65 protein-coding genes and 2 riboswitches (1 of these 67 running past the window's edge) are annotated in these 57,671 nt (G+C 30.2%); of the genes, 59 read left to right on the top strand and 6 right to left on the bottom strand.

Translation table 11 applies throughout. The features are described 5' to 3' along the window. The 4 genes in view from T514_RS0115015 to T514_RS24665 are tightly spaced (at most 11 nt apart) and all read left to right on the top strand, a layout consistent with a single transcriptional unit that may run on beyond the window. A protein-coding gene (locus T514_RS0115015; protein WP_027625530.1) for a phage tail sheath C-terminal domain-containing protein crosses the window boundary here: on the top strand, positions 1-330 show its 3' portion. The gene continues 1,059 nt to the left of window position 1, outside the view; only the last 330 of its 1,389 coding nucleotides appear in the window; the start codon falls outside the window, past its left edge; it ends in the stop codon at positions 328-330. An 11-nt stretch (positions 331-341) separates the two neighbouring features. Next, on the top strand, positions 342-557 hold the full coding sequence (locus tag T514_RS0115010) for a 4Fe-4S binding protein (RefSeq protein WP_027625529.1): 216 nt from the start codon (positions 342-344) through the stop codon (positions 555-557). A 3-nt stretch (positions 558-560) separates the two neighbouring features. After that, on the top strand, positions 561-989 hold the full coding sequence (locus T514_RS0115005) for a hypothetical protein (protein ID WP_027625528.1): 429 nt from the start codon (positions 561-563) through the stop codon (positions 987-989). 4 nt (positions 990-993) lie between these two features. Beyond that, positions 994-1,392: a hypothetical protein gene (locus T514_RS24665; RefSeq protein ID WP_051542060.1), complete on the top strand. Its 399-nt coding sequence runs from the start codon at positions 994-996 to the stop codon at positions 1,390-1,392. Positions 1,393-1,487: 95 nt separating this feature from the next. Here the strand turns inward: T514_RS24665 and T514_RS0114990 are convergent, their stop codons facing one another. Beyond that, a complete protein-coding gene (locus T514_RS0114990) occupies positions 1,488-1,757 on the bottom strand; it encodes a hypothetical protein (RefSeq protein WP_027625527.1) in 270 nt (89 codons plus the stop codon). Between the two features lie 68 nt (positions 1,758-1,825). Between T514_RS0114990 and T514_RS24660 the strand changes: the two genes are divergently transcribed. The 31 genes from T514_RS24660 (at position 1,826) to T514_RS0114830 (ending at position 30,550) form a co-directional block, all read left to right on the top strand. Beyond that, complete coding sequence (locus T514_RS24660) at positions 1,826-4,342, top strand: phage tail tape measure protein (RefSeq protein ID WP_051542059.1); 2,517 nt, start codon at positions 1,826-1,828, stop codon at positions 4,340-4,342. Positions 4,343-4,354: 12 nt separating this feature from the next. After that, complete coding sequence (locus tag T514_RS0114980; protein WP_027625526.1) at positions 4,355-4,933, top strand: LysM peptidoglycan-binding domain-containing protein; 579 nt, start codon at positions 4,355-4,357, stop codon at positions 4,931-4,933. Positions 4,934-4,937: 4 nt separating this feature from the next. Further along, the gene (locus tag T514_RS0114975) at positions 4,938-5,999 is read left to right on the top strand and encodes a phage late control D family protein (protein WP_242850611.1); all 1,062 of its coding nucleotides are present in this window, start codon (positions 4,938-4,940) and stop codon (positions 5,997-5,999) included. Further along, a complete protein-coding gene (locus T514_RS0114970) occupies positions 5,974-6,243 on the top strand; it encodes a hypothetical protein (RefSeq protein ID WP_027625524.1) in 270 nt (89 codons plus the stop codon). The genes T514_RS0114975 and T514_RS0114970 overlap by 26 nt, the downstream gene beginning before the upstream one ends. A 13-nt stretch (positions 6,244-6,256) precedes the next feature. Beyond that, positions 6,257-6,628: a contractile injection system sheath initiator gene (locus tag T514_RS0114965; protein ID WP_027625523.1), complete on the top strand. Its 372-nt coding sequence runs from the start codon at positions 6,257-6,259 to the stop codon at positions 6,626-6,628. Further along, complete coding sequence (locus T514_RS0114960; protein ID WP_027625522.1) at positions 6,621-7,727, top strand: baseplate J/gp47 family protein; 1,107 nt, start codon at positions 6,621-6,623, stop codon at positions 7,725-7,727. Before T514_RS0114965 ends, T514_RS0114960 begins: the two co-directional genes overlap by 8 nt. A 4-nt stretch (positions 7,728-7,731) precedes the next feature. Then, a complete protein-coding gene (locus T514_RS0114955) occupies positions 7,732-8,721 on the top strand; it encodes a putative phage tail protein (protein ID WP_156939940.1) in 990 nt (329 codons plus the stop codon). A gap of 2 nt (positions 8,722-8,723) precedes the next feature. Next, entirely contained in the window at positions 8,724-9,014 is a 291-nt protein-coding gene (locus tag T514_RS0114950) for a hypothetical protein (RefSeq protein WP_027625520.1), read from the top strand. A 4-nt stretch (positions 9,015-9,018) separates the two neighbouring features. Further along, complete coding sequence (locus T514_RS25790) at positions 9,019-9,843, top strand: hypothetical protein (protein ID WP_051542058.1); 825 nt, start codon at positions 9,019-9,021, stop codon at positions 9,841-9,843. Positions 9,844-9,858: 15 nt separating this feature from the next. Then, entirely contained in the window at positions 9,859-10,227 is a 369-nt protein-coding gene (locus T514_RS0114935) for a hypothetical protein (protein ID WP_027625519.1), read from the top strand. Next, positions 10,227-11,357 carry an SUMF1/EgtB/PvdO family nonheme iron enzyme gene (locus T514_RS0114930; RefSeq protein ID WP_027625518.1) on the top strand — a complete coding sequence of 377 codons (1,131 nt, stop codon included), beginning with the start codon at positions 10,227-10,229 and terminating at the stop codon, positions 11,355-11,357. Before T514_RS0114935 ends, T514_RS0114930 begins: the two co-directional genes overlap by 1 nt. Positions 11,358-11,495: 138 nt before the next feature. Beyond that, on the top strand, positions 11,496-11,831 hold the full coding sequence (avd, locus tag T514_RS0114925; protein ID WP_027625517.1) for a diversity-generating retroelement protein Avd: 336 nt from the start codon (positions 11,496-11,498) through the stop codon (positions 11,829-11,831). A 296-nt stretch (positions 11,832-12,127) separates the two neighbouring features. After that, positions 12,128-13,237 (top strand): reverse transcriptase domain-containing protein, encoded by a 1,110-nt coding sequence (locus tag T514_RS24650; RefSeq protein WP_034869277.1) that lies wholly within the window; start codon positions 12,128-12,130, stop codon positions 13,235-13,237. 44 nt (positions 13,238-13,281) lie between these two features. Next, positions 13,282-14,139 carry an N-acetylmuramoyl-L-alanine amidase gene (locus T514_RS27350; RefSeq protein ID WP_027625516.1) on the top strand — a complete coding sequence of 286 codons (858 nt, stop codon included), beginning with the start codon at positions 13,282-13,284 and terminating at the stop codon, positions 14,137-14,139. Between the two features lie 63 nt (positions 14,140-14,202). After that, positions 14,203-14,532, top strand: a complete 330-nt coding sequence (locus tag T514_RS24645; RefSeq protein WP_034869274.1) for a hypothetical protein — start codon at positions 14,203-14,205, stop codon at positions 14,530-14,532. Between the two features lie 56 nt (positions 14,533-14,588). Then, the gene (locus T514_RS0114905; protein WP_027625515.1) at positions 14,589-15,344 is read left to right on the top strand and encodes a DNA adenine methylase; all 756 of its coding nucleotides are present in this window, start codon (positions 14,589-14,591) and stop codon (positions 15,342-15,344) included. Positions 15,345-15,449: 105 nt separating this feature from the next. Beyond that, entirely contained in the window at positions 15,450-15,704 is a 255-nt protein-coding gene (locus tag T514_RS0114900; protein WP_242850610.1) for a helix-turn-helix domain-containing protein, read from the top strand. Between the two features lie 245 nt (positions 15,705-15,949). After that, a complete protein-coding gene (locus T514_RS0114895; RefSeq protein ID WP_051542057.1) occupies positions 15,950-16,585 on the top strand; it encodes an SMI1/KNR4 family protein in 636 nt (211 codons plus the stop codon). A 144-nt stretch (positions 16,586-16,729) separates the two neighbouring features. Continuing rightward, positions 16,730-17,260: a hypothetical protein gene (locus tag T514_RS0114890; protein ID WP_156939936.1), complete on the top strand. Its 531-nt coding sequence runs from the start codon at positions 16,730-16,732 to the stop codon at positions 17,258-17,260. 108 nt (positions 17,261-17,368) lie between these two features. Beyond that, positions 17,369-17,848, top strand: a complete 480-nt coding sequence (locus T514_RS0114885; protein ID WP_027625511.1) for a hypothetical protein — start codon at positions 17,369-17,371, stop codon at positions 17,846-17,848. 190 nt (positions 17,849-18,038) lie between these two features. Then, positions 18,039-19,445: a glucuronate isomerase gene (gene uxaC / locus T514_RS0114880; protein WP_027625510.1), complete on the top strand. Its 1,407-nt coding sequence runs from the start codon at positions 18,039-18,041 to the stop codon at positions 19,443-19,445. Positions 19,446-19,634: 189 nt separating this feature from the next. Then, positions 19,635-20,636 (top strand): LacI family DNA-binding transcriptional regulator, encoded by a 1,002-nt coding sequence (locus tag T514_RS0114875; RefSeq protein ID WP_027625509.1) that lies wholly within the window; start codon positions 19,635-19,637, stop codon positions 20,634-20,636. 96 nt (positions 20,637-20,732) lie between these two features. Continuing rightward, positions 20,733-21,380: a bifunctional 4-hydroxy-2-oxoglutarate aldolase/2-dehydro-3-deoxy-phosphogluconate aldolase gene (locus T514_RS0114870; RefSeq protein WP_027625508.1), complete on the top strand. Its 648-nt coding sequence runs from the start codon at positions 20,733-20,735 to the stop codon at positions 21,378-21,380. Between the two features lie 18 nt (positions 21,381-21,398). Further along, a complete protein-coding gene (locus T514_RS0114865) occupies positions 21,399-22,346 on the top strand; it encodes a sugar kinase (protein ID WP_027625507.1) in 948 nt (315 codons plus the stop codon). A 101-nt stretch (positions 22,347-22,447) separates the two neighbouring features. After that, the gene (locus tag T514_RS0114860; RefSeq protein WP_027625506.1) at positions 22,448-23,470 is read left to right on the top strand and encodes a TRAP transporter substrate-binding protein; all 1,023 of its coding nucleotides are present in this window, start codon (positions 22,448-22,450) and stop codon (positions 23,468-23,470) included. 1 nt (position 23,471) lies between these two features. Further along, positions 23,472-23,957 carry a TRAP transporter small permease gene (locus T514_RS0114855; protein WP_027625505.1) on the top strand — a complete coding sequence of 162 codons (486 nt, stop codon included), beginning with the start codon at positions 23,472-23,474 and terminating at the stop codon, positions 23,955-23,957. 14 nt (positions 23,958-23,971) lie between these two features. Further along, positions 23,972-25,282 carry a TRAP transporter large permease gene (locus T514_RS0114850; RefSeq protein WP_027625504.1) on the top strand — a complete coding sequence of 437 codons (1,311 nt, stop codon included), beginning with the start codon at positions 23,972-23,974 and terminating at the stop codon, positions 25,280-25,282. A gap of 23 nt (positions 25,283-25,305) precedes the next feature. Beyond that, positions 25,306-26,379, top strand: coding sequence for a mannonate dehydratase (gene uxuA, locus T514_RS0114845; protein WP_027625503.1), 1,074 nt, complete (start codon positions 25,306-25,308; stop codon positions 26,377-26,379). A gap of 24 nt (positions 26,380-26,403) precedes the next feature. Then, positions 26,404-28,011 (top strand): mannitol dehydrogenase family protein, encoded by a 1,608-nt coding sequence (locus T514_RS0114840; RefSeq protein ID WP_027625502.1) that lies wholly within the window; start codon positions 26,404-26,406, stop codon positions 28,009-28,011. Between the two features lie 144 nt (positions 28,012-28,155). Further along, entirely contained in the window at positions 28,156-29,199 is a 1,044-nt protein-coding gene (locus T514_RS0114835; protein ID WP_479723128.1) for a DNA polymerase beta superfamily protein, read from the top strand. After that, complete coding sequence (locus tag T514_RS0114830; protein ID WP_027625500.1) at positions 29,192-30,550, top strand: tRNA nucleotidyltransferase/poly(A) polymerase-related protein; 1,359 nt, start codon at positions 29,192-29,194, stop codon at positions 30,548-30,550. Before T514_RS0114835 ends, T514_RS0114830 begins: the two co-directional genes overlap by 8 nt. 19 nt (positions 30,551-30,569) lie before the next feature. Here the strand turns inward: T514_RS0114830 and T514_RS0114825 are convergent, their stop codons facing one another. Next, the gene (locus T514_RS0114825; RefSeq protein ID WP_027625499.1) at positions 30,570-30,749 is read right to left on the bottom strand and encodes a hypothetical protein; all 180 of its coding nucleotides are present in this window, start codon (positions 30,747-30,749) and stop codon (positions 30,570-30,572) included. Between the two features lie 152 nt (positions 30,750-30,901). Between T514_RS0114825 and T514_RS0114820 the strand changes: the two genes are divergently transcribed. Continuing rightward, positions 30,902-31,486, top strand: coding sequence for a hypothetical protein (locus T514_RS0114820; RefSeq protein ID WP_027625498.1), 585 nt, complete (start codon positions 30,902-30,904; stop codon positions 31,484-31,486). A 116-nt stretch (positions 31,487-31,602) separates the two neighbouring features. On the opposite strand, the gene T514_RS27695 is transcribed toward T514_RS0114820, so the two are convergent. After that, positions 31,603-31,668, bottom strand: coding sequence for a helix-turn-helix domain-containing protein (locus T514_RS27695; RefSeq protein WP_084284620.1), 66 nt, complete (start codon positions 31,666-31,668; stop codon positions 31,603-31,605). Positions 31,669-31,766: 98 nt separating this feature from the next. Here T514_RS27695 and T514_RS0114815 point away from each other — a divergent pair, with 98 nt between their 5' ends. Next, the gene (locus T514_RS0114815; protein WP_027625497.1) at positions 31,767-32,237 is read left to right on the top strand and encodes a GNAT family N-acetyltransferase; all 471 of its coding nucleotides are present in this window, start codon (positions 31,767-31,769) and stop codon (positions 32,235-32,237) included. A gap of 126 nt (positions 32,238-32,363) precedes the next feature. Here T514_RS0114815 and T514_RS0114810 read toward each other — a convergent pair whose 3' ends face one another. Beyond that, positions 32,364-33,050 carry a helix-turn-helix transcriptional regulator gene (locus T514_RS0114810; protein ID WP_027625496.1) on the bottom strand — a complete coding sequence of 229 codons (687 nt, stop codon included), beginning with the start codon at positions 33,048-33,050 and terminating at the stop codon, positions 32,364-32,366. A 291-nt stretch (positions 33,051-33,341) separates the two neighbouring features. On the opposite strand from T514_RS0114810, the gene T514_RS0114805 reads away from it, so the two are divergent. Further along, on the top strand, positions 33,342-34,724 hold the full coding sequence (locus T514_RS0114805; protein ID WP_027625495.1) for a tryptophanase: 1,383 nt from the start codon (positions 33,342-33,344) through the stop codon (positions 34,722-34,724). Between the two features lie 487 nt (positions 34,725-35,211). Beyond that, the gene (locus T514_RS0114800; protein ID WP_242850609.1) at positions 35,212-36,570 is read left to right on the top strand and encodes a sodium-dependent transporter; all 1,359 of its coding nucleotides are present in this window, start codon (positions 35,212-35,214) and stop codon (positions 36,568-36,570) included. A 224-nt stretch (positions 36,571-36,794) separates the two neighbouring features. On the opposite strand, the gene T514_RS24640 is transcribed toward T514_RS0114800, so the two are convergent. After that, positions 36,795-37,160 (bottom strand): pyridoxamine 5'-phosphate oxidase family protein, encoded by a 366-nt coding sequence (locus T514_RS24640; protein ID WP_423219361.1) that lies wholly within the window; start codon positions 37,158-37,160, stop codon positions 36,795-36,797. A gap of 163 nt (positions 37,161-37,323) precedes the next feature. Here T514_RS24640 and T514_RS0114790 point away from each other — a divergent pair, with 163 nt between their 5' ends. The 10 genes from T514_RS0114790 to T514_RS0114745 all read left to right on the top strand — a co-directional run bounded on the left by T514_RS0114790 (position 37,324) and on the right by T514_RS0114745 (position 46,724). After that, on the top strand, positions 37,324-38,067 hold the full coding sequence (locus tag T514_RS0114790; RefSeq protein ID WP_027625493.1) for an ABC transporter ATP-binding protein: 744 nt from the start codon (positions 37,324-37,326) through the stop codon (positions 38,065-38,067). Then, the gene (locus tag T514_RS0114785; RefSeq protein ID WP_027625492.1) at positions 38,067-38,891 is read left to right on the top strand and encodes an ABC transporter permease; all 825 of its coding nucleotides are present in this window, start codon (positions 38,067-38,069) and stop codon (positions 38,889-38,891) included. Before T514_RS0114790 ends, T514_RS0114785 begins: the two co-directional genes overlap by 1 nt. Before the next feature lie 14 nt (positions 38,892-38,905). Further along, positions 38,906-39,688 (top strand): ABC transporter permease, encoded by a 783-nt coding sequence (locus T514_RS0114780; RefSeq protein WP_027625491.1) that lies wholly within the window; start codon positions 38,906-38,908, stop codon positions 39,686-39,688. Between the two features lie 99 nt (positions 39,689-39,787). Continuing rightward, complete coding sequence (locus tag T514_RS0114775; protein WP_027625490.1) at positions 39,788-40,492, top strand: response regulator transcription factor; 705 nt, start codon at positions 39,788-39,790, stop codon at positions 40,490-40,492. Then, entirely contained in the window at positions 40,471-41,931 is a 1,461-nt protein-coding gene (locus tag T514_RS0114770) for a sensor histidine kinase (RefSeq protein WP_027625489.1), read from the top strand. The genes T514_RS0114775 and T514_RS0114770 overlap by 22 nt, the downstream gene beginning before the upstream one ends. A gap of 141 nt (positions 41,932-42,072) precedes the next feature. Beyond that, the gene (locus T514_RS0114765; protein ID WP_027625488.1) at positions 42,073-42,279 is read left to right on the top strand and encodes a hypothetical protein; all 207 of its coding nucleotides are present in this window, start codon (positions 42,073-42,075) and stop codon (positions 42,277-42,279) included. A 280-nt stretch (positions 42,280-42,559) separates the two neighbouring features. Beyond that, positions 42,560-43,630 carry an AI-2E family transporter gene (locus T514_RS0114760; RefSeq protein ID WP_242850608.1) on the top strand — a complete coding sequence of 357 codons (1,071 nt, stop codon included), beginning with the start codon at positions 42,560-42,562 and terminating at the stop codon, positions 43,628-43,630. A 270-nt stretch (positions 43,631-43,900) separates the two neighbouring features. Next, complete coding sequence (locus T514_RS0114755) at positions 43,901-44,920, top strand: pyruvate kinase (RefSeq protein WP_027625486.1); 1,020 nt, start codon at positions 43,901-43,903, stop codon at positions 44,918-44,920. Between the two features lie 108 nt (positions 44,921-45,028). After that, positions 45,029-45,937 (top strand): ABC transporter ATP-binding protein, encoded by a 909-nt coding sequence (locus T514_RS0114750; protein ID WP_027625485.1) that lies wholly within the window; start codon positions 45,029-45,031, stop codon positions 45,935-45,937. Next, positions 45,930-46,724, top strand: coding sequence for an ABC transporter permease subunit (locus T514_RS0114745; protein ID WP_027625484.1), 795 nt, complete (start codon positions 45,930-45,932; stop codon positions 46,722-46,724). The genes T514_RS0114750 and T514_RS0114745 overlap by 8 nt, the downstream gene beginning before the upstream one ends. Before the next feature lie 108 nt (positions 46,725-46,832). Here the strand turns inward: T514_RS0114745 and T514_RS0114740 are convergent, their stop codons facing one another. Next, positions 46,833-47,996 carry an iron-containing alcohol dehydrogenase gene (locus T514_RS0114740; RefSeq protein WP_027625483.1) on the bottom strand — a complete coding sequence of 388 codons (1,164 nt, stop codon included), beginning with the start codon at positions 47,994-47,996 and terminating at the stop codon, positions 46,833-46,835. 152 nt (positions 47,997-48,148) lie between these two features. Between T514_RS0114740 and T514_RS0114735 the strand changes: the two genes are divergently transcribed. The 10 genes from T514_RS0114735 to T514_RS0114680 all read left to right on the top strand — a co-directional run bounded on the left by T514_RS0114735 (position 48,149) and on the right by T514_RS0114680 (position 57,327). Then, positions 48,149-49,453, top strand: a complete 1,305-nt coding sequence (locus tag T514_RS0114735) for an aminotransferase class V-fold PLP-dependent enzyme (protein WP_027625482.1) — start codon at positions 48,149-48,151, stop codon at positions 49,451-49,453. Positions 49,454-49,880: 427 nt separating this feature from the next. Further along, a riboswitch (SAM riboswitch) is annotated at positions 49,881-49,992 on the top strand. 72 nt (positions 49,993-50,064) lie between these two features. After that, a riboswitch (SAM riboswitch) is annotated at positions 50,065-50,175 on the top strand. A 61-nt stretch (positions 50,176-50,236) separates the two neighbouring features. Then, on the top strand, positions 50,237-51,193 hold the full coding sequence (locus T514_RS0114725; RefSeq protein ID WP_027625481.1) for a methionine ABC transporter ATP-binding protein: 957 nt from the start codon (positions 50,237-50,239) through the stop codon (positions 51,191-51,193). A 1-nt stretch (position 51,194) separates the two neighbouring features. Continuing rightward, positions 51,195-51,836 (top strand): methionine ABC transporter permease, encoded by a 642-nt coding sequence (locus tag T514_RS0114720; protein WP_027625480.1) that lies wholly within the window; start codon positions 51,195-51,197, stop codon positions 51,834-51,836. A gap of 19 nt (positions 51,837-51,855) precedes the next feature. Next, the gene (locus tag T514_RS0114715; protein WP_027625479.1) at positions 51,856-52,680 is read left to right on the top strand and encodes a MetQ/NlpA family ABC transporter substrate-binding protein; all 825 of its coding nucleotides are present in this window, start codon (positions 51,856-51,858) and stop codon (positions 52,678-52,680) included. 217 nt (positions 52,681-52,897) lie between these two features. Then, positions 52,898-53,575 (top strand): SGNH/GDSL hydrolase family protein, encoded by a 678-nt coding sequence (locus T514_RS24635; protein ID WP_051542056.1) that lies wholly within the window; start codon positions 52,898-52,900, stop codon positions 53,573-53,575. A gap of 91 nt (positions 53,576-53,666) precedes the next feature. Then, entirely contained in the window at positions 53,667-54,206 is a 540-nt protein-coding gene (locus T514_RS0114705; protein ID WP_027625478.1) for a pyruvate kinase alpha/beta domain-containing protein, read from the top strand. 235 nt (positions 54,207-54,441) lie between these two features. Continuing rightward, positions 54,442-55,785, top strand: coding sequence for a magnesium transporter (mgtE, locus tag T514_RS0114695; protein WP_027625477.1), 1,344 nt, complete (start codon positions 54,442-54,444; stop codon positions 55,783-55,785). Between the two features lie 83 nt (positions 55,786-55,868). Beyond that, on the top strand, positions 55,869-55,997 hold the full coding sequence (locus T514_RS27570; RefSeq protein ID WP_278246527.1) for a hypothetical protein: 129 nt from the start codon (positions 55,869-55,871) through the stop codon (positions 55,995-55,997). A gap of 229 nt (positions 55,998-56,226) precedes the next feature. Then, positions 56,227-56,667, top strand: coding sequence for a GNAT family N-acetyltransferase (locus T514_RS0114685; RefSeq protein ID WP_027625476.1), 441 nt, complete (start codon positions 56,227-56,229; stop codon positions 56,665-56,667). A 57-nt stretch (positions 56,668-56,724) separates the two neighbouring features. Beyond that, complete coding sequence (locus T514_RS0114680; RefSeq protein WP_027625475.1) at positions 56,725-57,327, top strand: hypothetical protein; 603 nt, start codon at positions 56,725-56,727, stop codon at positions 57,325-57,327. Positions 57,328-57,671: the final 344 nt, after the last annotated feature.

Genomic DNA, 57,671 nt, shown 5'->3' with positions numbered 1-57,671 from the left:
AATCTTTCTACTGACACAAACTGGAGTCAGATTAGTATAAGGCGTGAGTTTGATGAGATTGAAACTGAAATTTATGTGTCTACAAGATGGGTTAAGTCAAAGAATATAACTACTTCCATTATGCAGGCTGTAGCAGAGCAAATAGATGCAATACTGCAGATTAAAAAAGATGATGGTAAAATTTACGACTTTAAGCCGACGGTGTGTGATGAAAGTATTAATACACCGGAAACAATGGCAGCAAGAATGCTTAAAACAAAAGTTAGAATAAGACCTGTGTTTGCTGCTGACTATGTAGATCATCATATAGAAAGATATCTTGGTGAATAAGGAGTGATTGTATGTACAAAATAAATGATGGCTGTCCCAATTGTGGAGCCTGCAAAAGTGTGTGCCCTGTAGGTGCTATCAAATTCGATGGCAAAACTTTTATATCTTCTGACTGTATAGATTGCGGAATTTGTGTTAGATCCTGCCCGGTCAAGCTTATTGTAAGTGAAGATGATAATAAAGCAGCAAAAACAGAAGTTAAAAAAACTGCTAAAAAGGAGGAATAGTCTATGCCTGTTCAAGGGTTCAATGTTAAAACACTTGTTACTGGGGCAACTGGCCCAGAGCTTGCTGGTGAATTTCAAGAAATGGAGTTCTCAATTAAAAATGGTACTGAAGAATATTTAGAGCTAGGAGAAAGAATAGCAGCTATTCTTGATGGAGAAATTAAAATAGAAGGTAAGCTTAAGCGTGGAATGATAAATCTTGGTATTGTCAAGTCATGTTTTGGTACAAGCGAACTTAAGCGTGGTGGCTATATTCCACCAAGCCCAAGAATGACTGTTACTGCAAATATTAACGCCCCACATCTTGGTCTTGTAGGTAAATACAGACTCTTAAATGTGGTTATCCCTGAACTTACAGTTTCTATGGCAAAGGGTAAAGATGTTGTAAAAAATGATTTTAGTTTTAAAGCCGAAGGCTTAGAGGAGGTTTAATTTTATGGAAAGACAAATTTATGGCCCATTAGAGTTACCAAGTGGGAAAGTGATTAGATTTAGAGCTCCAATTGGAAGTGACAGAATGAATGTTATTCAAATGATGAAAATTGATGAAGAGGCTATAGTATCAGGTGCTCTATTAATTGACGATTATGTTAAAGCAAAATGTGTTGTAGAAATTGATAGTTCAAGTACAGATGGAAACTACAAAGAACTATTCAATGAATGGTTAGATACAGATGTGAATTTTTATAAATTAGTATTTAATAAAATGTTTGGTAATACAAAGGACTTAGAGAAAAAGGCGGATGACGCTGTGGCTTTTTTGCTCGGCAAGCCGATCTCCTCAGATGGGCACAGTGCGCAAAATTTACAGGCATCACTTACAGTGAATGGTTAAGCATGACTGATATGGAGAGGGATGCGGTTTTTTATTCAGTACAGTGGATGGTAGATAAGCAAAATGAAGAGGCTGATAATTAATTTTACAGCCTCTTACTTTATCATTTTAAAATAATATTTTAGCAGGAAGTAATCTGTTACAAAGCTGCTATTTGAACCTTTTGACAGTAAAGTTGAAAGCATAGAAAACATGATGAGAATGGCAGTAACTATATACGAAACAATAATATTTATATTAAATAATGCTGCAAATATATGACCTAATATAAAAGTTAGTCCCCATATAAGCACAACAAAAATTACAGCAGGAATTAGATATATAAAAAACAATATTGTTTTTGTTATGAAATATAAAATCCTCATATTTATCACCTCACTTTAATTATATACCAAAATTTAGAGAAAAAATCATAAGGGGGTGAACTTTTTTTATGGATAGTTCTCTTTCGGTTGCATTAGTATTATCAGCAGTAAATAATATGGGGCCTTCTTTAACTTCTGCTGTTAGGCAAGTTAGAGAGGTTGAGGATAGCATTAATAGATTAGGTAATGCTTCTCCTACAGGTAAGTGGGATGATAAATTTTTCGATGATCAGTTATCAAAAATGAAAGAATGGAAAACTGAAAGTGAAAAATTAAAAAGTAGTGGCAAGGATCAAATGCTAAAAGGGTTTGTTGAACTAAGTGCAGTTAAGCAAGCTGTTGATAGTGCTGCTGATTTTGAAAAAGTTATGAAACAAGTAGAACTAGCAAATTATGATGCCACTGTTCCTCTAAAGATACAAGAAGAACAACTAAAAAACTTATCAGATTTATCATTGAAGCTTGGTGCTGATACTGTTTTTTCAAATACGGATGCAGCCAAAGCTGAATTAAATCTTATTAAGAATGGAATGGAATATAAAGAAGTACTTGAAGGGGGAGCCAAAGCAGCTGTTTATTTAGCTCAGACTGCCGAAATATCATGTGATAGCGCTGCAGATGCAATTTCTCAGGTAACGAACATGTTTCAGCTCCAAGGTAGTCAGATGATGCAAACTGCTGATGATATTAATAGAGCTGCCAATGCATCTAGTGCTGGTGTTCAAAATATTATGCATGACCTTCAGCAAACTGGGCAAACGGCTCATAACTTAGGTATAAACATAAAAGATACAACTCTACTTCTTGGTACATTACACAATATGGGACTTGGTGATGCTTCAGGTACATTCTTAAATGATCTTTTGTTAAGATTGGATGCAGTATCACCAGAAGCAGAAAAAGCTTTATATAGTCTTGGATTGCTTCAGGGGGCAACAGTACAAAAAACCAAGACAGGCAAAACTAAGATTGTAGGTGGAGAAAGCAGCATATTTGATGAAAGTGGTCATGTTAAAAATGCCCAAGACCTTGTAAATAAGCTGAGACAAACACTATATAATGCACACATTGATCCTAAACAGATGTTTGATAGCAGTGGTAATATGTTGTCAGATGATGAACTCGAGAAGCTATTTGGAGCAAAAAAAGCAAATGAAGTCCTGAATCAATTTAAAAAAGCTTTTGGTGTTCAAGGTATGAGAGCAGCTATTGCACTGACTGTATCAGGTAAAGGTTCTTTTGAGGATATGACGGAAAAAGCCGGAAGAGCAAAGGCTATAGAACAACAAGTTCAGGAAATGCAGTCGACATTTTCTGGTATAGTAGAGCAAATTAAAGGAAGTCTTGAAACATTGCTTACTTCTGCCGGAACTCCTTTCATGAATGAACTCAAGAAGTATGGAGACAGCATTGTTAATGTAATCAATTCTATTTCTGCATGGGTTGCAGCTAATCCACAGGCAGCAGCATCAATTTTAAAAGTTGTGGCTGGACTTGCAGCCTTTAATCTAGGTGCAGGTGCTGTTAAATTGTTATTTGGTAATGTTCTTGGAGTTTTATCAAGTGGCGGTACTGTATTTCTTAACTTGGCTAAATATTTTAAGGGCTTTGGAGAATCATTTTCTTTCCTAACCAAGGTAATGGGAGGGGGTAAGATATCATCATTCTTCAGGGCTTTTACTTTTGGAACTAAGTTAGATGGAGTAACAAAAGGAATAATGTCTCTTGGAAGTAAAACCGGAGGAATATTTAAGAGTATTGGATCTGGTGCACTTAATGCTAGTAAATCTATAGGACGTGTAGGCTCTGAATTTGTTAAAACAGGAGGAAGAGCTGTAGCTGCAGGTGCTAAAATGGCAGGAGTATGGTTGAAGGCTGCAGGAACAAGTGCGTTAAGTGCTATTCGAGTTATAGGAAATGTTGGACTTGAGTTCTTAAAAACTGGTGTAAAAGCAGGTATTGCAGGAGCAAAAATGGCTGGAGCTTGGTTAAAAGCAGCAGGTGCAGGTGCACTTAGTGCTATAAAGACAATTATTTCTGTAGGTGCTCAGTTCTTGGCAACAGGAGCTAAAGCACTAATTGCAGGAGCAAAAATGGCATTAGCTTGGGTTATTGGACTAGGCCCTATTGGTATAATAATCGCTGTTATTACAGCAATTGTAGTTGCAGCTGTATTGGCGTGGAAAACAAACTTTTTAGGCTTTAGAGATAAAGTCCAAGAGATATTTGGAGCTATTGGTTCATTTATAGGTGGAATAGTAGATGGAGTTAAAAATGCTTGGAATTCAGCAATAAGCTGGATAAGTAATGAACTGGATAAGCTTTTTGGATACGCTAAAAAGCTTTTGGACAATCCTATTGTAAAAGGCATAATAAGTGGAGCTAAATGGGTTGGTGGAAAAATTGAGGGATTAGTAACTGGTAAAAGCGAAGATACCATTAAAAATTCAAACAGCAGCAGTTATAGTGATAATAGAAATATTACCTACAACATAAATAGTACAGACCCAAGACTTGCTGCTGCACAGATATCTAATAATGATGATAAGTATGTAAAATCTAGAGATCCACGATTAGCATATTAGGGGTGATACTATATGAAAGTTATGCTGGACAATTTTACTTTTTCTCTAGGGCCTGAAAAACAAATTGATTTCACTGGCCCTAGAGTTATAGCAAAACTTGATATTCCTGGAGCACCACCTATTTATCAAGATATGGGTGAAGATGAACATACCTATGCATGGAGTGGTGTGCTGCAGGGAGATAATGCTGAAAAAGATTGTAATGCTATTTTGAAGTTAAAAGAAGCTGGTTCAGAAGTGAAGTTTCTTGCTGGAATGATTGATAAGAAAGTTAGAATTAGAGAGTTTAACTATAGTTATGTAAGAAGTACCTATATTAGATACTCAATTACTCTTATTGAAATACAAAATGAACCACAGCCATTTGTGCCTAGTGTTGTTAAAAGAGCAGCTCCGGTAGTTCCTAAGCCTATAGCTCCACCAGAACCTGATTATTATACTTATACTATGAAATCAGGAGATACACTTTGGGCATTAGCTGTAAAGTACTATAGTAATGGTAATTCATGGCCTAAGATTGCAAATGCCAGTGGCATTTCTAATCCTCGCAGAATTCCTGTTGGATATGTAGTAAAGATTCCAAAGGGGTGATATTTTGGAACCAAGAGCAATTATTGAAGTTGATGGTGCAGATGTAAGATGGAACGATTTTACTAATCTTTCCGTTGAAAATACAGTATATTTAGCAGCAGATAGTTTTGATTGTACTTTAAATAATAATTTAATGTTATCTGATTGGCTTAGAAAAAATCAAGAAGTAAGAATATATATTGGCTATGTAAAAGATATTCATTCATGGAATAAAAGTCAGTTGAAGCATATATTTACTGGAAGAATAGATGGTGTAAAGCCTAACTTCGATTCGTCAAAAACTGTGAAAATAATTGGTAGAGATTATTCAGCACCCATGATCGATACAGAGTATAGTGTTTCATATAATGATGTAACAAGCAGTGATGTTGCAAGTATATTGGCAAAAAAATATGGACTAACTCCTATAGTTACAGCCACTGATAATAAAGTTGATAGAGAGATGTGGGTTAATAAAAAGGAATGGGAAGTTATTCAGGGACTTGCTGATATGGAAGGATTTGTTTGCTATGTCACTAAGGATAAAGAGCTTTACTTTGGAGAAAGAAATGACAGTGATGAGAATATTATTGATTCTTTTATTTATACCCAAGGGTTGAAATCAAATTGTAAAATCGAATTTGATGATTCTTCTATTGATGTAATAAATAAAGTCACTGTAAGACACTGGATTCATGATAGAAAGCAGCTTATTGAGGCATCAAGTCAAAATGATTTTTTAATAAATCAAATGGGACAGACTAAAGAAAGAATTGAGTATGTAGCAAAGGCTAAAACAAATCAAGCAGCTAAAGAATATGCTGATAAATTACTTAAAGAGTATTCAAGGCAGGTTATAACAGGTAATGGCACAAGGTTTCCAGGTAATCCAGGACTATATGCTGAAGGTAAGATAAATGCTATTAATTTTGGCAGATTTAGCGGTACTTATTATATAAACAAAGTTGTGCATCAGATGAGTAAAAATGAAGGTTACATTAACAGTTTTGATATTACTAATATAAGACCAGATGATGCTCAGCAATATAGAAGTGATCTTTATGAAAATAACGGTAAGAAATACTAAGGCGGTGAAGATGTTGAAAAATATGAATTTCCCACAGTTTGGTATTGTTACTAGCATTTCTGCTTCTGAAAGATCTGCAAAGGTATATTTACCTATGTACAAAATTGAAACAGGATATATAAAAATATCTCGTGAGATACCAATTTATGATATTGATAATTATGGAATTGCTGAAAAAAGTCAGGTAGTTGTTTCATTTATCAATGGTGATACTGCTAATGGTATTATAACTTCATGGATTTAAGAGGTATATATTTATGAGTTTAGATTTATTGTTTAATAAAGATTTAAAATTTAATTATTCTGGCGACCTCGTTTTGATAAATGGTATTGAAGCAAAAAAACAGTCAATAGTATTAAGACTTAAGACTAGAAAAGGTTCAAATATGTTTCATCCTGAGTATGGTAATGATTTATATTTAATACTTTCTGAGAACATCACCGAGGCATGGCTTAAAAAGGCAATGTCTTATGTAAAGGAATGTATTGAACAGGATGAAACTGTTACTGTAAAAGCCATAAATGCTGCATTCATAAATGAAAAAAGGAAGGTAGATTTTTATATAAAGTATTTTCTTTCAGAATATGGTATTGAAGATTCATTAAATTGGGGTGAGGAAATTGGTTAGGACTCTAGAAGAAATTATTGAAGAAATGCTGGATGAGCTAAGAACAAAAGGTATTGATATATCAGATTTTAATTCTAACCCTGTTATATACTCTATTATTGAAGTATCTGCACATCAAGTACAAATGGCGGAATTCAGAATAGATGATTTAGTAAGGAAATACTTTATTGAAGATTCAGAGGGAGAAGAACTTGATAAAAGATTGAAGGAGAGAGGTCTTCTTCCAAGGTATGCAGGCAGCAAGGCACGAGGAAGTATTATTCTTGGTAAAAACAGTCCATTTATTTTAAATTCAGTAGTAATGAAAGATACTATCTTGAAAACTCTAGATGGAACTATAGAAGTATCAGTAACAAAAGACACTGATATTGTATCAGGGGATTCAAGTGTTAAGGTTCCGGTAGAATGTACTACCATTGGTAAATCTGGAGAACTTCTTCCCTATACGGAGCTTACCTATTCAGGAGTAGCTATTAATGAAGTTGAGTGGATTAAGGTAGATGAAGTTGGATTATTTGGAGGTAATGACAGTGAAAGTGATGACGAAGTAAAAGAAAGGCTTCTAGAGGATATTCAAAACCCTGCAGGAAGTGGTAATAAAAATCATTATATTAAATGGGCTAAGGAAATAGAAACTGTAGGAAAGGTATATCCTATTCCTGAATGGAAGGGCGTGGGAACTGGTACTGTTAAAGTTATTATAACTGATAAGAATACAGATCCTGCCTCCGCAGATATTATTACTCAAGTTCAAAATTATATAGATCCCGTTCCTAGAATGGGCGAAGGTATGGCACCTATTGGAGCAGAAGTTACTGTGGCTACAGTAGATTTGTTTTCCGTGAACTTATCTTTCAAACTTACGGTGCGATCTGGTTATGTTAAGGATGTTGTAAAGGCTGATATACGAAAAAACATAAATGATTATTTTAAAGAGTTAGCTCTTGAAGATACAACTATAAGATATGCTTACGTAGGTAATATAATATTTAGTACAGATGGGGTGGATGATTATTCTGATTTACTTATAAATGGACAGAATAAAAATATAACAGTACCTACTACTTCACTGGCGATTGTAGGTGATATGGTTGAGTAATTCAATGATGGATTTTTTGCAGAATTATTTCAAAGATACTTCTAGTTTTAAAGCTGTAGTTAATATAGGAGAGTCTCAATTTAAAAAGCTTGATAACTTTATAGATGATTGCATTAATCAACTTTATGTTGAGACTGCTACTTGGGGACTTGATTTTTGGGACAAATATGCAGGAATCAAAACAAGCTCTTTTGAAATTCAAGAAAGAAGGAAAAGAATTAATGCAAAGATATCATCTTTGAAACCCCTGACATCATCGCTTAAAGCAGTAATTTATGATGCTAAAATTGGGTTTAAAAGCAGTTTCTTGTTTCAGGTAACTATTAAGTCAGAAGAGCAGTTTGGAGATATCGTGAATTTTATATTTGAACAAATAGACTTAAGGAAGCCTGCACATATAAGTTATGAGCTTGTATTAGATTATTTTAGTATTCTAAGCTTAAAAGTGCTTTTTAATAAATATTTTAGTGAAAGGCTTGATTGCTGTGGGACTCTCGATGTTTCAGGAAATAGCATAGAGAGTACAATTGGAAGAGCTTACAGAGACAAATTATTTGATATATTTAAGAGTTATAAATCAAGTCCATTGTTTAAAGCTTCTGAAAGTACAGTTTCCACTGGACTGGGAAGAAGTTATAAAGAAAGTATAAAAGACATATTAGGCAGCTATTTTTCAGAGCTGTTTTTTATTTGCTCTGAAGATACTGTTATTACTGGTAATGGGAAAAGTTATTATGAAAAAATACAGATTAAAGAAAGCTCTTATTTTTCAGATAAGTTTTATGTCTATGATCAGACTTTAGGCAGAAGATATCAAGAAAAAGTAACTGATAAAGTTACAAAGTATTTTTCGGTGTTAAAGGCTGCTTCTGAAAGTTTAGTGAATACTGCGAGCTTTAAACCATTAACAGATGTAGTTAATATATCCGGAAAGCTGTATTTAACTAAGTTGCCAGTAGCAAGTGAGGAGTTTTATTGCAGGGGAGGTGATTAAAATTGATAACTACTGATGGAACAAATCAATTGTACAGGTTGATTAGTACTAATATTTTAAAAGCCCAAGTTGTTGTTTCAGGAGCAACTATTGATGTTCCAATTGACCGTACAGAGCTTTCAGGGAATAATATCAAGATTTTTGCTTATGTTGATGAAACTATTATAGGAAATATAACAAAATATAGGCTTATATCTGTGGATGGAAAGACTTTTCTTGAAAGATCCGATAACCTTGCAAAGGATAATCGAGGTCTTTTAATTTTGTTTGAAATTCAGATGCAGGAGGTGTAATTAGATGTCTTATGAAAAATTAAAATGGCAGGATGAAGTTAAAGACCAGAATGGTGTTGTTATTCAAGTAGGTACTCCACTGTCAGCAAGGAACATGAATAATCTTGAGGACGGTGTTGACCTAGCGGTTAATTTAGAGGGAGCTTTAATTGCTGAACTTTTCAATAAAGTTGGTAGTGTTACAAAGGAGCTTGAGAAGTGGCAGAAGCAAAGACTTCAGCAAGGAGTAGTAACAATTTATAATAAAGCGGTCAAAAGTGGCTGTGTTATAAATGCTATGGTTAATAGTAGGTATGTTCAGATATCTAAAACTGGTACTTTTTTAGATGGCAATATATCTGAAATATATGTAGATGGTATAACTGCAGGTGTAAAAGATGAGCAGATGATTGCAATGGTACCTCAAAATTCTTCAGGAAGCTCAGCAACATATTATATATACATTGATTATAATGTTGCTGAAAAGAGATATAAACCTATGATTGCAGCAACTGTTCCAGATGGCAAGATGTCTCTTTACAGAATAACGGTGCCTGCAAATGATAACAACATGGATCTAGCAGCAGTTACTATAACTGATATAAGAAGAATAGAATCTAATCCAGTTATAAGATCTACTGAACCATATGCGTTAGTAAGCATACCTGGGTATCCGGAAATAGACCTTGATTATGATGTTCATTTAACTGTTGAATCTGCAAGTAATATAGGAGCTGTAGGAGATTTAATACTTTATGGTAAAACAGCTAATGGCTTTTATATTAAATATACCGGTTCTGCAGATAATGTAGTAATTAGATGGACACTGGTTAATCCAGATATAAAATAAGAGGAGTGAGAATATATGAAAATTATCGAGCAAAATGAAGGAACAAAAATACCTTACAATGTAGTTGGAAAGACAATAAACTTTGATGAAACTGTATCAGTTAACCTTAGTAAGTATCAGAAGGATGAGGAAGTAGTAGTTGATGTTTGCCTTGATAGAGATATGCAGCTTGGTTTTGGTCTTAATGGTTCAATTGGTCAGTATGTTTGGTATGTTGCTAACATAGTTATTCCACCTAAGGAATATGAAATGGTGGAAACTGGTCAAGTTGATGAGAATGAAAACCCAATATATAACAAAGTTGTGCAGCCATTAAATATGAATGATGTTACTATCTATTTATGGGCCTTGCCAGACAACTATATAATTGGAGGTGGATTCTAATGGCATTTATATATTCAATAAAAGATACTTATAGAGCAGCAGTAGAAGCTGCTACAGGAGGAAAAAACACAGTAATTTATGATGATAAAGGTAATCCATCAATAATGGTGGTAATTCCTAAGTTCTATTTAGATGAAGTAATAACAGGAGCTCCTCACACAGTTCATCCAGCATTTATTGTTAATGGTGTTGAAAAAAGTGCCATTTATATAGGTAAATATCAAGCTTGTGTAACTGATGGAAGAGCTTACTCACTTCCAGGACAAGATCCCGCAGCTTATGTTAATTTTGATCAAGCATTAAGCTATTGTTATGCAAAAGGACAAGGTTGGCACTTAATGAGTAATGCTGAGTGGGCAGCAATTGCGTTGTGGTGTAAGAAGAACAACAAAATGCCAAGAGGTAATAACTATGCAGGCTGTGATGTAGATGCACAATATGAAAAAGGTGTTGAAAAGTATGATTGGATTTTAACATATAACTGGAATGGAAAGTCTACAAAACAAGATGCAGCAGGATATCACCACACTGGTAGAGTTGCAACAGGTAGTGGGCCAGCATCATGGTCTCATGATGGAACGTCAGACGGAATTTATGACTTGAACGGTAATGTGTGGGAATGGAATTCAGGAATGAGATTAAAAAATGGAGAAATTCAAATTATTCCTGATAACAATGCTGCTATACTAAATTCTGATCACTCAGATGCGTCAACACTTTGGAAAGCTATATTGGCAGCTGATGGTTCGCTAGTTGCTCCTGGTACAGCTGGAACTTTGAAATTTGACTATACATCTTCTCCAACTGCTGGGACAGGTAATTTCCAGATTAGTGATACCATTACGAATGCACAGCCAGATGATACTGCTTACGGATATAAAACCTTTGAAACACTTGCAGCTAAATCTGGTCTTACAATACCTATGATTATGAAATCATTAGCTTTATATCCTCTTGATGCATCATGTGGAGGAGATGGACTTTGGATGAGAAATAATGGTGAAAGATTACCATTTAGAGGCGGTTCCTTCAATAATAGTGGGGCTGCCGGCGCGTTTGCCCTCAATTTGTCTTTCACTCGTTCACATAGTAACTTCTTTAACGGGTTCCGGGCGGCGTACGTCTTATAATTCGGTCGCTGTGTTCTGAAAAGGGCGATGATAATCGCCCCTCAAAAAAGTTTATTGCGTAACGTAAAAGGATATTTTATAACAAATGTCAATATATAAAATCAAAAAATGATAAAATTTTTAAATGGTGATACAAAAATGGAAGAATTGAAAGTGCTTCAAAAAACTTATGACATGATCCAGTATGGATATCAAGCAATAGCTCAATTTCCGAAATCAGAAAAGTATGCATTGGGAACAGATATGAAAAGATGTATGCATCAGATTTTAGAATATGTGATAACATGTCATAAAAAATATTACAAAAAGACAACTCTTCAGGAGTTGGATGTAGAAGTTACAAAGCTTAAAGCTTATACAAGATTGGCAAAAGACTTAGGATTTTTGCCAATGAAAAAATATGAAGTTTGGTCAGGATATAATGTTGAAATAGGTAAAATGGTAGGTGGATGGATTAAATCCGCAAAGCAATAAAATAATATTTTGGGAATAGGCCATAAATCCCGGTTCCTTCAATAATAGTGGGGCTGCCGGCGCGTTTGCCCTCAATTTGAATAACAATCGTACAAATAGTAACAACAATAACGGGTTCCGGGCGGCTTCACTCTCATGGCCAGAAGCTGCAAGCTCATGGGCTTGCTTCCAGTGCAGAGAGACGTAAAGGGGTCTATTTCCATGCCGACAAGGCAGAAAATATAAATAATTATGGATGCCAACAGTAATCCTTTGGATGAGGTTCGCAAAACATAAAACTTTTATGAGGAAATCAAATGAGTAAACAGATTAAGAATGTATATGAAACTTTGTGTACCTATGAGAATTTATATCAGGCATATTTAAATGCTAGAAAGAATAAGCGATACAGAGATGAGGTATTAGATTTTTCATTTAACTTAGAGGAAAAACTAATGGAAATAAGTTATGAGTTAAAAACGCATACTTATAAAATAGGTGGTTACAGAGAATTCTTTGTATACATACCTAAAAAGAGATTAATTATGGCCCTACCTTTTAAGGATAGAGTTGTCCAGTGGGCTATATATCAATTAGTAAATCCTCATCTTGATAATTCATATATTGATGATAGCTATGGCTGTAGAGTTGGTAAAGGAACTCATAAGGGAGTTCAGAGATTACATTATTGGCTAAAACAAGTTAATAAAAAACCTAATAAATATTACTATCTCAAGCTTGATATAACTAAATATTATTACAGAATAGACCATGAGATATTAATAAGTATTTTTGAGAAAAAGATAAAAGACAAAGAGCTTCTAGATCTGCTGAAGGTTATTATTACATATGATGGTAGCATATTTGGATTAAAACTTGATGGTAAAGTAGACAATCCGGAGGATAGAATACCAAGCAAAGGAATGCCGATAGGCAATTTAACCAGCCAGATGTTTGCGAATCTTTATCTTAATGAGCTAGACCAATACTGTAAAAGGCAGCTAGGAATTAAATACTATGTAAGATATATGGATGATATAATTATTCTTTCTGATGATAAAGCGAAGCTTCATGAATATAAAGACTTAATTCAAACATTCATAGAAAGCAAGCTTAATTTACACTTAAATAATAAGACAACGATAAGACCAATAGCTCTAGGAATAGAATTCATAGGTTATAGATTGTGGCCTACTCATATAAAGGTCAGAAAATCAACATCTTTAAGAATGAAGAGAAGGATTAAATATGTAGTAAAGCAATTTAATAAAAATCAGCTTCCTTTTGAAAAGGTAAATGCTACTGTTCAATCCTACATGGGTATTTTGAAGCATTGTAATAGTTATAATCTGCAAAATAAAATATTTCAGGAAGTTACATTGAAAAAAGAATCTAATAACAATTTAGCAAATCAAGACTTGCCATAGTGCAGGTCTTATTTTATTACAAAAAAATAAGGGAGGAATGTATTATGAAAATAGCAATAAGAGGAGGACACAACTTTGGAGTACCAGGAGCACATGCAATACTAGATGAGGTAACAGAGGATAGAAAATACTATAAAGCACTTATGAATTGTCTAGAGCATGCAGGCCATCAAGTATTAGATGTAACACCAGATAGAACAGATACAAGTGCACAGGATTTAACTTATGGTGCATCAAAGGCAAATGCTTGGGGAGCAGATCTGTTTGTGAGCTGTCACTTGAATGCTGGTGGTGGTCAAGGCTGTGAAGTACTTTACTTTAATGGTAGTCAGAAAGGAAAAGAGTATGCTACAAAGGTTACAAATGGGATAGCAACGCTTGGATTTGTCAACAGAGGAGCCAAGGCAGATATTAGAGGGCTTTATGAATTAAAGGCAACTCATATGCCTGCTATAATTATAGAGCCACTATTTGTTGATACTCAAAGCGATGTTGATCTATATAATCAGGTAGGCATTGATAGATTGGCAAAGGCTATAGCAGAGGCTATTAACGGTTCACCTATAGATGTCAAGAAGGCAGAACCACCAAAACAGAGTAATTCTGATGATTGCAATACTTATGATTTTAAATCTTTGCAGCATGAAATAGGAGTTACAGAAGATAATATACCAGGGCCAATAACTTTAAGTAACTGCCCTCTAACTAAAATAGGAGCTAAAGGCAATATCATTAAATGGATACAGAATAGATTAAACTACTTAGGATTTAACTGTGGAATTGTGGATGGAGATTTTGGCTCTAAGACATTGGCTGCAATTAAAGCATTTCAGTGTAAATATGGGTTAGATGTTGACGGAATTATTGGACAGAACACATGGAAAAAGCTCTTGGGACTATAAAAAATTAAGGTGTCTGAAAAGGCACCTTTTAGATTAATCATTCTTAGAAAGAAGGGATTATGAATGCAAGCAGTAATAAACTTTATTTGGGAGTGGAGATATGTGATTATTTATATAATCTCCTTTATATTATTTATTGTGTCACAAGGTAAACAATGGTTTAATGCAAAAGCATATTCACTTATGTTATTGGCAAAGAGTAAAGCTAAAGACGGGGTTTTAGCTTCAGGTCAAGAGCAAGAAGATTGGACAGTAGACCAATTATATATAATTTTAAATAGACTAAAAATACCATTTGTTACTAAAGACGCTTTAAGACCGGTAGTGCGAAAGTTGTATAGACTTGCTAAAGACTACATTGATGATGGCAAACTTAATAATAGTATTCAATAAACTTGGGTGGTTTAGTACCACCCTTTAAATATATTTTTTAATGAGGAGGATTTATTATGAATAGTTTTATAGGATGGATTGGTGGGAAAAAGTTGCTGAGAAAGGAGATAATTAATAGGTTTCCAGAAAATATAGGAAGGTATATTGAGGTTTTTGGCGGAGCAGGATGGGTTCTATTTGCTAAAGATAAGCACGCAAATATGGAAGTATATAATGATGCTAATGGAGATTTAGTTAACCTCTATAGATGTATAAAATACCATTGTACTGAATTACAAAAAGAGTTAATGTTTATGTTAAATTCCAGAGAGTTATTTTATGATTTTGCTAGTCAATATAATGTATCTGGAATGACAGATATACAAAGGGCAGCTAGATTTTTTATGATTATAAAAACAAGTTACGGAAGTGATTGCAGGTCTTATGGATGTGTGAAAAAAGACATAAATGTTATGATTGATTATTTAACAGACATACAAAAAAGATTATCTAAAGTGGTTATTGAAAATAAAGACTTTGAGGATTTAATTAAGGTTTATGATAAGTCTGATGCATTGATTTATCTTGATCCACCTTACTTTGGAACTGAAAAGTATTATAGTGCTCAATTTAGCAAAGAAGACCATGAAAGACTTTATGATACCTTAGTAGGTGTAAAAGGAAAATTTATTTTATCATACAATAATTGTGATTTTATAAAGAATCTATACAAGGAATTTAAGATTGAAGAGATTAGCAGAAATAATAACCTAGTTGGTAGATATAATGATAAAAAAGGTGACTATAGAGAGTTAATAATAACAAATTACTAAAATTAAAATAAAAAAACAAAAATAATAATTTTTTTTAAACTTATGATAACCCAAAACGATATTAAATAACGATTCAAACACGAAAATATTTATAGGCGTTACAATGTGCCTAAATTGGTTATAGGGGTGATTGTAACGATGATAAAAATACATTTATCAAGAATCCTTGGTGAAAAGAGATTGACGCAAGCAGACCTCTCACGAAAGACAGGAATTAGACCTAATACTATTAGTGAGATGTATAATGAGCTTGTTGAAAGAATTAATTTAGATTATCTTGATTTGATATGTGAGACATTAGATTGTAAAGTGGAAGATATACTTGAGTACATACCGAATAAGAATAAAAAAATTAAATGAATATGAAAATGTGATGAACATCTAAGTAAGATAGATGTTCACTTTATATAATAAAAAAAGATCTATACAAAATAATATTAATGGTGTATAAAATAAGCAAGATTAATCATGATAAAAACATGAAATCTTGCTTATTTTTTGCCATAAAACGTGAAAAAATTTGCCAAGAAAAATGCGAAGCTACAGCAAAAATACGATTTAAAATAGAGAAAGATAAAAATATAAAATAAGAAAGGGTGAAAAGATTGAATTTAAGTAATGAATTGAAAGAAAAGTTACTGTTGCTTAAACATGAAAGTGGAAAGATTGAAGATTTTGCAGATTTTAATTTTTTTAATATAGAAGATATTGAAGAGGAACAAATCGGATATAGTATTGACGAAGATGGCAACTCTTTAGTCTCTGATGAAGAAGGTTCATGGGAGTCAGGGTGGATTGTAATAGGATGTGAAAATTTGTGTGGAGATCCTATTATAATTGATACTAAAGAAGAGGGCTTTCCAATAACATTATTAATGCATGGAATGGGAGATTGGGGTGCAGGAACTTACTTATCAGAATCTATAGATAAATTTATAAATGAAATAAAATGTATAAATAATTTTATTGATGAAAAGAGTATACAAAATACTAATCCGAGGATTACATGTAAGGAGCTAGATAATTTAATATATGAGATAATTGAGGAAGATGAATGCGGGGATGCTGATGCTTGGAAGAATATGCTGGAACCAATTTATACCTCTACTGAAGAATATGAAAATGCTATTATAAATAAAGTAAAGATAATGTCAAAAGAAGGCATAAAAATTAATGAAATTTCAACTACACTGAATATGTCACTAAAAGATACATATGGATATTTGAAAAAATCAAAATAGGTTTTGTCAATATTTATGATGAAGGCTATCTTATTTAAGATGGTCTTTTTTTAATTATATCGCATAAAGAACACAATCTATAATTTCCATATAAGTAAAGTTTAAGCTATAAAAGCACGATTTAAAATAGAGAAAAGTAAAAATATGAAAAAAGAAAGGATGAGAAAAATGAATCCAAGTTATTTTAGAATTAAACTTCCCTTTGAAGAAGCAAAAGTGCGATTATGTAAATGGTGGGGAATTGATGCACCAACTGAATTGATTAACATTGATTATTTTAAGGCAGTAGAAAGTGCCTGTAATGAAAATGGCAATTGGAGAGGTGCAGCATTATATGTGTACGAAAATGATGAATGGACAGTTTTTGAAGATCTTTCAGGCGGCTTTGCAACTATTCCTGCGGATTCATGGGCTAAGTTTGCTCAAAAAGATTCCTTTATTTTTGCTGGCTATAATGATGCTATTCCTTATGGAGAGTTGATAGTAATAGATGATGGTGAAATTATTAGAGAATTTTTGGATTTTTCAGATGAACCAGAAGAAAATGTTGATATTGGAAAACTTGAACAAGAAGAGGAAACACCAATAGAAAGTTGGTGTGAAGTTGCCTCTTTTGTAGATGAAGATGATATAGCATTTTCGGATACTGGATGGCTATGGGTACAATGTAATTAATTTTAGATTGGAAAAAGTATTATGAAGGTAAATTATTATGATGAAGATAGGATATGTAGTATAGGAAGAATTAAAAACTCTTAATTTAAAATTATAGGAGAAAATATTATGAATTATGAAAATGAAATTGAAATTATGAGAAAAATGTTTATGGATGAAATAGAAATAGATATTTATGAATATATTGAAAAATATGATAATGCAGTTGAGGTTTTACTTGAACATTCAGATTTGACAATAATAAAACCTTTAATGGAACTTTTTTATGATGATTGTTATGAATTGAGTTTAATGGAAGAATTAGAGGAATTTATATTAACAATTGCCAATAGATATGGTAAAGATGGTTTTTTAGAAATTATTAAAAACTTAAAATATGTTAAAGAAGCTGGAGAATATTTCGGAAAAGAAGCATTAGTTAAAATGATAATGTGGAGTAATAATGAATATTTAATATTTTTAAGTGCGTTGCCTCATATATCTCAATCTGAAAGAGAAATTCTTGTTTCAATATTACTTAAAATAAAAGAAGATAATGCAGAAAGTCTTAAAGAAAGAGTAGATGAATTAATAAAGTTATTAAGTTAAAAGGAGCTGCGAAATTGCAGCTCCTATATTTTTTAACCATTTAAATAATATAAAATAAAAAACAAATTTCAATTATTTTTAAAATTTAACCAATTTACTATTGAATTATATAAAACTTTATCCTATAATGAAGATAAACTAATGTTAACGTGAACAATAATTGAATTTATTAAAAGAGAGGGTGAATCATATGAGAAAATTTATGGATGAAAACTTTTTATTATTTAATAACACAGCAATAAATTTATATAATAATTATGCAAAAAATATGCCTATTATTGACTACCATTGCCATTTAAGTCCAGAAGAAATCTTTGAAAACAAAAGGTTTAAAAACATAACTGAAGCTTGGTTATATGGAGATCATTACAAGTGGAGAGCTATGAGAAGTAATGGGATAGATGAAAAATATATTACTGGCGATGCTAGTGATTATGAAAAATTTATGGCATGGTCAAAAACAATGCCAATGGCTATAGGAAATCCACTTTATCACTGGACGCATTTGGAACTCCAAACATATTTTGGAATATATGATGTTTTAAATGAAAAAACTGCTCCTGTTATTTGGAAGAAGGCAAATGAATTACTTAATGGTGAATGCTTTGGAGCAAGAGATCTGATTAAAAAATCTAATGTTAAAGCATTATGTACAACAGATGATCCAACAGATTCATTAGAATATCATATAAAACTTAAAGAAGATACTGAATTTGATGTGAAGGTTTTGCCAGCTTTAAGACCAGATAAGGCACTTCAAATAAATGCAGAAGGTTTTACTTTATGGGTTAAAAAACTTGAAGAAGTATGTAAAGAGACCATAATAAATTATGATGAATTTTTAACAGCTTTAGAATCAAGGGTAAGATTCTTTCATTCAGTTGGATGCAGAATATCAGACCATGGATTTAATAGTTTAACATATGGAAAAGCTACAAAAGAAGAAGTAGAATATATTTTTGTAAAAGCACTAAAAGGGGAAAATGTAACAAAGGAAGAAGAAAGCAAATATGTAACATACACATTACATTTCTTAGGTAAGTTATACTCAGAATTAGGATGGACAATGCAATTACATATTGGAGCATTAAGAAATAATAATACAAAGATGTTTAGAAAATTAGGACCAGATGCTGGATTTGATTCTATTAATGATGAAAAAGTAGCATATTCTCTTTCTAGATTATTAGATTCATTAGAAGAAGTAAATTCTCTTCCTAAAACTATATTATATACACTAAATCCTAAAGACAATTATGTTCTTAGTACTATGCTTGGAAACTTCCAAGGAGCTGAAATTCCAGGAAAGATACAGTTTGGATCTGCTTGGTGGTTCTTAGATAATAAAGAAGGTATGATAGAACAAATGAAAACTTTAGCTAACACTGGATTACTAAGTCGTTTTGTAGGAATGTTAACTGATTCAAGAAGTTTCCTATCTTATACAAGACATGAATATTTCAGAAGAATATTATGTAACTTGATAGGAGAATGGGTTGAGAATGGAGAAATACCAGATGATATGGAGTTTTTAGGAACTGTTGTTGAAGGAATATGCTACAATAATGCAAAAAAGTATTTCAGCATAAATTGTTAACGTGAACAAGAAAGTTGAGGTATTTTGTCACTTAGTACGTATATTTAAAATAACAAAACACTACCATTATATATGGCCAAGCATTAGGTGCAACTCATATGAATGGAATAATTAAATATTGAATTTTCTAGTTAAGTACTTTTTTATATGATATTATATAAGTATTTACTATAGCATAGAGGTGTTAAAATGGGAGTAACTATAAAAGATATAGCTAGAATTGCAAATGTTTCACATACTACTGTTTCACGAGCACTTAATGACAGTCCTTTTATAAACGAAGATACAAAAGTTAAAATAAAATCTATAGCAAAAGAGCTTAATTATGTACCAAATTATAGTGCTAAAAGTTTGGTGTTAGATAGATCATATAATATAGGATTGTTTTTTACAACTATAAGTCAAGTAACTTCACCAAGGTTTTTTTATGAAACTGTAAGTGGTGTAAATAGTGCTATAAAAGAAAGCTACAATTTAGTAGTTAGAGGAATTGATGATTATAAAAAATTTACATTGATTAATAACAAAAGATTTGATGGAATTATATTAATGAGTCAAAGTAATAGTGATAATTCCTTTATATATTATTTACTTGAAAAAAATATACCTGTAGTTGTATTAAATAGAGATATAGATGATAATTCTATAACTAATATATTATCAGCAGATAAAAAAGGAGCTTATAAAGCTGTAGATTATCTTATACAAAAGGGCCATAAGAATATAGCCATAATAGAAGGTAAAAAGGGATTTAATGCTACTATTGAGAGAAAAGATGGATTCTTAAAAGCATTAATTGAAAATAAACTACAAATACAGAATGAATATATGGTTGAAGGAGATTACACTATTGAAAGTGGATATATTGCTATGAAAAAGCTATTAAGTTTAAGTAATATTCCAACAGCTGTGTTTTGTTCTAATGATGAAATGGCAGTAGGAGCCATGAAAGCTGCATTTGAGGCAGGACTTAATGTTCCGAAAGATATTTCTGTTATAGGATTTGATGATAATCAGCTAGGTGGTTTTATAACCCCAGCATTAACTACAGTAAGAAGGCCTATTATGGAAATAAGTAAAAAAGGTGCAGAGAAACTTTTAAATATTATAGAAAACAAAATAACTGATGGAGAAAAGATATACGTCAATACAGAACTTATTGAAAGAGAATCAGTGGCAAAATTATATTAATTTTGCCACTAGATAAAAAAATTTAAAGAAAATTGTTAACGTTAACAAGACTATATAAGTATAAATTTCGAAACAAAAGAGGATTAGGAGGATAATATGAAAAGAATCGAAACTATAAAAAAAATAATTGACTGTGGTGTTGTAGCAGTAATAAGAGCTGAATCAAAAGAGGAAGGAATAAAAATAATTGATGCTGTAAAAAATGGTGGAATAAAGGCTTTAGAAATAACAATGACTGTTCCAGGAGCGGTGGATGTTATAAAAGAAATATCTGAAATGTACAAGCATGAAGACTTAATTATAGGAGCGGGAACAGTACTTGATTCAGAAACAGCAAGAGCATGTATACTTGCAGGAGCTAAATATATAGTAAGTCCTTATCTTGATTTGGATACTGTTAAATTATGCAATAGATATAGAATACCTGTAATGCCAGGAATAATGACTGTAAAAGAGGCAGTTGAAGCTCTTGAATATGGTGTTGAAATATTAAAGGTTTTCCCAGGTAATGCCTATGGTCCAGCAATTATAAAATCATTCAAAGGACCTATACCTCAAGGTAATTTTATGCCTACAGGTGGAGTTAATTTAGATAATATAAAAGATTGGATAAAATCAGGAGCTGTAGCTGTTGGCACAGGATCAGATTTAACTAAAGGTGCTAAAACGGGAGATTACGAATTAGTTACTAAAACAGCGGCAAAGTTTGTAGAGGAAGTAAGAAAAGCAAGAGCTGATATCTAGGAAGAGGTGTAAGTGCATATGGAAGTATTAACTTTTGGAGAAACCATGATAGTTTTTACCCCAGGTTCCAATGGACCATTAAGATATGTTCATAGTTTTAATAAGTCTATAGGTGGAGCAGATTCTAATGTAGCTATAGCACTTGCAAGGCTTGGACATAAGTCTGCATGGTTTTCAAAGTTAGGAAATGATGAGTTTGGAAGATATATTCAAAACACTGTAAGAGGAGAAGGTGTGGATGTTTCTAAATTAAAATTTACTGATGAAGCAAGCACAGGACTTCTTTTCAAAGAGAGATTTAGTAGTGAAGATCCTAATGTTTATTATTATAGAAAAGGCTCAGCAGCCAGCAGATTATCTGTAGATGATTTAGATTTGGAATATATAAGACAAGCTAAGATAATTCATATTACAGGTATAACTTCAGCTTTATCAAAGAGTGCAAAAGATGTAGTTTTTAAAGTGTTAAATATAGCAAAAGAAAATGGAATAACTATTTCATTTGACCCCAATATTAGATTAAAGTTATGGACATTGGAGGAAGCAAGGCCAATACTTTTAGATATAGCAAAGATGTCAGATATAGTTTTACCAGGAATTTCAGAAGGCGAAATGCTTTTAGGTACTAGCGATGAAAAAGAAATAGCACAAAAATTTATAGATATGGGTTCAAATATAGTAGCAGTAAAGCTTGGAGCAGATGGATGTTATGTGGCAAATAAAGATAAAGGTGTTTATGTAAATGGATATTCAATCGATAAACCTGTGGACACTGTTGGAGCAGGAGATGGCTTTGCAGCAGGTTTTTTATCAGGAATATTAAAAAAATTAAGTATTGAAGAATGTGGTAAGTATGGTAATGGAGTAGGGGCTATGGCTACTCTTGTTCAAGGTGATATGGAAGGTTTTCCTTATTTAGATCAGCTTATGGCCTTTATGGGAAAAAAGAAAGTTATAGATAGATAATATATTTGTACTTTAATTATTATCCTAAAGTTATTTATTAAAAATTTATATTTTATCATTATATTATTAAAATTTGTGATATGTAAAGAGGGAGGAACAATATGTTAAAGTTTATGAAAAAAACTATAGCTGTAGGTCTATTAGTTTCAATTTTAGCTTTTAGTTTGACTGGGTGCAGTAGTGTTACTAGTGGAAAACGAATTATTCGTATATCTCATGGACAATCAGAAGCTCATCCTGACCATTTAGGACTATTGGCATTTGAAAAATATGTAGAATCCAGATTAGGGGACAAGTATGATGTTCAAATTTTCCCTAATGAATTATTAGGACCTTCTGTAAAGGTAATAGAATTAGTTCAAACAGGAGCAATTGATTTTGCAGTTTGCAGTACTGGTAATCTTGAAACTTTTGATAATGTTTACCAAATATTTAGTACACCTTATCTATTTGATAGTGTAGACGCTTATCATAAGGTTATGGAAGATAAAGATTTAATGAGCAGCATTTATAAATCTACAGAAGCTGCTGGCTTTGAATCAGTTACATGGTTTGAGGCAGGTACTAGAAACTTTTATGCTAAAACAGCTATAAAAACTCCTGATGATTTAAAAGGTAAAAAAATTCGTGTTCAGCAAAGTCCTACTAATGTAAGAATGATGGATTTATTTGGAGCTGCTGCAGCACCTATGAGTTTTGGTGAAGTATATACAGCTATACAGCAGGGAGTAATTGATGGTGCGGAAAATAATGAATTAGCGTTAACTAACAATAAACATGGAGAAGTTGCTAAATATTATTCATATAATCAACATCAAATGGTTCCTGATTTATTAATAGGAAATGTTAAATTGTTAAATAGCTTACCTCCTGAAGAAAGAAAGATATTTGATGAAGCTGCTGAAGAAGCTACAAGAGTTGAACGTTCACAATGGGATACTCAGATAAAGAGTGCTATTGATCAAGCAAAGTCTATGGGAGTTAAATTTATAGATACTGATATAGAACCATTTAAAGAAAAAGTATTACCATTACATAAAGAATTATTAGCAAAAAATAAAAAATTACAGCCTATATATGACAGAATTCAAGAAGTAAATAAGCAAGTAAAGGAGAGAAAATAATATGAAGACTTTAAAAATGAAGATAAATAAAGTGTTAGAAATAATATGTATAGCTTTATTTGCATTTATAACAGTTATAGGAACTTATCAGATTATAACAAGATATGTATTCAACTCTCCTAGTACAATTTCAGAAGAATTATTGACATTTTCATTTACATGGATGGCATTACTTGCATCTGCTTTAGTTTTTGGAAAACGTGATCATATGAGAATGGAATTCGTTGCAAACCTATTCAAGGGAAAGGCTGGAATAATTTTAAGTATTATTTCAGAAATATTAGTTTTAATTTTTTCAGCTGTAGTGCTTGTTTATGGAGGAATTCAAATTACAAAACTTACAACCTTACAAATTACAGCTTCCTTAGGAATTCATATGTCATATATATACATTATAGTTCCTATAAGTGGAGTTTTAACAGTAATCTACAATATTATTAATATAAATGAATTGATTTTACAGTTGAAATCAGAAAATTCTAGATAAAGGAGGGTCTTAATATGAGTATAGCGTTAGTATCAGGACTAATAATAGCATTTTCTTTAATAATTTTATTACTTGGAGGTATTCCAATTTCAATTGCATTAGGTATATCTTCAATACTAGCTATATTACCAACATTAAATTTTGATGCTGCTGTTTTAACAGGGGCACAAAGAACCTTTTCAGGAATATCCGTATTTACATTAATAGCAATACCATTCTTCATTTTAGCCGGTAATATTATGAATAAAGGTGGAATAGCAATAAGATTAATAAATTTTGCTAAAATTTTAACTGGTAGAGTACCAGGTGCATTAGCACATACAAACTCAATTGCAAATATGATGTTTGGAGCTATTTCAGGTTCAGGTGTTGCAGCAGCATCAGCTATGGGTTCTATGATAGGACCAATTGCTGAAAAAGATGGCTATGATCGTGATTATATGGCTACTATAAATATAGCAACCGCACCAACAGGACTATTAATACCTCCAAGTAATGTACTTATAACCTATTCTCTTGTAAGTGGTGGAACTTCAGTAGCAGCATTATTTATGGCAGGATATATTCCAGGAATTTTATGGGGACTTAGTTGTATGATAGTTGCATATTTTATAGCACGTCAAAAGGGATATCGTAGCACAGAACGTGTTACTTTAAAACAAGCGGCAAAAATAACATTAGAAGCAATACCAAGTTTATTATTAATTTTAATTGTTATTGGTGGAATTATTGCTGGTATATTTACAGCTACAGAGGGCTCAGTAGTAGCCGTTGTTTATAGTTTAATATTATCTTTATTCTTCTATAAAACAATAAAATTTAAAGATTTGTATGAAATTTTTAAAGACAGTGCTGAAATGACTGGAATAATAGTATTTTTGATTGGTGTATCAAGTATAATGGCATGGGTTATGGCTTTTACTGGAATTCCTGCAGCTATTTCAAAGTCATTATTAAGTATTAGTAATAATCCTATAGTAATATTATTAATTATTAATATTGTACTATTATTTGTAGGAACTTTCATGGATATAACACCTGCAATCCTTATATTTACACCTATTTTCTTACCAATATGTAAGAGCTTTGGAATGTCAGCAATTCAATTTGGAATAATGATAACATTCAATTTATGTATAGGTACAATTACACCACCAGTAGGAAATATACTGTTTGTTGGTGTTAAGGTAGCAAAGACAAAAATTGAAAACGTAATGAAGAAATTAATACCATATTATGTAGCTATTTTTGTTGTATTGATGCTTACAACATATATACCTAAGGTTTCTATGTGGTTACCTTTATTAATGGGATATAAGAAATAATGTAAACTAAGGAGGAAAAAACTATGAAAATGACATTAAGATGGTTTGGCAGCAAACATGATTCAGTTACTCTTGAACAAATAAGACAAATCCCTAACGTTACAGGTGTTATTACAACACTTTATGATATTCCTGCTGGAGAAGTATGGCCTCTAGAAAATATTCTAAAGTTAAAAGAAGAAGTTGAAGCAAGCGGCCTTAAAATAGAAGGAATAGAAAGTGTAAATATACATGACTCTATCAAAATAGGATTACCTGAAAGAGAAAAATTTATTAAAAACTATATAGTGACTCTAGAGAACTTAGGTAAAGCAGGTATTAATATGGTTTGTTATAATTTTATGCCTGTATTTGACTGGACTCGTTCAGATTTGGCAAAGAAAAGAGCAGATGGATCTACTGTTTTATCATATGATCAAGACTTAATAGATAAAATTGATCCTGAAAAAATGTTTAAAGAAATTGATAATAATAGTAATGGATTTGTAATGCCAGGTTGGGAACCAGAAAGATTAGAACATGTAAAAGAATTATTTGAAAAATATAAAAATGTAAACAATGAGAAACTATTTGATAACCTTGTATACTTTTTAAATAGAATTCGTCCAGTTTGTGAAAAATATAATATAATGATGGCAATTCATCCAGATGATCCTGCATGGCCTGTATTTGATTTGCCAAGAATTATAAATAATAAAGAAAATATCTTAAAGCTTTTAAAGGCAGTAGATGCAAAATTTAATGGACTTACTTTATGTACAGGCTCTTTAGGATCAAATCCTAATAATGATATTTGTGATATAATTCGTGCTGCAAAAGGAAGAATTCATTTTGCACATGTACGTAATATAATTCACCATGCACCAGGCAAATTTGATGAAGCAGCGCATTTATCAAAAGATGGTTCATTAGATATGTATGAAATAATGAAAACATTATGTGAGATTGGATTTGATGGTCCAGTACGTCCAGACCACGGTCGCGCTATTTGGGGTGAAGTTGCAATGCCAGGATATGGATTATATGATCGTGCATTAGGAGCAGCTTATTTAAATGGATTAGAAGAAGCAATTAAAAAATCAAATAAAACAAAATAGTCAAAATGCAAGGAGGAGAATGCCTTGAAACTTACGCAAGAGGAATTAAGGAATAATAAAATTTGGGAAGAAGCTGGTTTTGAGTTACCTAAATTTGATAGAGATAAAATGATAAAGAATACTAAAGAAAATCCAGAATGGATACATTTTGGTGCAGGAAATATATTTCGTGCTTTTCCAGCAGCAGTTTGCCAAGATCTATTAAATAGAGGAATATTAAATACAGGCATAATAGTAGCTGAAGGATATGACTATGAGATAATTGAAAAAAGCTATAAAAAATATGATAATCTAAATGTTTTAGTAACACTAAAGGTTAACGGAACATTAGAGAAAAAAGTAATAGGAAGTATTGCAGAATCTTTATGTGTAGACACAAATAATTTAAATGACTGGAATAGATTAAAAGAAATATTTAAAAGCAAAACTTTAAAAATGGTTTCTTTTACAATTACAGAAAAAGGTTATAGTTTAAAGAATGGAAAAGATGAGTTTTTAAAGGATGTAGAAAATGATTTTAATAATGGTCCTTTTTCTGCAAGGAGCTATATTGGTAAACTAGTAGCATTATGTTATGAAAGATTTAAGGGTGGAAAATTACCATTAACATTAGTAAGTATGGATAACTGTTCACACAATGGTACTAAGCTAGAAAATGCTATTACAACTTTTGCAAAGTATTTGGTGGATAACAAATTAGTAGAAGCTGAATTCTTGACTTATGTAAGTGAGAAGCTATCTTATCCATGGACTATGATAGATAAAATTACACCAAGACCTGCTCAGTCTGTTAAAAATATGTTAAAAGAAGTAGGTTTTGAAGATACAGAAGCTATTACAACTTCAAAGGACACATATATTGCATCTTTTGTTAATGCGGAAGAGCCTCAGTATTTAGTTATTGAAGACAATTTTAAAAATGGTCGTCTTCCACTAGATAAAGGGGGAATTATTTACACAGATAAAGAAGTTGTAGACAAGGTAGAAAAGATGAAAGTGTGTACTTGTTTAAATCCTCTTCACACAGCGCTAGCTGTTTATGGATGCTTATTGTCTTACACTAAAATATCTGATGAAATGAATGATGAGGAGCTTGTAACATTAATAAAAAATATAGGTTATAAGGAAGGGTTACCTGTTGTAGTAAACCCAGGAATTATATCACCTAATGATTTTATAGATGAAGTGATGAAAGTACGTTTACCAAATCCATTTATGCCTGATACACCACAAAGAATTGCTTGTGATACTTCACAAAAATTAGGTATACGTTTTGGTGAAACTATAAAAGCCTATGTTAAAAATACTGAGTTAGATGTTAAAGACTTAACATTTATACCCCTTGTTATAGCAGGATGGTGTCGTTATCTAATGGCTATAGATGATAAAGGAAATAAATTTGAATTAAGTCCAGATCCTTTACTTTCATCAGTAACTCCAATAATAGATAATGTTAAACTAGGTAATATTGAAAATATTCATGAAACTTTAATGAAGATTTTATCTAATAAAGCAATCTTCGGTGTTGATTTATATGAAGTAGGTTTAGGCGAAAAAATCGAAAGCTACTTCAAAGAATTAATTGCTGGAGAAGGCGCTGTTCGTTCAACATTAAAGAAATATTGCAAATAATTAAACACAAACAAACGCTGAAAAACTAAGTTTTTCAGCGTTTGTTATTTGAAAAATTTTTAAATTTTACATTGTATTGTCTTATGTTTATAATAATTACAACGAAATTAAAAGAAACAGATAAATGGCAAGAAAGGGAAAAGCATGATGAATATAGATAAAATAAAAGAAAAACTTAATTCAAATGAATATGGTTTTTTAAGGAATAATAGCAATTTAAATAATAATATAATCTTGCTAACTTTAGGTGGAAGTTATTCTTATGGATTAAATGATGAAAATAGTGATATAGATATAAGAGGAATAGCCTGTAATACAAGAGAAGAAATATTAACTATGAAGTGTAGGGATAAACCTTATGAAGACAGAGAAACGGATACAGTTATTTATACTTTATCTCAAATAATAGAATTGTTATGCAATTGTAATCCTAATACAATAGAGATACTAGGATGTAAAGAGGATCATTATTTTGTTTTAAAAAGAGAAGGAAGACTTTTAAAAGATAATGCGAATATATTTTTATCACAGAAAGCAATTTCAAGTTTTAGTGGATATGCTAATTCACAATTAAGAAGATTGGAGAATGCTTTGGCTAGAGATAGTTACTCTAAGAAAGAAAAGGAAAAGCATATTTTAGAAACTATAAATTCTATGTTCTTAAAGTTAAGTGATAGATTTAAAGATATAAAAGAGGAGAATAAGCTGCATCTTTATATTGATAAATCTCAAAAAGAAACCTATGAAGAAGAAATTTTTATGGATATAATATTAAACAGGTATCCTTTAAGAGATTTCAAAAATATTTATAGTGACATTTTTAATATTATAAATGATTATGATAAATTAAATCATAGAAATAATAAGAAAGATAAGCTACATTTAAATAAACATATAAGTCATTTATTTAGATTATATATAATGGGTACTGAGATATTAGAAGAAAAGGGTATAAATACTTATAGAGAAGAAGATAGAGGGTTTTTACTGGATTTAAAAAATGGTAAATATGTAACTAAAAAAGCTAATGGAGAAGATGATTATAGTTTTGTATTTGATTTATTAGATCCTTATATTAAAAGATTTAATTATGCAAAAGAACATACAAATTTACCCGAGAATCCTAATATGAATGAAGTAAATGATTTAGTAATGGAGATTAACAGGAGTGTGCTAAAAAGTGATTAATAAACATATGAAGATAAATATACCTAAATCAGTGGAATTTATTATAAATACTTTAGAAGAAGCTAATTATGAGTCATATGTTGTAGGTGGGTGTGTTAGAGATAGTATATTAAATAAAATACCTAATGATTGGGATATTACAACAAATGCTAAAGCGGAGCAAGTGGAAGAGATTTTTCAACATAGAGGATTTAAAGTTATAGAAACAGGAATTAAACATGGAACAGTTACAATAATGATGGATAATATAGGTTATGAAGTAACTACTTATAGGATTGACGGGGAATATTTAGATGGTAGACATCCTGATAAAGTAGAATTTACAACTAGTTTGAAAGAGGATTTAAGTCGCAGAGATTTTACTATAAATGCTATGGCCTATAATCATACTGAAGGAGTAGTAGACTATTTTGAAGGAATTAAAGATTTGGAAAACGAAATTATCAGATGCGTAGGAAAGCCTTTAAAAAGATTTTCAGAAGATGCTTTAAGAATGATGAGAGCTGTGAGATTTTCAGCACAGTTAGGTTTTAAAATTGAAGATAACACAGAAAATGCTATAAGATCTTTGAGTAGTAATATTAGATTTGTGTCTGTGGAGAGAATTAAAGAGGAGTTTGATAAGATACTTTTATCAGATAATGTAGATAAAATACATAGCTTAAATTGTTATGGGCTAATGACGCATTTCTTGCCTGAATATGATATATGTGAGGCTACTTCTCAAAATAATCCTTATCATATTTTTGATGTTGCAACTCATTTGATTTGTAGTGTAGAAAATATTGAAAAGAATTTGTATTTAAGGTTAACAATGTTGTTGCATGATATTTGTAAACCTCAGTGCAAAACTACAGATGAATTAGGAATAGATCATTTTTATATACATGCACATAAGTCGGCAGAAAAGGCAAGAGAAATTCTTAAAAGAATGAAGTATGATAACAAAACAATAGAAAGAGTATATACTTTAATACAATGCCATGATTATGAAGTATATAGTAATAAATCTATTAAAAAGTTATTGAATAAAATAGGTGAGGAATTATTTGTAGATTTATTAAAAGTAAAAGAAGCTGATATAAAAGCCCAAAATCCAAGGTTTTATGAAGAAAGACATATGAAATTACTAGAAATAGAGAAAAAATTAAATAGTATTTTGCAGCAAAGGCAATGTTTTAGCTTAAAAGATTTGGATGTTAATGGTAAAGACTTAATTGAATTAGGATTAGCTCAAGGAAAAGAAATAGGTAAAATGTTAAATGAATTATTAGAAATAGTTATGGAAAATCCAGAATTAAATAATAAAGAGGAGTTAATAAATATAATAAAAAAGACACAAGGAATGTAAGGAAAAAAGAACCCCAAATTTAAAGGGGTCTATTGCTATCAATGGCACCATAATGATATTGTTCATTGGAGTTATAATTTTCTTCAGTAAAGGGAAATGGAGAGCTATCCACATCTGTACCATCCGTAATATTATTAGGTTGACCATATAAGTTATCTTCAATTTTTCTTATAGTATATTTCTTATTTCTTTTACCCATAGTTACCTCCGAAATTTTATTTTAATAATATTATTTGTTTTTATAATATTGATTATTCAAATAGAAAGTGTAGATAAAATATTAACTGTATTTAATAAAAATCTATATAATGATAAAGAAACAGAGTATGTATAGAGTAGAAAGGTGAGATTATGACATTTAAATGGAGAAAATCAGAAGAAGATTTTGATGAAATTGGTGTAAATTATATTGAGGTTAGAGAGGAGCAGGAAGAAAAAAATATAAATCCAATATTTAAAGGTAAAGGGATTAGAGAAAAGGAAATTATAGATAAAAGGGAGCATATAAGAGAACATACAAAAAATACAAATAAACAAAAGAATGTAGGGATAAGTGGAATATTAAAAACTATTATAAAAGTTATTATAGGAAGTATTATATACCTAGTTGTTTTTGCAGAATTTACTAAGGTTACTGGAGTTCTAACTTTAATAGGAGGACCAGTAACAATATATTATTTATATTATGAAAATAAGAAATTTAAAGCTAAAAATATTTTGGTAAAGATTTTAGTTGGAATATTATTATCTATATTTATATTTATATTTGGACTTGGTGGAATAATTTCCGGTAGCTATTATGAAGACGATGAAAATCCTCAATTAGAAAATATACAGAGGGAAGGAGATAGAAATAGAAAAAACGAAATTTATACTAAAATAGAAAAAGAAAAATTATATATAAGTACAATAATTTGTAATAATGAAATAGTATAGATTTGTATGTCAAATTGAAATATAAAAGAATAAGAGAGTTTAGAACTAAGTATATAAAGAGGTTGGTGGCTGTGTTAAAATAATTTTCTTTAATTATTTTGATACAGCCTCTCTTTTTAATCCTTTCTGTATTCTAAGATATCATCAGGTTGACAATCTAAAATTTCGCATATTTTTTCAATAGTAGAAACTTATATTGGCATATAGATTAATATAATTTCATAGCAAAAATTGTATATGATAATTTATGGATTGATTAAAATAAGAATGAGGTGGAAATATGTTATATTTAAAAGAAGTAATAATTGAAAATTGGAAAGCTGTTACTTCATTATCAGTATCAGAAAATCAACAAGGTTATATAGAAAGTAATGCATTTTCTCTAGCAGAGTCAAAATTTTTAAAACAGTGGAGACCTGCAGCTATATACGATAATAAAGAATTAATTGGTTTTGCTATGTATGGTTATTTTGATAATGAAAAAAGAGTTTGGTTGGACAGATTTATGATTGACAGTAAATATCAGGGAAAGGGATATGGAAAAAAAGCACTAGTAATAATTATTAGACATATTGTATTAGAATATGAATGTAAGGAAATTTATTTAAGTATCTTTAAAAATAATATAATAGCAGAAAAATTATATAAAGAAGTAGGATTTAAATTTAATGGAGAAAGAGATGAAGGTGGAGAATTTGTAATGGTATTAAATGTAGAAGATTTTGAAAAACAGTATGTTGAAAAGGTATAAAATTTTAATACCTTTTTACGTAAAATAAGAGAAGATATATTCTATAAGTAAGATTTTTTAGGGTTAAAAGCACAAGTACAGGTTTTTAACCCTAGAACTAGTAAAATTTAATTCAGCTCATTTCTATTATTGATTTTTATCGCTACTCACGATGTTTAGATAGCGATAAATACTGGGTTCTGAACAGTGAAGCTTTTTAGCAACTTCACTAACTGCTCCTTTTAACATAAATACTCCTTTTTGATTTAAAATATTTACTATATTAAGCCTCTCATCTTGAGTTAAACGATCAATGGGAATATTTTTATCAGCTAAAACTTTATTTAAAACGGTATCTGTAACTTCTTCAATGGATTCAGAAAAGCTTTCTGGAACGTCTTTTAAAATTGAACTAACTGAATCATATTCACTATTTTTAAGAATTAATTCATTAGGATGACATAATTTTAAAATTTCTTCGCTCAAAGCAACATACTTACTATCATCAAAATTAATACATAGCATAGCAACAACATTATTATTATCATCTTTTATAAACATAGTAGAGGAACGTAGAACCTTATTGGTCTTTGAAGCACCATTATAATTAATAAGATAATCGCTATTTTTATAACTACCCATAGTGATTATTTTTAGCCCAAGATTTGTTAAAGGTGCACCTACACTACGGCCGCTAACATGACCATTTGCTATGGCAACAATAGAATATTTTTTATCAGTTAAATCATGTAGAACAATTTCATAATCAGGTCCTAAAACCTTACCTAAAAATTCAACTAATTTAGTAAATTGATCTAATATATTTTTATTCAATTAATACACCTTCTCCATAAAATTATACAATTAACATATCATGGAAGATGATATATTTCAATAAAATATAAAAAATATTATTAATATTATAAAAAATTATAAATTAAGGTGAGTAAATAGTATAAAACAAAAATAGCATGCATATAAATTATAATAAATTACAATGATAATAAAAAATTACAACACAAATAAGTTGTGTTAAATAGCTAATAATTTTTAAATTTAAATTATAAAAATTTTTATTTTAATTTACTTAATCTGTAAAGTGAATTAAAAGGATGGAGGGGTTTTATGAGTATTAAATATGTACCAGAACCATTTAGAATTAAGATGGTTGAAACAATTAAAATGCTTAGTAGAGAAGAAAGGGAACAGAAAATTGCCGAGGCAAAATATAATTTATTTAGTCTTAAGGGTGAAGACGTGTACATCGATTTGCTAACAGATAGTGGAACAAATGCAATGAGTCAGGAGCAATGGGCTGGTGTAATGAGAGGCGATGAAGCTTATGCAGGAGCTTCAAGTTATTTTAAACTAGTAGAGGCAGCACAAGATATATTTGGATACAAATATATTCAACCTGTACATCAAGGACGTGCGGCAGAAAAAGTTCTTTTTGGACTACTAATGGGCAAAGGACAATATTCTATATCAAATATGCATTTTGATACAACAAGAGCACATGTTGAACTTACAGGTGCAAGGGCAATTGACTGTGTTGTTCCTGAAGCTGCAGACCCATCATTAAGAATACCATTTAAGGGAAACATGGATGTTAAAAAGCTTGAAGAATTAATAAACGAACATGGAGCAGACAAAATTGGACTTGTTATTATGACAGTAACAAATAATTCAGCAGGAGGTCAGCCTGTATCAATTCAAAATATAAAGGAAACATCTGAAATTTGTAAGAAATATAATATTAAACTTTGCATAGATGCAGCACGTTATGCAGAAAATGCATATCTTATAAAGCAGCGTGAGCCAGGGTATGAAAATAAATCTATTAAAGAAATAATTAAAGAAGTATTTAGCTATGCAGATATGTTTACTATGAGCGCTAAAAAAGATACTATTGTTAATATGGGAGGATTAATTGGTATTAAAGAAGATGCAGAATTATACCAATTATGCAAAGGCCGTACAATTTCTTTTGAAGGATTTGTAACTTATGGAGGACTTTCAGGACGTGATCTTGAAGCTTTAGCAATTGGGCTTTATGAAGGAATTGATGAAAACTACTTAAGATATAGAATAGGACAAATGGAGTATCTTGCATCACGACTTGATGAAGCAGGTATAGCTTATCAATCACCAGTAGGAGGACATGGGGTATTTGTAGATGCAAAAGCTATGTTCCCACATATTCCATATTATGAATTCCCAGGTCAGGCTTTAGCAGTAGAACTTTATAAAGAAGCAGGAATTCGTACATGCGATATTGGATCTTATATGCTAGGAAATGATCCTGATACTGGAAAACAGCTTCATGCAGAATTTGAGTTTACAAGACTTGCAATTCCACGTCGTGTATATACTCAAGCTCATATTGATATTATGGCAGATGCTCTTATTGCAATTAAAGAAAGGGCAAGTGCTGTTAAAGGTTATAAAATTACATGGGAACCAAAGGTTCTTCGTCACTTCCAAGCAAGTCTTGAACCAGTAAAATAAAAAAATATATGCCCGTAAAATAGTAAAGTTATATATTTTACGGGTAGTTTCTAAAATATATGGATGAATTACAATATATAAACAAGGAAATTAAAAATATGTAAATATTGGCTAGGCGTTTTTACATATTTTTCACTTTTCTCATATCAGTGTTTTTGTGGCAATTAACAATAAGTATGATAACAAACGCTATGAAATTTATTTTGTAGAAAGTGGAAAAGGGATAAGGGATACAAATAGTACCTATTATGAAAATTAATTTTCATGATAAATTCTTTTTTCACTTTCTATATTTATGTAAGGAGATAATTAAGAACTCATAAATTAATGCATATCTAAACGTTTTCCCAAAGTTAAATTATTAAGATGTGATTTTATAAAAATAAATATTTAATCTATAAATTCATAAAAAGGAATTGATATTTAATAGAAAATCAATAACTTTCTATTAAAATATTATAATTATACCACCAAAAGGAGTGATGTTATGGGAGATAACAATCATGAAAAAAATAATATTGACATGAGTACTGACATTAGCAGGGATGCCTTTAGTTCAAAATTCGGATTTATTTTGGCGTGTATTGGTTCAGCAGTAGGTATGGGTAATATTTGGATGTTTCCTTATCGAGTAGGTCAGCTTGGAGGAGCTGCATTTCTAGTACCATATTTTATATTTGTTATACTTCTTGGATTTACAGGAGTTATTGGGGAAATGTCTTTTGGACGTGCCATGGGAACAGGACCACTTGGAGCTTTTAAAAAGGCATTAGAAAGAAGAGGAAAGAAACATGGAGACATTATTGGACTTATTCCAGTAATAGGTTCATTAGGGATTGCTATAGGGTATTCAGTAGTTGTAGGATGGATTCTTAAATTTACTGCAGGGGCTATTACCGGATCAATGATAAATGCTTCAGATAGCGGCGCATATTTTGGGGCAATAGCTGGAAAAATGGGAAGTCTTAATTGGCATATGCTAGGATTAGCTTTAACATTTATCGTTATGGTTGCAGGTGTTTCTAATGGAATAGAAAAAGTTAATAAAGTTATGATGCCTGCCTTTTTCGTATTATTTTTGATACTTGCCATTCGTGTAGCTGTACTACCAGGTGCCATGAAAGGGTATAGATATTTATTTATTCCTAGATGGGAGTTTTTGGTTAATCCTAAAACTTGGGTATATGCATTAGGGCAAGCATTTTTCTCTCTTTCATTAGCAGGTTCAGGAACTGTAGTATATGGAAGTTACCTAAAGAAATCTGAAGATGTTGTAGAAAGTGCCAAGTATGTGGCTGTTTTTGATACAATTGCAGCAATGCTAGCTGCACTTGTAATTATACCATCAGTATTTGCTTTTGGAATGGATCCAGCAGCAGGACCTCCACTTATGTTCATAACAATGCCAAGTGTATTTAAGCAAATGCCTATGGGACAATTATTTTCAATTATTTTCTTTATAGCTGTTTTATTTGCTGGAGTTACATCTTTGATGAATTTATTTGAAACTCCAATAGAGACATTACAAGCTAGATTTAAGCTTTCTAGAAAAACTTCAGTTATTACTATTGCATTGTTTGGAGCAATTGCTGGAATAGCACTTGAAGACGCAAATAAGCTTGGTGTTTGGATGGATGTAATATCTATTTATGTTATTCCTTTAGGAGCACTTTTAGCTGCAATTATGTTTTATTGGGTTTGCGGAGCAAAGTTTGCAAGAGAGCAAGTGCAATTAGGCTGTAAAAAGGAATTAGGAACTTGGTTTGAGCCAATGACAAGATATGTATTTTGTGGACTTACAATTACAGTTTATATATTAGGGATATTCTTTGGTGGAATTGGATAAAATCTTAAGATAAATTACTTCAAGCATTTCATGAAATTATGAAAAAATTTAAGATATAATTAATTAAAAGTACAAAACTTTGTAAGAAGTGGTTAGGTAATCATATCTAACCACTTCTTATATCTTTATTTTCTTGTTTTCCCACTAATATTTTCAATTTCAATTTTTATTACTTTTGTTCTATGAGCGGATTTCTTTATATATTCAATGCCCTCTTTGGAAAATTATGGAGAATACTTTTCTATTATAGACTTAAGAGCTAGTTCTTTTTCTTCATCAAAGACTTCATATGCTTTTCCAAAGGCTAAAGCACTTTCGTATTTTGTACTAAATTTTTCAGGAAGAAGCTGAGTTTGACCAACTACACAAAAAGAAACTTTATTGTTTTTGTTTATATTATCTAATTTAAATCCCTCAATGGCACAATGAAAATATATACAATTATCAATTAATGTATAGTTTAGTGGAATACCATATCCATAACCATTTGCTCCAACCATAGATAAGATACCATATTCGCTGGCTTTGAGTAATTCTAAGGTAGCTTTTTCTTCTAAACTTCTATCTTTTCTTCTTACTTCTTTAAACATTTATAACCCTCCTTAGCTTAGTCATATTTAAATATTATTTTAAACTATGACCTTAAGTAATGGTCAATAGACTTTATAAAATTTTATATATTAATTTCCTTTATAAAATCTTTAAAATTGCCTTTTATAATGAGATTAAAGTAAGTTTTGGGAGTGATTTTAAATGAAAAATATAATGAAAGTTAAAGATGTAAGTAAAAAAATAAAAAGAAGAACCATTATTGATAATATGTCATTTGAAATTAATGAAGGGCAAATATGTGGATTTATAGGTCCAAATGGTGCGGGAAAAACTACTATGATTAGACTGTTAACAGGACTTATAAAACCAAATGAAGGAGAAATTTTAATTAATGGAATAGATGTTACTAAAAATAGAAAAGAAGCTCTTATGAATATTGGAGCAATAGTTGAAGCTCCTATATTTTTTAATTATATGACTGGAAAGGAAATATTGAATAATCTTGTAAGATTACATCCTAATATTCCCAAGAAAGAAAGAGAGAGTAGGGTTGAAGAAGTTCTAAAAATTGTAGATTTAGATAAAAGATGCCAAGACAAAGTATCTACTTATTCACTTGGAATGAAGCAAAGGCTTGGTATTGCTCAAGCCCTTTTAGGAAATCCTGAAATAATTATTTTAGATGAACCAGCTAATGGTCTTGATCCTATTGGAATGAAGGATTTAAGAGAAATTATTCTTAAACTAAATAGGGAATATAATATAACATTTTTAGTATCTAGTCATTTGTTAGATGAACTTCAAAAGATTTGTACTAGCTTTGTAATTATAAATGAAGGAGTTTTAAAATTTAAAGGAACTTCTGAAGAGTTACTTTCAATAGACAAAGGAAATATTGAAGATATATTTATAAAAATATTAAAAGGCCAGGAGGCATCAGCATAATGGAGCTTTTTAAAAGTGAATTTGAAAGGATATGGAAAAGAAAATTAACTTGGATATGCTTTATTCTTATTCCTCTTGCAATAGCAGGAGCATCAAAATATTATTTAAATAATAATTATAAGCATATAATCCAAAGCCCAGAATTTGTGTCTTTTGGTAACTATCCTTTTATGATGTTTCAGGAAGTATTAATAACTTTATTTAATATATTAACTATATTATTTGTGTGTACTTCTATTACTGAGGAGTATAGAAATGGTGAAATAAGATTGGTTATGATTAGAGGGTATTCTTTTAAAGAAATATTTTTTTCTAAGATAGCTTCTATTGTAACCACATTAGGGATATTTTTTATAACGTTTTTTATTATGAGTACAGTAGTGGGATATTTCGCAGCTCCTAAATTAGATAAGGTAATGCTTTTTTATCATAAAAATCCTGTAGGAATTTCAGAAGCTCTTATATATTCAGCTAAATATTATGCTGTAGGATTTGTTACCACTATAGCAATACTATCTATGTTTACTTTTTTTGCAGTTAAGTGTAAGACTGTAACAGGAGTTGCAGGGGTGAGTATATCAACCATTATAGCAGGAGGAATTTTTTCATCAACAATTATTTATTTTACAAATTTAATTGGAAAAGAGTTAACAATAAGACTATGGTTACTGACTATTGTTAAAATTCAACATGAAGGTATATGTCTTCTTTTGAGTGAAGATTTTATATATTCATCTTGGATAATTATGGTTTTAATATTGCACATAGTGATTTTTGGAGTCCTATCTTGTAACACATTTTGTAGAGAAGATCACTTTATATAATGGAGGGTATGAAAATGAAGGAGTTAATTATAAGTGAATTTTTAAGAATGAGAAAGAGAAAGAAAAATAAAATATGTGTATTGGTGTTGATAGCAAGTTTTGTATTTACATTAGTTTGGGACAAAACTCCATTTTTGGGATCAGGTATAGGGTTTTACACACCAGATATATCCACTAAGATAAATTCTTTGAATTTTCCTGTATTTAGTATGAAGGATTTAATATTAGTTCTTTTTATGATAGTACTTCCAGTACTTTTCATAGACAGTTTAAGTGGAGAATATGAAAGTGGCGCATATAGATTAATACTCATAAGACCTTACACTAGAACTCAATTATGGATTTCAAAATTAATAGTTCAAAGTTTATTTACTGGTGCTATTTTTATAGTGTTTTTTATTGCTTCTACAATCTTTGGATACATATTATTTCCTAAAGTAAGTACAACAACTTTTTATACTAGTCCAAAGCTTTATAATGCAGGAAATGCTTTAATATATAATTTCAAGGCAGTAGCTCTTATGTATCTTATAAGTAATGCAATCTTAGCATTAGCAGCAGTAATTTCTTCTATTATACCTAAAGTTGTTTCATCTTTTATACTTCTTTTATGTACTTTAGCTGGTGGTATGTATGCAAATGATAGCTTAGAAGTTTTTATTTTTCCTTTTAATAAGATAATAAGACTTTTAAGCTTAGGGGAGAGAACAAAGTTTTATATTCCTGTTTTAACATGCTTAATTGTAGGATTTATATTAAGTGTTTTTATTTTTAATAAGAAAGATTTGAAAGCATAATATAAAAAGTTGCGTCGCAATCTTTTTAAAGTGTGTAGCTTAAGCAATTTGTAAATTATGTTATAATAACTATGATACAAATTTGCGGGGGATAAAATTATGAGGGAAAAAATATTAATAGTAGATGATGAAGAGGATATAGTAACCTTTATTAAGGATTATTTTGAAGATGAAGGGTATGAAGTTTTTACGGCTAGTAATGGAGCGGAGGCTATGGAAGCTTCTAAAAAAGAACCGGATCTTATTTTGCTTGATATAATGATGCCAGATTTTGATGGTTTTCATGTGTGTAAAAAAATAAGAGATCAAGTATCTTGTCCGATAATATTTCTAAGTGCAAGGCAAGCTGAAAGTGACAGGATTAAGGGCTTAGGAGTAGGGGGAGATGATTATATAGTAAAACCTTTTAGTATAAAGGAATTGAAGGCAAGGGTTGAAGCTCATATTAGAAGAGAAAGAAGAGTATCCATAAATAATAAGTCTAAAATAAATTTTGGTAAACTTACATTGGATCTTAATGGTTACGAAATTTATTATGAAGATAAGCAAATTTTACTTACTGCAAAGGAATTTGAAATTGTGGAATTGCTTGCTCTCCATCCTGGACAAGTGTTTTCTAAAGAACAGATATATGAAAAGGTTTGGGGATATGATGCAGAAGGAGATTCAAGTACAGTTGCAGAACATATAAAAAAAATAAGGGCAAAGTTTATAGCTGTAAATCAAAATCTCAACCACATATCTACTGTGTGGGGAGTAGGTTATAAATGGGAGAAGGTTGTATGTTTAAGAAAGCATCTTTAAAAACACAAGTAATTAGTACTTTTATATTAATTATTTTTTTAAGTATTATAGGAACTGTAGTTGCATTAGTATCATATGTATTTGTTATGTATATGGGAGAAAAACCTATTGTAAGGTTTGATAATTATTATGAGCAAAAATTACCAAAAATTGAGGAATTCATAAATAATAAAGGTGAAAATTTATTAGATAAAAAAAATAAATTAGAACTAGAAAAAATAATACCAAGGGAAGGTATACAATATCAAATTTTAGATATTGAAGGAAATATTTTATATGGAACTTTAGAAGAGAAACCTGTTAAAGGAAAAAAGGAATTATTAAATTCAATTAATAAAATTGAGCATTATAATACAAAACGTATTTTTGGTGCTACGGTTAAAAAAAATATACCTATATCAGATGACAAAGGGAATTTAAAGGGAGTAGCAGTAATTAAATATTCTATTAAAACAAATGTAATTGATGATAAGAACAAAACATTAGTAGCATTCATGGAGATTTTTTTGTTATTTTCACCATTTATATTTATAATTTTTTTTACTGCCATTTTCACAAGAAAACTTATTAAGAATATACAGGTTCCAATTAATGAAATAATAGAAGCGTCTAATAAGATAAAGGAAAAAGATTTGGATTTTAATATTAGTTATAAAAGCAATAATGAATTAGGTAAGCTTACATCTTCATTTGAAGATATGAAAAGTGCTTTAAGAGAATCTCTTTATAGTCAATGGAAAATGGAGGAGGAGAGAAAAGAAATAATAAAAGCAATAGCCCATGATTTAAAAACTCCAATTACAGTAATCCAAGGACATGTAGAAGTTCTTCTTGAAGGTGGTATAAACAATCCTCAAAGGCTAGAAAAATATCTACAGACTATAAAATATAATACTGAACGAATGGGAAGATTAATTGGTGATATGAATATAGCCTCAGAAATAGAGAGACAAGATTTTATGTTAAATCCAGTAAGTATAGATATAGTTGAGTTCTTAGAAAATAAATATGAAGATTATATGATTTTAGCAAAACAAAAGAATATAGAGTTTATATTAAACGTTGAAGATAAAAGAGAGTCAAGAGAGGAAGTTTTAGTAGACCCTCAAAGATTGGAACAAATTTTAGATAATATAATATCCAATGCTTTAAGATATACTAAGGACGGAAAAAATGTATATATGCATACTAAAATAAATAATACTATTATGGAATTTACTGTAGAAGATGAAGGAATAGGTTTTTCAGAAAAAGATTTGCCTTATGTATTTCAAAAATTTTACAGGGGCGATGTTTCTAGGTCTAAAGAAAAAGGACATTCAGGACTTGGAATGTATATAGTAAAAAGTTTAGTACAAAAACATAATGGATGGATTAGTGTAGAAAATAGAGAGGAAGAAGGAGCAAGAATAAAGTTTGTTATTAAGGAATGTAAGTAAAGGAGCCGCAGGCTCCTTTTTTATGTTAAGAATTAATAGGGATTTTTGTATTTGATAAAAGTTATGATCAGATTACTTTCATTAATTAACAAGAACAAAGTAGACTTCTTTTTAATATAATAGATTAAAAGAGGTGATATAATGGCAGACTTAAGTTGTGATTCCATTGAGCTTTCTATGTTAGCTACTATAATTGCAATAGCTATATCTGAAGATAAAACATTAGATGAATTGAATATATTAGGAAATTTAATTACATCTGTAGGAAGCATAATTGTTACTATAGCCGCGGTAGAACAGAGTCAAGCAAGTCAAAAAACAAATGGGAGTAACCAAAACAATGGATAATATACATAACAAGATAATAAAGATATAATTTAGGAGCTTTTATAAAACAAAAGCTCCTTTAATTTTCATCTGATGTAATACTCCCATCATCTTCAAAGTTGAAGAAAAGAGCAGATATTTCAATGGATAACAATTTCCCCTAAAGGATAACTACTTCTAAGAAGTCTGTTAATAGGTTTCAGCAGCAATGAAAAATTTTCTCTGAAACCAAGAACTCTGTTTATGAATAATTAGCTAGATAATGCTTAAAATACAAATGATTGAATAGGATATAAAGGAGTTGGTAATTATATCTTATAATAAAGTAATTAAAAGTTTAATAATCATTAATTTATCTTTTTTAGCGTTGATTCTTTTTAGTAGGGTATATTTTATACAAAAACTTATAAAAATAATTTTTAAATCTTTTTTATTACCATTAATAATATCAACATTTTTTTATTATATAATGAGGCCATTGAATGATGTGTTTTTAAGGAAAGGGTTAAAACCTAGTGTGTCTGCTATATTAACTTTAATTATAAGCATTTTTATTCTATCTGGAGTATTTTCTTATTTTGGAAGATACCTACTCTACCAAATAAATGGTTTGATTAAGGAATTTGCAGCAATAATGGAGAATAAGTCTTATATAAATGGAGCATTAAATGAAATTGGTAAATACATAAATATAAATGATATTTATAGGACATTAACAAGAACTGTAAATAACTATATCCAGGATTTAGCAAGAAATATTTTTAAAGGAATAAATTTTGTTATGGACATATTTTCAAAAATATTATTACTATTGGTAACTATTTTTTTCTTCTTTAAAGATGGAAAGAATTTTAAAGAAGGAGCATTAAAACTATGTCCTGAAAAGTATAGGGATGTACTAAATAAAATATTAATTCAAAGTGATGAAGTTTTGTCTCACTATGTAATTGGTCAAAGTAAGGTTGCATTATCTTTATCTACTATGATATTTATAGGATATAAAATAATTAAAATGCCTAATGCATTATTATTAGCATCTATTACTTTTATACTAGCTTTTATACCATTTATAGGTTTTTTTATTTCTATGATTATTCCTTGGATAATAGCTTTTAGTATGGGATTAAATATGATGATAAAGCTAGGAGTTACATTTATAGTAGTGCAAACATTAAAAGGAAGAGTAGTTGTGCCCGCTATTATGGGGCATACAATGAAAATTCATCCACTGACAGATATATTTCTAGTAATAGGAGCAGTAGCGTTAGGAGGCCCTATAGCGGCTTTTGCTGTAATACCTATATATTCTATTTTAAAGGTTGTAATTACTAATTTATATAAATATAAAATGAAGGAAAAAATAACAACTTAAGGCACATTTAAAAAATAAATAACTCAGTATGCTAGTCTATTTTGCATCATACTGCGTCATCAGAACCCACTGATAGCTATACTAGCAGTGGAACCTGCTTCCTTGTCTGATACAAAATATTCGTCGATAATTGACTTGTTATTTATTTTAATGTGCCTAACATAAAAATTGTTGTTATATAAATATTAATTATATATAATTAAGGTATTTAATATAAAGGAAAAATTAGGTTATTTGCAAATAATATATTAAATGGGGATGTGGAACAATATGAAAATACTATGTACAGTTGGACCAAATATTAATAATACTGAAATTTTAAAAGAACTTATAGAAAATGGCATGAATGTAGTAAGATTTAATTTTTCGCATATAGATTATGAGCTTTCTAAATCTTTAATAAATTATATAAAAAACAATCATAAAGATATATCTATAATGCAAGATTTGCAGGGAAATAAAATAAGAATTAGTAATTTGTTTAGAAAAGAAATAAAAGTTTTGCCAAGGGATAGGGTGTATTTTTGCAGTGAAGAAATATATAAAATATATAGCAAAAGTTATCAAAGGGATTACATATTGGTTCCTTTAAGTTTTGAAGGAGATTTTTCTTTACTAAGTTCTGCAAACTCTATCTTGATGAAGGATGCCACTATGAAATTTAAAATATTAGATAGGGAAAAGGATATAATTAAAACTTCCGTAGTAAGAGGAGGAATTTTAAGAGCTGAAAAGGGAGTCAATGCACCAGGTATGGATAGACGAAATATGGGACTCACTGTAAAAGATAAAAATGATATTATGTGGGGAATAGAAAATGGGGTTGATATAATATGTTTATCTTATGCATGTTATCCAGAAAACATAATGGAGTTAAAGAATTATATTAAAGGACTAAAAAAACACAAAGATTTTAATATACCCAAAATTTGGGCTAAGATAGAAAGCAAGGAAGGTATAGAAAATTTTAAAGAAATACTTAGAGAAAGTAACGGAATAATGTTAGGCAGAGGAGATTTAGTAGCAGAAGTAGATATTTTAGAACTTCCCAAAATACAAAAAGATCTATTAAGCATTATGAAAAAAAGTAAAAAGGATTTTATAATAGGAACTTATGTTTTAGATTCCATGAGGAGAAATGCCATACCAACAGCTTCAGAAATAAATGATATATATAACTTTATACAAAATAAAGTTGATGGTTTTATGTTAGCGGGAGAAGTATCTATAGGACAAAATCCTGTTTTGGTAGTTAAAACTTTAAAAGATGTTATTGGTAAATACATATAGTGATATAAAAACATTATAAGATCTTGTTCTTGAAAATGGATAAGATCTTTTTTACTTTATAATGAACTTTTTACCAAAAGTCTAGTTTAATTAACAAGGGGTGGTAAAATGAAAGCAATTATAGTGGAGAATTTAAGTAAATCTTATGATGGTATAAATAAAGTAGTAGATAATATAAGTTTTTCTATAGAGAAGGGAGCAATAATTGGATTTTTAGGTCCCAATGGTTCGGGGAAGACAACTACTGTAAGAATGTTAAACGGAGTACTAACACCTACTGCAGGAAAAGCTGAAATACTAGGTAAAGATATAGTAAATCATACTATAGATATTCATAAAATATGTGGAGTTATGACAGAAACAGCGGCATGTTATGAAAATATCACTGGAAAGGAGAACTTATTTTTCTTTGGAAAACTTCATGAAATTAATCCTACAGAATTAAAGGAAAGAATAGATTATCTATTGAAAAGTTTGCAATTATATGATCATAAAGATAAAAAAGTAAAGGAGTATAGTACAGGAATGAAAAAGAGAATAAGCCTTGCTATAGCTTTAATTCATAATCCAAAAGTGTTGTTTCTAGATGAACCAACATCAGGATTAGATCCGGAAAGTGGAAAAAATGTTACAGAATTAATTAGAAATATGGCTTATGAAAATGGAACAACTGTATTTATGTGTACTCATCAACTTAAATATGCAGAAGATATATGTACAGAATATGGATTTATAAATAAGGGAAAAATATTAGGATTCGGTAGTTTTCAAGAATTAGCTGAAAGTAAAAATAGTAAAAAGCACCTAGTAGTTAGAGGAAAACATATATCAGAAAGTTTGGGATTTAGCAAATTAAATGAAGACAGTTATAGAAAAGAAATAAATTCAGAGGAAGAAATTTCAGAAATTTTATATAATATTTTAACTCAGGGTGGACAGATATTTGAAGCAAAAAGTAAAAGATGTAGTTTAGAGGAACTATATTTTAGTTATGTGAGAGGTGATAAAATTGAATAGCAAAGAGAAAGCAGTAATATACAAAGATATAAAGGAGATAACTGCTTCTAAAGAAATTTATATACCAATGATCATTGTTCCTTTGATATTTGTCATAGTAATACCTACAATAATGATTATAGGGACACATTTTTCATATCAGGGAGGGAAAATGATAAATGGAATGGATACTTTAATAAAGAAACTACCTATGGAATATAGCAAGTTAAGCTTACAGCAATTGATAATTACAGTAGGGGTAGACTATATGTTTCCTTCCTTATTTCTTCTAATACCTATAATGGCTTCAAGCATAATTGGTGCTAGTAGTTTTGTAGGTGAGAAGGAGCATAAGACTTTGGAAACTCTACTATATACACCTATTACTATGGAAGAGCTTTTTAGAGCTAAGCTTTTAGGAGTTTTTATTCCTTCATATATAGTAAGTGTTATATCATTTTTAGCTTTTGGAATTGTAATAAATATAGGGGGGTTTTTATATTTTAGCAAATTAATTTTTCCAAATTTAAAATGGTTAATATTAATATTTTATCTTGTGCCTGGGATAACTTTATTAGGACTTACTTTTACAGTGCTTGTTTCTGCAAAATCTAAAAGTTTTCAAGAAGCACAGCAAGTTAGTGGATTTATTGTTGTTCCAGTAATTTTACTGATAGTAGGTCAAGCAACAGGATTATTTTTACTAACTAATATCATACTAATATCTATAGGTACCGCAGTGTTTATTATAGACTATATACTTTTAAAAAAGTTAAGTAGTAGATTTGTTTCAGAAAAATTGATTTGATTTTTAGGGAGTAGATAAAAAGCACTATGGAAGAAAAAGAACTAATAATAGAGTAAGAAATGGAGGTCGCTATGCAACCAGAATAATGGTTACACAGTGACCTTTTTCTTAAAATGAAGCTTTAAATATATTTAATACATCTTCTTTTTCTAACTTTTTAAAGTTTCCTATAGCGCCTCTTTTTACAGCTTTCTCTGCCATTTCTTCAAGTTTATCTTCGGTTATGCCCACTTCTTTTAAAGTAGAAGGAATTCCCAAAGATATGAAAAATTCTTTAGTTTTTTCTATAGCAGATTTAGCCATAGACATTTTATCTTCTATTTCTGGTATTTCCCAAACATATCTTGCATAGTCTACAAATTTATTAACATTGCTTTGGCTAAGTACATATTCCATCCAGTGAGGGGTAAGAATAGCAAGTCCAACACCATGTGTTATATCAAATATAGCGCTTAATTCATGTTCCATAGCATGAGTTGCCCAGTCTGTTACTTTACCATAGGATATAAGCTCATTTAATGCTAAAGAAGAAGACCACATTAAATTTGCGCGGGCATCATAATTTTCAGGTTCTTTAATGACAATTGGAGCATAATGTATACAAGTTTTTAAAATTCCTTCAGAAATTCTGTCTGTTATATAAGTTTCTTCAGTATTTGAAAAATATTGTTCAAATACATGGCTCATTATATCAGCAGTACCAGCGGCAGTTTGTTTTTCGGGTAAAGTCATTGTATAGGTTGGATCTAGTATAGAAAACTTAGGTTTAACATAAGGGCTACCAAAAGAGAGTTTTTCTTGAGTATCCCAATTAGTGATAACAGCATTTCCATTCATCTCAGATCCTGTAGCAGATAAAGTTAGTATAGTTCCAATAGGAACAGCTTTTTTTATTACAGCTTTACGTAGACAAAAGTCCCAAGGATTTCCTTCATAAAAAACTCCGCCAGCAATAGCTTTACAGCAGTCTATAACACTACCTCCACCAACAGCTAAAATTAAATCTACATTATGTTCTTTACAAAGGTTAACGCCTTTTATAACACTGGTTACTCTTGGGTTTGGTTCTATTCCGCTTAATTCTACATATTTTATGTTCTGTGAATTAAATATGTTAATAATTTCATCATAGATACCATTTTTTTTAATACTTCCTCCGCCATAGGCTAAAAGTACAGTATTACCAAATTTTTTTACACAAGAAGATAATTTTTTAATTTGGTCTTTACCAAAATAAATTTCAGTAGGTATGGAATAGTTAAAGTTTAACATAATATCACCTCAAATCCTTATTTTACATATATATTATAAACTTATATGAAGAAAATATAAACTTTAAAATTATAAAAATATAATTTTAATAATTGGTTACTTTTTATGCTTTTTCATATTATATATAAAGAGTAAATTTAGGAGTGGTAACTATGATAAATTATAGGAACTTAATAGTTGGTACTAACACATTAGTACCTTTAGCAAATGGTAGATATGTAAGATATGTTAATTTTGATAATGCTGCCACCACTCCACCTTTTAAGAGCCTTGTGGAAGATTTAGAGACATTTTTACCATATTACTCATCCATACACAGAGGTAGGGGATACAAGTCACAGCTTTCCACAAAAGCTTATGAAAATGGGAGGAAATGGGTAGCAAATCTTGTTCATGCAGATTTAAATAAAGATACGGTTATATTTGTAAAGAATACTACGGAGGCTATAAATAAACTTTCCAATATGCTATATGAAAAATATAAAGATGGTATTATTATATCTACAGAAATGGAACACCATTCCAATGATCTTCCATGGAGAAAATTTAATATAGAGTATGTTAAGGTAGATAGCCGTGGAAAGTTATTAATAGATGATTTAGAAGATAAACTAAAAATGTATAAGGATAAAGTAAAGCTTGTAACAATAACTGGAGCATCTAATGTTACAGGATATAAAAATCCAATATATGAAATAGCTAAAATTGTTCATGGATATGGTGCAAAAATATTGGTTGATGGAGCTCAACTTGTTCCACATGCCCCCGTAGATATAAAAAGACAGGATCCATTGGAGCATATAGATTATCTAGCTTTCTCTGCTCATAAAATGTATGCCCCATTTGGAATAGGAGTGCTTATAGGGCCAAAGGAAGAATTAAATTCAATTGATCCTGATTATCAGGGTGGAGGAACAGTGGATGTAGTAACTCATGAATTTATAAAATGGCATGATACTCCTGAAAAAGATGAAGCAGGTACTCCTAATCTACTTGGAGTTGTAGCATTATCGTCTGCAATAAGAACTCTGAAAAATTTGGATATGGACAATGTTGAAAAATATGAAAAAAAACTAATTAACTATGCCTTATATTATCTTAAAAATATTAAAGATGTAAAATTATTTTGCTCTACCTGCAACAATAGTGTATCTATAATTCCTTTTAATATTGATGGAATATATCATGAAACTCTTTCAAAAATATTATCTAGTGAATTTGGTATTGGAGTAAGAAGTGGTTGTTTCTGTGCTCAGCCATATATACAAAAACTTTTGAATGTTCCTTTTGAAGAAAGCGTCAAAATAGCAAAACAGGGTGGAAGAAGACCTGGAATGGTAAGAGTAAGTTTTGGACTATACAACACCTATCAGGAAATAGATTATTTTATATATGCTATAAGGAAAATTATTAGTAATAAAAAATGGTATCTAGAAAGGTATGACAATGAAGAATAAAACTATAAGTAAGACAGATATTAAAAATGTACTTAGTATTTAATACAAGTACATTTTTATTTCAGAAATCTATAATCAGTTTTAATATTGCTTTAATATGATATATTAAAGCAATATTAAGGGAGATAATCTAAATGAAAGAAGATAATAATGATAATTTTTCTGAGTTGGAGGTATATTTAGGTATAGAATCAGAACAATATGAAAATGGTCCTTCATTTTGTGTATAAATTCCTATAAGTCGTAGGGTGTTTTTTAGCACAATTAGAAAAAAATTGTGGTGAATGTGATGAAGATAAAGATGAATAGTTATCATGATTATTGATTTAATAAAGAAAAAATTATAAAAAATCAAAAAAGTTTTATCAAAAGTATTGACAAGAAAAAGAAATGTCAATATAATAAGTATTAATAATTTAATATTTAGGACTTATCAAGAGAGGTGGAGGGACTGGCCCGACGAAGCCCAGCAACCAGAATTATTTATTAAAGTAATTCAAGGTGCTAATTCCTGCGGCACATATGCCGAAAGATGAGGATGGATTAGGTAATAAGCCTGAGGTTATCCTTAGGCTTTATTTATTTTAAATATAAAGAAAAAATTAATATATAACTTATCAAGAGAGGTGGAGGGACTGGCCCAATGAAGCCCAGCAACCAGTATTACTATTTTAAAGTGATACAAGGTGCTAATTCCTGCGGCGTATGCCGAAAGATGAGGAATAAAGGTTAGACCTGAGTTATCCTCAGGTCTATTTTTGTCTATTTTAAGGGGGTTTTAGCATGATAGAAGTAAAAGATGTAAGTAAAAATTTTGAACAAACTTCAGTACTAGAAAAAGTTAGTATAAACATTAATGAAGGAGAGATATTTGGAATTATAGGTAGAAGTGGTGCTGGAAAATCCACATTGCTAAGATGTTTAAATGGCTTGGAAAGCTACAATGAGGGTAGTATTAAGGTTATGGGAAAGGAAGTAAAGGATTTAGATTTAAGTGAAATAAGAAACTTAAGAAAAGATATGGGTATGATTTTTCAGAGTTTTAATTTACTTAATACAAAAAATGTTTATGATAATGTAGCTCTTCCATTAGAAATCTGGAAAAAGGATAAAAAATATATAAAAGAAAGAGTAACAGAACTTTTAAATTTAGTAGGTCTTAAAGATAAAATGAAAAGCATGCCTAGGGAGCTAAGTGGAGGACAAAAGCAAAGAGTAGCTATTGCAAGAGCTTTAACTTTAGAACCAAAGATTCTTCTTTGTGATGAGGCGACTTCAGCTTTAGATCCAGAGACTACAAAATCCATTCTTGCTTTAATAAAAGAGATAAATGAAAAATTAAATATAACTGTGGTAATGGTAACTCATCAAATGGAGGTTATTAAGGAAATATGTAATAAAGTTGCCTTGATTGAAGGAGGGAAAATAAAGGCATGTGGATTAGTTAAGGAGCTTTTCCTAAGACCAGAGGGGGAACTTAAAAAATTATTATGTGGTGATGAAGTACTTCCTTCTCATGGAGTTAATATAAAAATTTTCTTTCCAGGTGAAGTAAGTGAAAGTTCTATAATAACATCAATGGCTAGGGAACTTGACATGGATTTCTCAATAGTTTGGGGAAAACTAGAAAATTTCAGACAGGAAGTATTAGGAAGTTTAATTATAAATGTTGAAGAAGAGAAAAGAGAAAAAATATGTAATTATTTAGAAGAGAAATCCATAGGTTGGGAGCTGATATAAAATGATTAAAGAACTTTTAATTAAAGGATTAGAAGAAACGATTTATATGGTAGGGTATTCTACCTTATTTGCGGTAATTTTAGGTTTTATACTTGCAATTATACTTATATTAACTGATGAAAAGGGGCTGAAACCTAATAAGTTTGTATATAGTGTATTTGATTTAATAATAAACGTGTTAAGATCTTTCCCATTTATTATACTTATGATTGCAATTTTTCCTTTAACAAAATTAATTGTAGGTAAAAGTATAGGAAATACTGCGGCTATAGTACCTTTAACCATTGGAGCAGCTCCTTTTGCAGCAAGAGTTATAGAATCTGCATTAAAAGAAGTTGACCCAGGACTTATTGAAGCGGCTAAATCCTTTGGAGCTACTACACCTCAAATACTATTTAAAGTTATGATAAAGGAAGCCTTTCCTTCTATAGCAAGAGGAATAATTTTAACTATAATAAATTTAATTGGATATTCAGCTATGGCGGGTGCTATTGGTGCAGGTGGCCTTGGAAATGTAGCTATAATGTATGGATATAATAGATTTAAATCAGATATCATGATTTACACTGTAATTGTATTAATAATAGTTGTTCAAGTAATTCAAAGTTTTGGCAATGTTTTATATAAAAATTTAAATAAATAATTTTAAGGGGGACTTTAATATGAAAAAATTATCATTATTATTATCAGCAGTTTTATTAACTGTAGGATTAACAGGTTGTGCTGGAGAAAAATCTCAGAGCACAGGGGCAAAAAATGAAGTGGAAAAAGCTAAAAAAGAAATAGTAGTTGGAGCCACACCAGTACCACATAAAGAAATACTGGAAAAGGCTGCAGAAGTACTTAAAAAAGATGGATATACTTTAACAATTAAAGAATTTTCAGATTATCAAATACCAAACACAGCTCTTGCAGAAAAAGAGTTAGATGCCAACTTCTTTCAGCATGTTCCGTTTTTAAATAAGAGCATTGAGGAAAAGAATTTAGATTTAACTTATACAGTTAAAGTTCATATTGAGCCAATGGGATTATATTCAAAGAAGATTAAAGATTTAAAGGAACTTAAAAATGGAGCAGAAATTGCAATTCCTAATGATCCAACTAATGGAGGAAGAGCATTGAGAGTATTAGAAAATGCAGGTCTTATAAAATTAAAGTCTGGAGAACTTGTAACTAAACTTGATATAACTGAAAACAAAAAGGGATTAAAAATTACAGAACTTGATGCACCACAACTTCCAAGAGTTCTTGGTGATGTAGATGCAGCAGTTATAAATACTAACTTTGCTGTAGAAGCAGGGTTAAATCCAACTAAGGATGCTATAGTTATTGAATCAAAAGATTCACCTTATGCTAATATCTTAGCTGTAAGAAAAGAGGATAAGGATAAGGATTATATAAAGGCATTATCAAAGGCTTTAACTTCACAAGAAGTTAAAAAATTTATAGAAGAAAAATATAAGGGAAGTATAGTACCAGCTTTTTAAAAAATTGAATAAGGATTTTTTAGTGAATGATTAAAAATTAATAAATGAATAAAAATTAATAAATGAATAAAGGAAACTATTCTGATATGTGCCCCTTGTGGTAGACAGTTAAAATAGCTTCCTTATTTTGTTGTATAATTTTATGTAAATAGCTATAATTGAATTGATTATATAACATAGTAATCACATAAGAAAAACTAGTATTGGAGAGGATGATATGAGAACAGTACTTTGTTATGGAGATTCAAATACTTGGGGATATAATCCAGCAAATAGCAGTAGATACCCAAAAGAAATAAGGTGGACTACAATTTTACAAAAAGAATTAGGGGACAATTATGATATAATTGCTGAAGGATTAAATGGAAGAACTACTGTATGGAGTGATCCCATAGAGGGGGAATACAAAAATGGAAAAACTTATCTAATGCCTTGTCTTCATACACATAAACCTATAGATTTAGTTATAATAATGCTAGGAACCAATGATTTAAAATATAGATTTTCTCTAATGTCTTATGATATAGCAAAAGGTGTGGACACATTAGTAAAAATGGTAAAGAAAAGTGAGTGTGGGGTGGAAAACAATTCACCAGAAATATTGGTAATAATTCCTCCTAATGTAGGGCCTTTAGATGAATCAAGCAAGATGTTTACAGGAGGAATAGAAAAAAGCAAAGAATTATCACAGGAGTATAATAAAGTATTAAATGGACAATGCTATCTTTTGGATGCATCAGAAAGAATAAAAGCTAGTGAATTAGATGGAGTACATTTATCTAAAGAAAGTCATAATATTTTAGGAAAGATAGCTGGAGAATTTATAAAAAATATAATTTATCCGATGACTAGCCGCTCTAATACTCACATAAAGAGCGGCTACGTCTCTGGATAACGATTTCTAAGCTTAAGAGGGAGTAAAAACTCCCTCTTAAGCTTAGAACTCTGTTTACAAAAATTAATATAATTTTCAAGGAGGAGTATATATGTATTTTGAAAATCCAGGTAAAGAAAATACTGAAAAAACCGTTGAATTAGCTATAAAGTGCGCAAAGGAAAAAGGAATAAAACATATAGTAGTTGCTTCTAATGAGGGAAATACTGCAAGACTTTTAAAGGATTGTAGTATGGAGGTAGTAGTAGTTACTCATGCTTTTGGGCATAAGGAACCAGGTATGCAGGAAATGAAAGAGGAAGTAATGAAAGAGCTTGAGGGGTATGGATTTAAAATATATTCAGGAACTCATGTGCTTTCAGGGGCAGAAAGAGGAATATCTAAAAAGTTTGGAGGAGTGTCACCAGTAGAAATAATAGCTCAAAGTCTTAGAATGCTTGGTCAAGGTGTAAAAGTAGGCGTGGAGATTTCTACTATGGCTTTAGATGCCGGATTAATTCCTTATGGAGAGGATATTATAACTATTGGTGGGTGGAAGAATGGAGCGGATACAGCTTTGATAGTAAGACCTGCTTATGCCAATGCTATTTTTGATACAAAGATTAAGGAAATAATTTGCAAACCTCATTAATACGTTGATATATTAATTTTAATATGGTACAATTTTGGTAAATAGGTAAACTTAGATTTTCTTGCAACTTAAGGGGATCTAAGTTTTATTTTTTCGAATATGAGGTAATTTAGCACTAAATTAATATAGAAAGAAGGTGAGTAGTTATGGATGCAGAGTCTGGACCCAATTTGTTTGACAAAATAATGTATGCCATAACTAGTAAAGGTATGGTGATGCTTAGGAGATGATGTAGTTGAAAAAGGAATTAGAAGAAATATTAATACTTATTAAGGAAAAAAAGTTTACAGAAGTTAGGGAGAAAATTATAAATTTTAACCCTGTGCATATAGCAGAGTTAATAGAAAAACTTGAGATCTCGGATACTATTTTAGTATTTAGAATGTTGCCTAAAGATTTAGCTGTAGATGTATTCAATTATATAAGCAATGAATCTCAAATAAATATTATATCTTCAATTACAAGTAAAGAACTTCAATATATTTTAGATGAACTTTTTTTTGATGATAGGATAGATCTATTAGAGGAAATGCCTGCAAAGGTTGTAAAGGAAATTTTAAAATACTCTAATATAGAAGAAAGAAAACTTATAAATGAATTTTTAAACTATCCGGAGTATTCAGCAGGAAGTTTAATGACTATAGAATATGTGGATTTAAAGAAAAATATGACAGTAAATGAGGCCATAGAGCATATAAAGATAACAGGAGTTAATAAGGAAACTATATATACTTGTTATGTTATAGATGAAAAAAGAAAATTACAAGGGACAATATCATTAAGAAACCTTATATTAAGTGACTATAACTTAAAAGTTGGAGAAATTATGAGAAAAGATGTAGTGTATGTAAACACTCATCAAGATCAAGAAGAAGTAGCTAATGTATTTAAAAAGTATGATCTTATAGCATTACCAGTAGTAGATATGGAGGACAGGCTTACTGGTATTATAACTATTGATGATATTGTGGATGTAATGGAACAAGAGACTACAGAAGACTTTCAGAAAATGGCTGCTATGTCACCCTCAGAGGAAGAATATTTAGATACAGGAGTATGGAAATTAGCTAAAAATAGACTTTTGTGGCTGACAATATTAATGATATCAGCTACTTTTACAGGAAATATTATAAAAAGGTTCGAAGATGTATTACAATCAGTGGTGCTTTTAACTGCGTTTATTCCAATGCTTATGGATACGGGGGGGAATGCAGGTTCCCAATCCGCTACATTAGTAATAAGAAGTATTGCTTTAGGTGAAATACAAGGAAAAGATGCATTAAAGGTTATATGGAAGGAATTAAGGGTAAGTTTAATAGTAGGAAGCGTTTTATCACTATTAAACTTTATTAGAATATGTTATATTGAGAAAGTTTCATTTTATATATCTTTAACTGTTAGTATAACGTTATTTTTTACAGTGATTTTAGCTAAAGTTGTAGGAGCAATTCTTCCTATGCTAGCGAAAAAATTTAAATTAGACCCAGCAATCATGGCAAGCCCATTAATAACTACAATAGTAGATGCCACTTCACTTATAGTTTACTTTACTGTAGCTAAATTTTTATTAGGAATATAAATTTGGTGTAGCTATTAAAGAAGGTATAATCACTTTAATTTAGGATAATCTATAATATGATAACTAATTTGAGGAGTGATATTATGCCAACAAAAGGTGAGAAGAAAAAGAAAAATGATAATAAAGGTAAAAATCCTAAAACAGCAAACCCTATAACAATGGATGTAGATCCAAATATGCATAAACCAACAAAGGGAATGCCAAGGGTATAATTAGTGTTTAAAATTTATAAAGATATAGTTATTGTTTTTAAATTAATCCCTATATATTAATTTAGTATATAGGGGTTAATTTTTTTATATTATAGGAAATTATAAAATTTAAAATGGTTTTCAGAATAATAAAGAATGAAAAACTGTGATAGTTGATATATATGGAAATAAGATGTAGAATGTTAATAAAAAATACGTTATTTATTTCACAATTATGGGGGGAAGGTATATGGAATTTATTGAAGACTTTGAATATGATTATTTAGATGAGTGTACAAATTTATATATATCAGCATTCAATAGAGAACCGTGGAATGACAAATGGGATTTTAATACTGCTAATAAAAGATTACGAGATATATACAAAGCACCTAGTTTTAAAGGATTGGTTTTTAAGAAAGATGATAAAATTGTAGGGGTTATTATGGGAAATTACGAACAATGGTATAAAGGATTACATTATAATATTAAGGAATTTTTTATTGACGTAAATAATCAGAAAAGTGGAATTGGAAGCAAAATGTTAAGCTATTTAGAAAGATATTTAAAAGAAAGAAATGTGAATACAATTCACCTTTATACAGCTAAAGGTTATAAGACAGAAGGATTTTATTCAAGAAATGGTTATGAAATACCTAATACAATAACAATGATGACTAAAGAAATATAAATGTAGTTAAATGCTTTTTGTAATAAGTAAAGATGATATATAGAAAGAAGGATAAATATGGGGTTATTTGGGCCAGGATTAGATGAAGTATGGGAAGAATTAAGTGATGAAATAAATGGACAATTTGTAGAAGGTGGATTTTTTAGTACGCCTAAAGTAATAAAGAAGTTTGATTATTGGACAATTACTTTAGATACTTATGCTGTATCTACAGGCAAATCTACCATAACATATACAAGATTAAGGGCTCCTTTTATAAACAAAAAGAATTTATATTTCAATATATATAGAGAAGGCATATTTAGTGGATTAGGAAGACTATTAGGAATGCAAGATATTATTATAGGAATTGAAGATTTTGATAATGAGTTTGTTATTAAAGGTAATAATGAAGACTTAATAATAGAACTTTTATCTAATGAAAAAGTAAGGAATTTAATAGAAGCTATACAAGATATAGAATTAGAGATAAAAGATAATGAAGGCATTTTTGGAACAAATTTTCCTGAGGAAGTAAATGAATTATATTTTTCTGTTTGTGGAACTATAAAGGATATTGAAGAATTGAAAAAGATTTTTAATCTTTTTCAGGTGATTTTAATTGAAATGAGCAATTTAGATATAATAGAGAAGAAAAGAGTAGATATACAGTTGAAATAACACTTATATAAGTGTTGTTTCTAATACTTTTCCTAGCGTGTCATTAAAAGATATTATGAGAAAAAGTGAAGAAAATCGAGTATTTCTAATTTAAATTTATTTTAATGGGATTATAAATGAAAATAGAGTATAAGTACCGTGGTATGATATATCTCGTTCCCAAGAAAACACATACATCAGCAATTAGTTGATGAAAAATAAGTTTAAAAAATGTGTTGACAAAGGAACACAGAAATGATAATATATACAAGCTGTCTAGTGCAGCGACATGGTCTTTGAAAATTAAACAGAGAAGAGAAACCAGTCAATTCAAACAGGAAACTGTTTAAAATAGCGATGAGCTA

This window comes from Clostridium lundense DSM 17049 (assembly GCF_000619945.1).
GTDB lineage: Bacteria > Bacillota > Clostridia > Clostridiales > Clostridiaceae > Clostridium_AO > Clostridium_AO lundense.
The sequence above is the reverse complement of the archived record's forward strand: the minus strand, read 5'-3'. Positions and strand labels throughout refer to the sequence as shown.

Coding starts and splice junctions, on each gene's coding strand:
- T514_RS0115010 (WP_027625529.1), top strand. CDS start 342: ATGTACAAAATAAATGATGGCTGTCCCAATTGTGGAGCCTGCAAAAGT.
- T514_RS0115005 (WP_027625528.1), top strand. CDS start 561: ATGCCTGTTCAAGGGTTCAATGTTAAAACACTTGTTACTGGGGCAACT.
- T514_RS24665 (WP_051542060.1), top strand. CDS start 994: ATGGAAAGACAAATTTATGGCCCATTAGAGTTACCAAGTGGGAAAGTG.
- T514_RS0114990 (WP_027625527.1), bottom strand. CDS start 1,757: ATGAGGATTTTATATTTCATAACAAAAACAATATTGTTTTTTATATAT.
- T514_RS24660 (WP_051542059.1), top strand. CDS start 1,826: ATGGATAGTTCTCTTTCGGTTGCATTAGTATTATCAGCAGTAAATAAT.
- T514_RS0114980 (WP_027625526.1), top strand. CDS start 4,355: ATGAAAGTTATGCTGGACAATTTTACTTTTTCTCTAGGGCCTGAAAAA.
- T514_RS0114970 (WP_027625524.1), top strand. CDS start 5,974: ATGAAAATAACGGTAAGAAATACTAAGGCGGTGAAGATGTTGAAAAAT.
- T514_RS0114965 (WP_027625523.1), top strand. CDS start 6,257: ATGAGTTTAGATTTATTGTTTAATAAAGATTTAAAATTTAATTATTCT.
- T514_RS0114955 (WP_156939940.1), top strand. CDS start 7,732: ATGATGGATTTTTTGCAGAATTATTTCAAAGATACTTCTAGTTTTAAA.
- T514_RS25790 (WP_051542058.1), top strand. CDS start 9,019: ATGTCTTATGAAAAATTAAAATGGCAGGATGAAGTTAAAGACCAGAAT.
- T514_RS0114935 (WP_027625519.1), top strand. CDS start 9,859: ATGAAAATTATCGAGCAAAATGAAGGAACAAAAATACCTTACAATGTA.
- T514_RS0114930 (WP_027625518.1), top strand. CDS start 10,227: ATGGCATTTATATATTCAATAAAAGATACTTATAGAGCAGCAGTAGAA.
- avd (WP_027625517.1), top strand. CDS start 11,496: ATGGAAGAATTGAAAGTGCTTCAAAAAACTTATGACATGATCCAGTAT.
- T514_RS24650 (WP_034869277.1), top strand. CDS start 12,128: ATGAGTAAACAGATTAAGAATGTATATGAAACTTTGTGTACCTATGAG.
- T514_RS27350 (WP_027625516.1), top strand. CDS start 13,282: ATGAAAATAGCAATAAGAGGAGGACACAACTTTGGAGTACCAGGAGCA.
- T514_RS24645 (WP_034869274.1), top strand. CDS start 14,203: ATGCAAGCAGTAATAAACTTTATTTGGGAGTGGAGATATGTGATTATT.
- T514_RS0114905 (WP_027625515.1), top strand. CDS start 14,589: ATGAATAGTTTTATAGGATGGATTGGTGGGAAAAAGTTGCTGAGAAAG.
- T514_RS0114890 (WP_156939936.1), top strand. CDS start 16,730: ATGAAAAAAGAAAGGATGAGAAAAATGAATCCAAGTTATTTTAGAATT.
- T514_RS0114885 (WP_027625511.1), top strand. CDS start 17,369: ATGAATTATGAAAATGAAATTGAAATTATGAGAAAAATGTTTATGGAT.
- uxaC (WP_027625510.1), top strand. CDS start 18,039: ATGAGAAAATTTATGGATGAAAACTTTTTATTATTTAATAACACAGCA.
- T514_RS0114875 (WP_027625509.1), top strand. CDS start 19,635: ATGGGAGTAACTATAAAAGATATAGCTAGAATTGCAAATGTTTCACAT.
- T514_RS0114870 (WP_027625508.1), top strand. CDS start 20,733: ATGAAAAGAATCGAAACTATAAAAAAAATAATTGACTGTGGTGTTGTA.
- T514_RS0114865 (WP_027625507.1), top strand. CDS start 21,399: ATGGAAGTATTAACTTTTGGAGAAACCATGATAGTTTTTACCCCAGGT.
- T514_RS0114860 (WP_027625506.1), top strand. CDS start 22,448: ATGTTAAAGTTTATGAAAAAAACTATAGCTGTAGGTCTATTAGTTTCA.
- T514_RS0114855 (WP_027625505.1), top strand. CDS start 23,472: ATGAAGACTTTAAAAATGAAGATAAATAAAGTGTTAGAAATAATATGT.
- T514_RS0114850 (WP_027625504.1), top strand. CDS start 23,972: ATGAGTATAGCGTTAGTATCAGGACTAATAATAGCATTTTCTTTAATA.
- uxuA (WP_027625503.1), top strand. CDS start 25,306: ATGAAAATGACATTAAGATGGTTTGGCAGCAAACATGATTCAGTTACT.
- T514_RS0114835 (WP_479723128.1), top strand. CDS start 28,156: ATGATGAATATAGATAAAATAAAAGAAAAACTTAATTCAAATGAATAT.
- T514_RS0114825 (WP_027625499.1), bottom strand. CDS start 30,749: ATGGGTAAAAGAAATAAGAAATATACTATAAGAAAAATTGAAGATAAC.
- T514_RS0114820 (WP_027625498.1), top strand. CDS start 30,902: ATGACATTTAAATGGAGAAAATCAGAAGAAGATTTTGATGAAATTGGT.
- T514_RS0114815 (WP_027625497.1), top strand. CDS start 31,767: ATGTTATATTTAAAAGAAGTAATAATTGAAAATTGGAAAGCTGTTACT.
- T514_RS0114805 (WP_027625495.1), top strand. CDS start 33,342: ATGAGTATTAAATATGTACCAGAACCATTTAGAATTAAGATGGTTGAA.
- T514_RS0114800 (WP_242850609.1), top strand. CDS start 35,212: ATGGGAGATAACAATCATGAAAAAAATAATATTGACATGAGTACTGAC.
- T514_RS24640 (WP_423219361.1), bottom strand. CDS start 37,160: ATGTTTAAAGAAGTAAGAAGAAAAGATAGAAGTTTAGAAGAAAAAGCT.
- T514_RS0114790 (WP_027625493.1), top strand. CDS start 37,324: ATGAAAAATATAATGAAAGTTAAAGATGTAAGTAAAAAAATAAAAAGA.
- T514_RS0114785 (WP_027625492.1), top strand. CDS start 38,067: ATGGAGCTTTTTAAAAGTGAATTTGAAAGGATATGGAAAAGAAAATTA.
- T514_RS0114780 (WP_027625491.1), top strand. CDS start 38,906: ATGAAGGAGTTAATTATAAGTGAATTTTTAAGAATGAGAAAGAGAAAG.
- T514_RS0114775 (WP_027625490.1), top strand. CDS start 39,788: ATGAGGGAAAAAATATTAATAGTAGATGATGAAGAGGATATAGTAACC.
- T514_RS0114770 (WP_027625489.1), top strand. CDS start 40,471: ATGTTTAAGAAAGCATCTTTAAAAACACAAGTAATTAGTACTTTTATA.
- T514_RS0114765 (WP_027625488.1), top strand. CDS start 42,073: ATGGCAGACTTAAGTTGTGATTCCATTGAGCTTTCTATGTTAGCTACT.
- T514_RS0114755 (WP_027625486.1), top strand. CDS start 43,901: ATGAAAATACTATGTACAGTTGGACCAAATATTAATAATACTGAAATT.
- T514_RS0114750 (WP_027625485.1), top strand. CDS start 45,029: ATGAAAGCAATTATAGTGGAGAATTTAAGTAAATCTTATGATGGTATA.
- T514_RS0114740 (WP_027625483.1), bottom strand. CDS start 47,996: ATGTTAAACTTTAACTATTCCATACCTACTGAAATTTATTTTGGTAAA.
- T514_RS0114735 (WP_027625482.1), top strand. CDS start 48,149: ATGATAAATTATAGGAACTTAATAGTTGGTACTAACACATTAGTACCT.
- T514_RS0114725 (WP_027625481.1), top strand. CDS start 50,237: ATGATAGAAGTAAAAGATGTAAGTAAAAATTTTGAACAAACTTCAGTA.
- T514_RS0114720 (WP_027625480.1), top strand. CDS start 51,195: ATGATTAAAGAACTTTTAATTAAAGGATTAGAAGAAACGATTTATATG.
- T514_RS0114715 (WP_027625479.1), top strand. CDS start 51,856: ATGAAAAAATTATCATTATTATTATCAGCAGTTTTATTAACTGTAGGA.
- T514_RS24635 (WP_051542056.1), top strand. CDS start 52,898: ATGAGAACAGTACTTTGTTATGGAGATTCAAATACTTGGGGATATAAT.
- T514_RS0114705 (WP_027625478.1), top strand. CDS start 53,667: ATGTATTTTGAAAATCCAGGTAAAGAAAATACTGAAAAAACCGTTGAA.
- T514_RS27570 (WP_278246527.1), top strand. CDS start 55,869: ATGCCAACAAAAGGTGAGAAGAAAAAGAAAAATGATAATAAAGGTAAA.
- T514_RS0114685 (WP_027625476.1), top strand. CDS start 56,227: ATGGAATTTATTGAAGACTTTGAATATGATTATTTAGATGAGTGTACA.
- T514_RS0114680 (WP_027625475.1), top strand. CDS start 56,725: ATGGGGTTATTTGGGCCAGGATTAGATGAAGTATGGGAAGAATTAAGT.